Here is a 56,273-nt window from a genome sequence, read left to right on the forward strand (position 1 = left end):
CCCCTGACCTCATGGCTGCCAGCCATGCGCTCTCCCAGCTGAGCTAATTCCCCGTAAAAGGTGCATCGACTATACTAACAGAACGACGATTTCGGTCAAGCACTTTTTTGAAAAAGTTTTCAGCGAGTTTGCTGAAGCCGCACACAGCGGTCGTGACGCCGCCGGCGAGCGCAAGAAGTCGCCATGCCCCGATAAGCCGCACGCGAGAACATGCGCACGCCACCATCCCCTTCCTCCGCAAAAAACATATGGGATTTCAGCGCAATCTCCTCGAGCAATTAAGCGATAAGACCCACAGCCGGACGCCAACTCGACATGATGCCGCCTGCTGCAAGATTGCGCCAGCGCGAGGCGCGAGCCCGAAAAATATTCCCCCAGCGCCCCAACCGACTCCATCGATCACTCGTGTACAAAAATGACGATAAGTTGTGAAGGAATAGTGATGCTGCCTGATTATCCCTCTTAGCTGTACCGAAAATGTCGCATCAAAAGCGATATCACGTCGCGTTATTCCTCAAATTCGCTCATTTTGAGGAGTTCTACATAGTTTCTGCACAACATATCGTCGTTTTTGTACAGGGACACCGTGCCCTACTCCAAAACAAAAGCGCCGCCTCATTCCGCGAGGCGGCGCTTGGCTAGTCGCACGCTTGAGAAGCCTGCCCCTGGGGTCAAGTCTTCTCGCGAGCGCTATTCGGCCTTCTCCTCGGCCTCTTCGCGCTTTGCAGCCTCCACATGGGCGATGATGTCGTCGAGCGCACCGGCAACATCGTATTCCTCGACCTTGCCCTCGTCGCACAGGGCTGCGAACTTCGGGTCGATCGGCAGCGTAGCCACTGCGGGGATGCCGTATTTCTCGGCAACGGCAGCACCCTGAGGCTCGCCGAAGATATGATGCTCCTTGCCGCACTCGTCACACTTGAAGTACGCCATGTTCTCGACCAGGCCCACAACGGGGACATCCAGGTCGTGCGCCAAATTGACCGCCTTGCCGACGATCATGGCAACAAGCTCCTGAGGTGCGGAAACGGTGACGATGCCATCAACGGGCAGCATCTGGAACACCGTGAGGAACACATCGGAGGTTCCCGGAGGCATGTCGATCAGCATGTAGTCGACGTCGCCCCAGTTGGTCTCGTCCCAGAACTGCTTGATGATACCGGAGACGACCGGGCCGCGCCATGCGACGGGCATGTCGCCCTTCGGGAGCATGAGGTTCACGGACATGACCTTGATGCCGCTGTCGGTAAGCGCCGGGTAGATGCCCGTCTCATCGGCATGCAGCTTGTCGGTCACGCCGAACGTCTTCGGGATGGAGGGGCCGGTGACGTCGGCGTCCAGGATGCCGACGTTGAAACCCTTCTTGCGCAGCTCGCTTGCGAGCAGGCTCGTCACGAGGGACTTGCCAACGCCGCCCTTGCCGGACACAACGCCGATCACGTGCTTCACGTTGCTCGCCGCGTTGGTCGCGTACTTGGAAGGTGCCGTGCGCTCGCCGCAGCCCTCAACGCCGCAGCTGCCGCACGAATGCGAGCACTCTTGTTCTTCTGCCATAAGGCTTCTCTCTTTCTCGTCGTCTAAGCCAAAGGCCGCTCCCCCTGGCGCGACCACCGTTACGAGTCACATGGTATCACAACAGTAGCAATTAAAGAGGCGGCCGAAGCCGCCTTAAGGTTTTGCTATTTGATTGTTGAAATGGCCTTCGCCTTTTACTCGTCTTCGGGCCTTTCCGATGCGTAGAATGTCGCGTCGTCGAACACTTCCTTCAGGCTCTTGCCATCGACGAAGGGAATGTCGAGGAACTCGCCGACCGTCGGCACAAGCTCGCTACAATCGACGTAGTGGCCCTTCTCGTTTTTCCGGGAGGTGTCCTGCGCGCGCCAGTACCGATCGTTCACATCGGTGAGGTAATAGCTCGCTCCATTGACGTCCATGTACACCGAATGCTTGGCGCGCAGGTACATGGGCATATCCTCAAAGGATATTTCGAGAGCATCGACCGCCTTGGTTCCCATAAGCGACCCCTTTCTTCGGGTTTACCTTGGGAACATGATATCAAGAAGCGCGCGGACTTTTAAGGGTTGGGCGAAGAAATAGCGAGCGCCAGGCGCTTTTTCGAAATCCCACGTGAAAGTGACTATATCACGCCCCCGGGCGTAGCTATTCAGCAGGGGAAAACGAGCCGGGAGTTGGCGAAGCGGCGCGACGGGAATCGCCTCGGGGGCGCGGCTCGTGTGTCCCGAAATGGGAACGTGACGCCCGCGAAGGTTGCGCCGATCGCGGGCGTCACGCTGTCCTATGCGCCCGAGCGCGCCGAGCGGCGGAAACGGCGCACACGCAGGAAGTCCCCCGCAGCGGGAAGGGAGAGGCCGGTGATGCCTGCACCCGCGCGAGCCGCGGGAACAGCATCGGCACCAGCTGCGGCGGCATCGCTCGCCCCGGCGTCTGCTCCGGCAGCAGCGGCCCCATCATCGGCGAGAATCGCGGCAGCGTCGACTGCAGCGCTGGTGCCCGCCTCGAGAGCAGCGCCGACACCGGCGTCGGTCTCAGCCCCAGTCGCGGCAGCGGCAACTGCGCCTTCTCCGGCCGCTGCCCCAACCGAGAAGCGATAGATGCCACACGAGCGGTTCGCCACGGGCACGGGCACCGGCGCAGGGTCGGGATCGCTTTCCATGGGATCGGGCAGCCATGTGAGATTGCGCACGACAACACGGGTAATCGGCACCCGCGGGCTGAGAACCTCGAGTTCCTCCCCTTCCGCGAAGCGATTGCGGCAGCGCGCAACGATGGTGCGAGTCCCCGCATCTGACGAGACGACGTCGGCTACGTGCATCGCCTGCTGCTCATAGCCATCGTAGTTAGAAGCCTGCTCAGCCTCGTCAAAGAAGAACCCCGTCCCGTACGGGCGATGCGACACCGCCTCAAGCTCGGGTGCGAAATCGGCGACCGGCGCACCGTCGAGCACCTGACGATATGCGTTCACCACGCTGGCCACGTAAAACGCCTTCTTGTTGCGCCCTTCGATCTTGATGGAGTCCACGCCCGCCGCCCGCAGCGCGTCAAGGTGCGCGAGCATGTTCATGTCCTTCGCGTTCATGATGAACGTGCCGCGGTCGTCTTCCTCGATGGGAAAATGCTCGCCCGGACGCTTCTCCTCCTCGAGCGTGTAGCTCCAGCGGCAGGGCTGCGTGCAGTGCCCGCGGTTGCCCGAGCGGCCGGTGAGATAGGAGCTGATAAGGCAGCGCCCCGAGACCGCCATGCACATGGCACCGTGCGCGAACGCCTCGATTTCCATGTCTGCCGGCATGTCCTCGCGCATGCGGGCGATATCGTCAAGCGACATCTCCCGCGCGCACACCACGCGGCTCGCTCCCAAGCTATGCCACACGCGCGCCGCTTCGGAGTTGGCGACGGATGCCTGGGTAGACACGTGGAGCGCCACGCGCGGGGCCACGCGACGGGCAATGGCGGCCGCCCCCAAATCGCCGATGATGAAGGCGTCGACCCCCGCCGCATCGAGTGCGCGGAAGTAGTCAGGCAGCGCGGCCAGGTCGCCTTGTTCCATAAGAATATTTGCGGTGACGTGCACCTTCACGCCCGCGGCGTGGGCGATTTCCACCGCAGCGGGGATGTCCTCAAGCGCGAAGTTCGCCGCGCGGGCGCGCATGCCGAAGCGATCAGAGGCCAGGTACACCGCGTCCGCGCCGAAGCGCACGGCAGCGCGCAGCTGCTCGATACCCCCTGCAGGCGCAAGGAGCTCCATGTTGCGTTGGGTATTCAGATGATCACGCTCTTCCGCTCGTCTGAGGCGCGCCTGCGCTACGCCATTTCCACCTGAGGGCCTTGCGGCGTGTCCTTGATCGTGAGGCCGAGCGCTGCCATGCCATCGCGCACCGCATCGGCGCGGGCCCAATCCTTCGAAGCGCGCGCCTCGGCACGAAGGGCCACGAGCGCCTCAACGGCCTCGGTCGCGTTGCCGCCCGCGTACCCGGCGAGCTCGGCGGCAAGGTCGACGACCTCGACGGGATAGGCGTCGCCCTCGGCAGTAGCCGCCGCGACGTCGATGCCGAACACGCCCATGAGCTCGGCGATCGAGTCGCGCGCGGCGATGAGCGCGGGCACATCGGCAGCGGTGGGCTCCTTGCCCGCGATCGCGCTGTTCACGTCGCCGACCAGGGTAAACACCGCGCCCAGTGCGGCGGGGGCGTTGAAGTCGTCGTCCATCGCGTCGACGAAGGCCGCACGCGCCGTCTGCGTTGCCCCCTCGATTGCCGCAGCGTCGAGCGCGCTTGCGCCCTCGCCCGTCGCGGACGCAAGCAGCCACTCGAGGTTCTTCACCGTGTTCTCGATGCGCGTGAGCGCCGCGTCGGCCTCGGCCAAGCGGGCGTCGCCGAACACGAGCGGGCTGCGGTAGTGCGTCTGCAGCATGAGCATGCGCAGCGTCTCGGGGCGCACGATGTCGAGCGCCTCGTGCAGAAGCAGGAAGTTGTTGAGCGATTTCGACATCTTCTCAATCTCGCCGGTCTTCTCGTTGGCGATCTGCAGCATGCCGGAGTGCATCCAGTGGCGCGCGAACGTGCAGCCGCACGCGGCCTCGCTTTGCGCACGCTCGTTCTCGTGATGCGGAAACACCAGGTCAGCGCCGCCGCCGTGGATGTCGAAGGGAAGCCCCAGGTACTTGCGCGACATGGCCGAGCACTCGATGTGCCAGCCCGGGCGCCCCTTGCCCCAGGGGGAATCCCACGAAGGCTCGCCAGGCTTGGCCGCCTTCCACAGGGCGACGTCGAGCGGGTCGCGCTTGCGAGCCTCAAGACCCTGGCCATCGGCGCGAAGCTCGCGATGGCCCGATTCCATCTCGTCGATATTGCGACCGGAAAGCTCACCGTAAGAGGGGTACGAGCGCACGCTGAAGTACACGTCGCCCTCGACCTCGTAGGCATGCCCACCATCGACGAGCTCCTGCACGAGCGCGATCATGTCGGATATCTCACCTGTGGCGCGCGGGCGCACATCGGGGTCGAGCACGCCTGCCGCGTGCATGTCGCCGATGAACGCCTGGGTGTATTCGGCGGCCACCTCCGCCGCACTTCTACCCTCTTCACCTGCGCGTTTGATGATCTTGTCGTCAACGTCGGTGACATTTTGCACGAACGTCACGTCGAAGCCGCGCCAGATGAGGTAGCGGCGGATCACGTCGAAGCTGATGAACGTGCGCGCGTTGCCGATGTGGATGCGGTTGTACACGGTCGGGCCGCACACGTACATGCTGATCTTGCCGGGCTCCTTCGGCTGGAACTCGACTTTTTGGCGCAGCTTGGTGTCGTAGATCTTAATCATAAGGTTCCTGATACTTTCTTGTGATAGCTGAGAAAGCGCTCGTTTGGCGGGCGCCTAGTCCTCTTCCAAATCCTCCGGGCTTACAGGCTCAACATCGGCGAGCGCCTTCTTGAACTGCGGACAGACCTCGTCGCGCAACGCGGCGATCTGCGCCTCCAGGTAGTCGATGCGCGCGCAGTTGGAGCGATGCTGCTCTTCCACGATATCGGGGAGGCTCTCCATGCGCTTCGCGGTGGCAGACTGCTCGCTGGTGACTCGCTTGCCATCGCGCTTGACGATGCGCCCGGGGATGCCGACGACCGTGCAGTTGGGCGGCACGTCCTTCACCGCCACCGCGCCGCCGCCGATCTTGGAGTTATCGCCGACGGTGATGTTGCCAAGCACCGCCGCGCCCACGCCCACGATGACGTTGTTGCCGAGAGTCGGATGGCGCTTGCCGGTCTCGTTGCCGGTACCGCCGAGCGTGACGCCCTGGTAGAGCGTGCAATCATCGCCGATGATGGTGGTCTCGCCGATGATGACGCCCATGGCATGGTCGATGAAGAACCGGCGGCCGATCTGGGCGCCCGGGTGAATTTCCACACCCGTCATGAAGCGCGTGAACTGCGACGATATGCGTGCGAGGCTCTTTAGGCCATGATTCCACAGCCAGTGTTCCACCACATGCGACCAGCGCGCGTGGAGGCCTGGGTAGGTGAGCCAGATGACGAACGAGCTTTGCGCAGCAGGATCTCGTTCCTTAACGGCACGGACATCTTCGGCGATCGTCTTGAAAATATTCATAGCAAACCCCTCTGTTCAAGTAGGATTATAGCAAACTCAATCCGTACATCGAACGAGAAGAGCCACCGCCGTAGCCGAAATGCCCTCTTCGCGGCCTTCGAAGCCCAAATGCTCAGTCGTGGTCGCCTTCACGCCCACGTTTTCCGGCGAGATGCCCATCGCGCGCGCCAGGTTCTCGCGCATCTGATCGCGGTAGGGGGAAAGCTTTGGCGCCTGAGCCGCGATGACGCTGTCGACGTCGAGGATCTCGTAGCCGCGATCGCGCACGAAACCGGCAACGGCAGCGAGCAGTTTCATGGAGTCGGCGCCTTCGTAAGCGGGATCGGTGTCGGGGAACAGCTTGCCGATGTCCCCTCCGCGAACGCCGCCCAAAAGCGCGTCGGCCACCGCATGCGCGAGCACGTCGGCGTCGGAGTGTCCGAGAAGGCCCCGCGTATGGGGAATGTCCACGCCGCCCATGATGAGCTTGCGTCCCTCAACGAGCTGGTGAACATCGTAGCCCTGGCCGATCCGGAGGTTCCTGGGATCCATCGGCTATTCCTCCGGCTGCTTCAGATAGAGCGCGCGCACGGCAGCAGCGAGCATCATGTAGTCCTCAGGCACCGTGAGCTTGATGTTGTTGCGCTTGCCTTCCACCACGAGGACCTTGCCGCCGAGGCGCTCGATAAGCGACGAGTCGTCGGTGCCCACGAAGCCATCGGAAAGCGCGCTCGCGTGCGCACGGCGGTAAATTCCCGTGCGGAAGACCTGCGGCGTTTGCGCATCCCAGAACACGCGGCGGTCGGGCGTGCCCATGATGACGCCGTCTTCCACAATCTTGAGCGTATCAACCGCGGGGTGCCCCACGATGACGCCGTCGCAATCGATGTTGCCCTTGCAGGTGTTGATGGTGTGCAAGATGAGCTCGGGAGAAACGAGCGGACGCGCGCCGTCGTGCAAGACGACATAGTCGTACTCGTCGGTGACGTACTCGAGGCCGGAGAACGCCGACTCCTGACGCGAAGGACCCGAGGGCGCGACCACGATGGGCGTGACGAACGGGAACGGGTTGATCGCGCGGTTGAGGTATTCCTCCTGGCGGTCCTCGGGGCACACGATGACGATGAGCCCCACGTCGCCCACAGCGTCGAACGCCTCTGCCGACCAGGTGAGAATAGGCTTCCCGGCGATTTCGACGAGCTGCTTGCCGCCTTCGCGACCGAAACGCTCGCCCGAACCGCCCGCCAGGATGATGGCGGCCGTCTTCGGCTTGGGGTCGACAACGCCCTGCAAGCCGCACACGGTTTTCGTGAGCGCATCGAAGTCGAGGTCATCGAACATCGCGTCCGGCACATCGAGCACGGAGGGCGTGTATATAGGGTCGATCGTTTTCGGCATGAGAGTCCTTCCCTTGTTCGTCGGGCCGCGGGGGTGCGAGTGCGCCCGAGACCCGACGCATCGTTTGCGTGCTATTTTACGGCAAGCAGCGAGCGAGCGGAGTCATTCCGCATAACAAGTTGAAAGAGGCTGCGGGCTGCGTGCGGGGCGCGAGGCGTGAGGCTGCTGGGGGCGCGGGTGGGAAACGGGCAAGAAGCAAGTCCATCGACCGCTTCGGAACCCTCAGCGGGAGCACACAGGCCAGTTCGTGGTCACTTGAGCGAATTGTGCGACGTTTTGGCGGTCGCTGAGCACGCAGGGACACGGCCTAAGCCAGAACGCCCTGCAAAATGCCTGGTCACGAATTTCACGCTAAATCGCAGCCCGAAAAAAACGGCGCACAACTCGCCCAGTTGGCCACCAACGAGGGGGTCTGCTCCATGCGGCCCTTGAAAAGATTTGCACACCCATCTTTTCCGCCTTCTGGCACCCGTGCCACAAGCTCAAAAGCCTCTCGGAACGCAAAAAAGCGGACACCTGAGATAGGTGCCCGCCTGATAGGTTTGCCGGGTGCTCGCGACGCAGCGCTCGCTAGCTCGCACGCGCCGCGCTCGCTTGCCCGCATTCGCGCTCCGCGCCGCCCGCTTGCGCCGCGCTCGCTCGCGTTAGTCTGCGGCGCCGCCCGATGCTGTGCCGCCGCCTGAGCCCGCGCTCGGCAAGCCCGCGTGGCCCAAGTCGTAGTTCGTGAGCAGAAGCTCGGCATCGCGCGCGATGCTGTCGCGCTTGCGCGGCGCGGGAACGACGCCCGACCCTTGCTTGAATTCGAGGTTCTCACCGGACTCATCCACGTCCACATCCACGATGGAGCCGCTCTGCCACTTGCCTTCCAGAATCTGCTCGGAAAGTGGATCCTCCAAAAGACGCTGTATTGCACGACGCAGGGGACGCGCGCCGAACGTGGTGTCGGTGCCCTCCTTCGCAATGAGCTTCGTCGCCGCGAGCGTCAGGTTGATCGACATGTTCTGTGCAATCATGCGCTCGCGTAAATCGGCCACCATAAGGTCGACAATCTGGGCGATCTGCTCGTCGGTGAGCGACTTGAACACGATGATCTCGTCGATGCGATTCAAGAATTCGGGCCTGAACAGCTTCTTCATCTCAGCCATCACGCGGCTCTTGATCTCCTTATCGGAAAGCCCCGCATGGTCGCTACCAGAGAAACCAAGCGGCGTCGTCTGCGCGATCTCGCGTGCTCCGACGTTCGACGTCATGATGATGACCGTGTTGCGGAAGTCGACCGTGCGGCCCTGCGCGTCGGTCAGGCGACCTTCTTCGAGGATCTGCAGCAGGATGTTGAAAACATCGGGATGCGCCTTCTCGATCTCATCGAAGAGCACGACCGAGTACGGCTTTTGGCGCACCGCCTTCGTGAGCTGGCCGCCCTCGTCGAAGCCGACGTAGCCTGGGGGCGAGCCGACCAGACGGCTCACGCTGTGCTTCTCCATGTACTCGGACATATCGAAGCTCAACAGCGCGTCCTCGGAGTTGAACAGGAACTCGGCGAGCGCCTTGGAAAGCTCGGTCTTGCCCACGCCCGAGGGGCCCAAGAAGATGAAGCTGCCTGCCGGGCGCTTCGGGTCCTTCAAGCCCGCGCGGCTGCGGCGAATGGCCTTCGAAAGCGCCGTCACGGCCTCGTCTTGGCCGATGACGCGCTCATGCAGCACACCCTCCATGCGAAGAAGCTTCTCGGTTTCGGCCTCGGTCAAGTTGGACACCGGCACGCCCGTGGTCATGGAAACCACGTCGGCGATATCCTTCACCGTGACCTGGGAGACCTGCTTGGAAGTATCTTCCTCCCACTTCTTCTCGGCCTGCTCGCGCTCGGCTTTAAGCTTGCTCTCCTTGTCGCGCAACTCGGCTGCGGTCTCGAAATCCTGCGCACCGATGGCCTTGTCCTTCTTGGAGCGAACCTCGCGCAGCTGGTCGTCCAAATCGCGCAGCTCCTTGGGCAGCGTCATGTTGCGGATGCGCATACGCGCGCCCGCCTCGTCGATGACGTCGATCGCCTTGTCGGGCAGGAAGCGATCCTGGATGTAGCGGTCGGACATCTCCACGGCCGCCTGGAGCGCCTCGTCGGTGAAATGCACCTGATGGTGCGCCTCGTAACGATCGCGCAAGCCGCCCAGGATGCGGATGGCCTGCTCCTCGTTGGGCTCGCCGACGGTGATGGGCTGGAAGCGGCGCTCAAGCGCGGAGTCTTTCTCCAGATGCTTGCGGTACTCGTCGATGGTCGTGGCGCCGATGACCTGGATCTCGCCGCGCGACAGCGGCGGCTTCAGGATGGCCGCAGCGTCGATGGAGCCCTCGGCCGAGCCCGCGCCGATGAGCGTGTGCATCTCGTCGATGAACAGGATGATGTCGCCCGCGTCCTGCACCTCTTTGATGCACTTCTTCAGGCGATCCTCGAACTCGCCGCGATACTTGCTGCCCGCCACGAGCGCGGACACGTCAAGCGTGAACAAGCGCTTGTTGCGCAGCAGGTCGGGCACCTGGTTCGCAACGATGAGCTGCGCGAGCCCTTCCACGACGGCGGTCTTGCCCACACCCGGCTCGCCGATGAGCAGCGGGTTGTTCTTCTGGCGGCGCGAGAGCACCTGCATGACGCGCTCAATCTCGCCCGCACGGCCGATGACCGGGTCGAGCTTGCCGTCGGATGCCTTTTTGGTGAGGTCGGTGCCGAACTCCTTGAGCATGCTGTCGGGAGACGCCCCCATCGCGTCGAATGCGCTGCGGCCGGCATAAACAGGGCTCTGCCCCACCAGGTCGTTCAAGGCGCCGCGGATGTCGTCGCCCTTCACGCCCAAGCGGCCGAGCACGTCGAGCGCCGTACCCTCGCCCTCGCGCACGATGCCCAAAAGCAGATGCTCGGTCGAGATGTAGGACTGCCCCATCTGCATGGCCTCGCGCAGGGAGTTCTCGAGCACGCGCTTCACGCGCGAGGTGAAAGAGAGGTGGCCGGACACGTCGGCGCTCTCATCGATCGTGACGACTTGACGGATGGCCTGCACCACCGCGTCGTACTTGATATCCAAACGCTCGAGCGCCTGGGCGGCGAGGCCCTCCTTTTCCTGAATCAGTCCGAGCAGGATGTGCTCGGTGCCCACATAGGGCTGGTGAAGGCTGCGGGCCTCGTCCTGCGCCAGCACGAGCACCTTGCGTGCCTTGTCGGTGAACTTGTCGAATGACATGTATCCTCGTTTCTCACAAGGTCGTTTGTTTGCGATTCATACTAGCACTCTTGTCAAGTGAGTGCTAATGCAGAGAAAGTCCGTATACATAATACAGAAAGCATCGCGAAGCAAATCAACAAGACCCAAACAAATCGGAGGTGGTTCGGATTCATCAAGGACGCATGACGGGCTGCCCATGATACGAAGAAGGCCGCCCGGACATTTGCCCAGACGGCCCTTCAAGACTATGCGATTCGATAAACGCTTAGTACAGCTTCGCACCTGCGGGGATGCGGTCGTTCACCATGAGCAGGTTCAGGCGCTCCTCGGTGGCGTCGCCTTCGACCTTCTCCTCGTGCACGGCGGAAAGGAGCATGCCGCACGAGTCGATGCCCATCATCTTGCGCGGCGGCAGGTTGACGATCGCGATGAGCGTCTTGCCGACGAGCTCCTCGGGCTCGTAGTACGCGTGAATACCCGACAGGATGACGCGGTCGTTGCCCGTGCCGTCGTCGAGCGTGAACTGCAGCAGCTTCTTGGACTTGGGCACGGCCACGCATTCCTTCACCTTCACGGCACGGAAGTCAGACTTGCTGAAGGTGTCGAAATCGACCTGCTCCTCGAACAGCGGCTCGATGACCACCTTCGAGAAGTCAATCGGCTCGGGCTCGGATGCCGCCTCGGCAGGCTCCGCCTTCGCAGCGCGCGCCGCCGCGGCAGCTGCTGCCGCCTTTCCGCTCGCGGGGGCTTCGTCCTTCATATGCGGGAAAAGCAGCACGTCGCGGATGGTGGCGGAGTCGGTGAGCAGCATCGTCAAACGATCGATGCCCACGCCCACGCCACCCGCCGGCGGCATGCCGTACTCGAGCGCGCGGATGTAGTCGGCATCGTAGCCCATGGCCTCGTCGTCGCCCATATCCTTCGCCTCGACCTGCGCGCGGAAGCGCTCGGCCTGGTCGACCGGGTCGTTCAGCTCGTTGAAGGCGTTCGCGTACTCGTGTCCGCAGATGAACAGCTCAAAGCGCTCGGTGAGCTCGGGGTTGTCCGCCTTCTTCTTGGCGAGCGGGGAAATCTCGAGCGGATGATCGCACACGAAGGTGGGCTGCACGAGCTTCTCCTCGGCCACAGCCTCGAAGATCTCGCTGATGAGCTTGCCCTTGCCCCATGCGTCTTCTGCATGTCCGCCGTTTTTCTCCAGAATGGCGACGAGCTCCTCGCGCGTGCGATCGAAGGACACTTCCTCGCCCGCGTGCTCGCTTGCGAGCTCCATCATGGTCGCACGGCGCCATTCGCCCGACAGGTCGATTTCGGTGCCCTGGTAGGTAACCTGTAACGTACCGCAAGCCTCCATGGCGGCGGCTTGGATGAAGCCCTGCGTGAGCTCCATCATACCGTCGAGGTCGGAGAACGCCTGATAGGCCTCCATCGTGGTGAACTCGGGGTTGTGGTACGGGTCCATGCCCTCGTTGCGGAACTGGCGACCGATTTCGAAAACCTTCTCGAAACCGCCCACGAGCAGGCGCTTCAAGGGCAGTTCGGTCGCGATGCGCAGGAAGTAGTCACGGTCGAGCGCGTTGAAGTGCGTAACGAACGGCTTCGCGTTCGCGCCGCCCAGAATAGGATGCAGAAACGGCGTCTCCACCTCGTAGAAACCCTGCTGCTCCATATAGCGGCGAATGGCAGCCACGATTTTAAAGCGCTTTTCGAACGTGCTCTTGACCTCGGGATTCATAACAAGGTCGACATAGCGCTGGCGATAGCGCGTTTCCTTGTCTGCCAAGCCGTGGAACTTCTCCGGCAGCGGGCGCAGCGACTTGGACAGAAGCTCGTAGCCCGTGACGGCGACGGAAAGCTGACCGCGCTTCGTGCGCATCATGGTGCCGTGAACGCCGATCCAGTCGCCCACGTCGAGGTCTTTCATTGCAGCGAAGACTTCCTCGCCGAGTGCGTTGATGCGGCAGAACAGCTGGATGTCGCCCGTCGCGTCGCGCAACTCGAAGAACGCGATCTTGCCCTGGACGCGCTTGGCCATGATGCGGCCAGCCACGTCGACTTCGTCCTCGGTGGAGGCACCGTCTTCGAGCGAGGCGTACTTCTCATCGAGATCGGTCAGGTGATGCGTGTAGTGGAACGCGTGGCCGTAGGGGTTCTCCCCCGCCTCGATAAGCGCCGCGCGCTTCGCCTTGCGAACCTCGATCGGGTCGTCTTCGATTACTTGCTTGGTAGTTTCGTCAGCCATACCTATCCTAGTGCTCGATCTTCAAAATCGTCATCTTGATGACGCGGCCGGTGGGGCCGGTGGTCTCGATCTCGTCGCCCTTCTTGTTGCCGAGAAGCGCCGCGCCCACGGGGGACTCGTTGGAGATCTTGCCGGCGGCCACGTCGGCCTCGGCGCCGCCCACGATGGTGAAGACGCGCTCGCGTCCGCCCATGTCAACGGTGACGGTGGAGCCGATGGTCACCTTCGAGGAGCGCTTCGGCGCCTCGACGACGGTCGCCTCGGAGAGGATGCGGCCGATTTCAGCGATGCGGGCTTCCATCATGCCCTGCTCGTTTTTCGCGTCGTCGTACTCGGAGTTCTCGGAGATGTCGCCGAACTCGCGGGCAACCTTGATGCGCTCGCCCACTTCGGCGCGCTTCTCGGTCTCGAGGTAGTGAAGCTCCTCTTCAAGCTTCTGGCGGCCCTCCGGCGTCAGGATGTAGTTGCTGTCTGCCATGGTCAGTCCCTTCAAAAACACGAAGCGGCGCATCGTTCGATGCACCGTTTTCCCCGTTCAATCCCCATTACTTGGGAATAAACATACGAATGCGGCGCACGCTTCCACCGCCGCGCGCGCCGCAAATCCATCGATGTGGATGGGCTGTTACTCGCTCTTCTTCTTGACCGTCTTCTTCACGGTCTTCTTTGCGGGCGCCTCTTCCTCTTCGACTTCCTCGACTTCTTCTTCGTCTTCAGCCTCTTCGATTTCCTTCTTGTCCTTCTTGCCGGCGCCCATGCCGTCGCGCAGGTTCTTCACGGTCTTGCCGAGAGCGCTGCCGAGCTTCGGGAGATTCTTCGGCCCGAAGATAAGCAGGATGACCGCAAGGATGATGAGCAATTCCGGGGTGCCCATACCAAAGATCTTCATACATTCCTCCAAATACGTTCCTGTATGCGACGAAGTCGCGCATGAATGCAGTGTTCGCGCTGAGCAGAAAGGGTACCACAACTGGGGAAAATCGGCGCAGATGGACAGAATTAACATATGGGGAACGACCTGCGCAAAAGAAAAACGGCAGCCTCCGAAGAGACCACCGTTTCGAATTCGATGGTCGGGATGACAGGATTTGAACCTGCGGCCTCTGCGTCCCGAACGCAGCGCTCTACCAAGCTGAGCCACATCCCGAAGTGCTGCTTGCGACAGCAAACGGTATATTACCATAACGATTCCGCTTGGCAAGCCCTTTTTTCAAAGGAAAGGGAACACGTTGACGTCGGCGCACCCTGCGCCTGGTGGCGGACTTACCGGAAGATGTTCGGAGTGCTCGCAAGGTGCGGGTTGTCGATGGCGGCCTTCTGCGGCACGATCATGCACATGACGGTGCCCTCCGAGATGACATCGCCCGCATCGTCGCGCGCACACACGTTCCAGAACAGCTTGCGGTAGCCCTTCGAGCTTTTCTCCTCGCGGTCGAGTGCGGCCTCGCCATGCAGCGTGCCGTCGACGGCGCTCTTGCGATGCGTGACGTTCACGTTCACCCCGAAGGACAGCTCGCGCGAGACATCGGTTTGAAGCCCGGTGCCGAGACTCGCCACCGCTTCGAGCAGCGCGATCGTAGCACCCCCGTGCACAAAGCCGAACGGCTGGCGAATGGCGTCGGTAATGGGAAGCTCGCCCCGCACAAGCGTGCCGCTCGCCTCGGGAAAGGTGATTCCCAGCAGTTCGTTGAAGCTCACAGATGGCTCTCCTTGAGTTGCATGTGGGCGAGGCAGCTATCTCCCTCGCGAGGGGCGGTCGGTGCCGCTGCGGCGCTTGCGAGGCTCCTCACGCTCGGGCACAGGGGGAATGGCTCCCGTGCCCGCCTGCACCATCGCGTCGATTTCCTTCGCCATCTTGTCGGCGCCTTCCAGACGGTTCTTCTCGGTGCCTTCCATGGCCTTCTTGCCCTCGCCTTGGAAGGTCTTCGTGCGCTGGATGAGGATGGCGCCGATCAAAAACGGCATCCAGAACACGATGCCGCGATACACCAGGCCAATAGCCGTGCCTGCTGCCGCCGTTTCGCCGAACATTGTGAACGCCACGACCACCGCGGCCTCCACGACGCCGACGCCCTGCGGCGTGATCGAGATCATAGCGAACAGCGTCGCCACCACATAACCGCAGATGAGAACCTCAGGGCTCGTCACACCGAACGCCACACCCACGAGCGCGAAGCAGCTTAGCTCGCACGTCGACGCGATAAGAGAGCAGCCGTAGGCCTTGAGCGTCGGCTTCGGGCTGTGGCCGATCAGGCCCGCCGCCTCGGAAAACGTGGAGGCGATGTTCTCGACCCAGGGTTTGAGGGGCGGCTTCTTGAACAGGCCGCGAATGCGGTTCACCAGCCGCTCGATGGGGCGCAGGATCTTCAGCATGAGCGCTGGGCGCTTGCGGCCCAGGACGAGCACGCCGATCATGCAGCCCACAAGCAGCATCACCACCATGCCCAAAAGGAACCACACGGGAGAAAGGCCCACCGTGACCAGCAGGATAAGGAACGCCAAGATCATGATGGTGCAGAAGGCGCCGTCGATCGTAATCTGCATGAGCAGAGCCGCCGACGTGGCCTTGCCGGGCGATATCCCGCGGCGGCGCGCGTCATCGACCACAAGCGTGGTGCCCGCCAGATTGAGCGACGGCGCGATCGTGTTCATGAAGAAGGTGCCGAACACGAGCGGCAGCGTGGTGCGCGGGGCCATGTGCTCCCCCACCGCGCGGAAGCACGACGAGTACGCGAAGCTCTGCGAGACGTACTTGCACAGCTGGGTGAGAATAGCCGCGACGAGCGGGATCGTGGAGCCGCGCTGCATGGTCTCGGCGAGTTCGGCCAGCTGGTCGCCCCGCAAGAACACCACCGCCAAAACGATGATGAGCACGAGGCCGACCAGCAGATTTCTGATGCTGAACTTCACAGTTGAGGTTCGTCCCTGTCCCTAGTGGCGGAAGTGGCGATGCCCGGTGAAGACCATCGCGATGCCATGCTCGTTGGCGGCCTGGATGCACTCCTCGTCGCGGATGGAGCCGCCCGGCTGGATGATGGCGGTCACGCCCCACTCGGACAGCGTGTCCACATTGTCGCGGAAGGGGAAGAACGCGTCGGACGCGCACACGAGCCCCTCGGCCGGCACGCCCATGCGATCGCACGCCTCGTGGGCGCGCTTGCACGCGATGAGTGCGGAGTCGACGCGGTTCGGCTGGCCGGGGCCCATGCCGATGCCCGCATGGTCGCGCGACACGAGAATGGCGTTGCTCTTCACGCCCTTGCACACGCGCCACGCAAAGAGCAGCTCGTGCATCTCCTCGTCGGTCGGCTTGCGGTCGGTGGGCACCGTGAAAGTGGCGGGATCTTCGGCGACGCGGTCGACGTCCTGCACGAGGATGCCGCCGTCGACCGAGCGGAACTCGAGCGCGGAAGGCGCGTCGACGCCGCCGGTGGCGAGCACGCGCAGGTTCTTCTTCTGCTGCAGAAGCTCGAGCGCGTCGGGCGCGAACGAGGGCGCGATGAGCACTTCCACGAAGAGATGGTTCTCGTTGATGTGGTCGACCACATCCTTCGTGACCTCGCGGTTTGCCGCGATGATTCCACCGTAAGCGCTCTTCGGGTCGCACGCGAAGGCCTTGTCGAAGGCCTCGACCACGCTCTCAGCAGTGGCCGATCCGCACGGGTTCTGGTGCTTCAAGATGACCACGGCGGGCTCGTCGAACTCGCGCACGAGCGACCAGCAGGCGTCGGTGTCGAGGATGTTGTTGTAGGAAAGCTCCTTGCCATTGAGCTGCTCGGCGTTCACGAGGCTGTGCTCGCTCTCGAAGTCGGGCAGGCGGTAGAAGGCGGCTTCCTGATGCGGGTTCTCGCCGTAGCGCAACCCCTGCTGCTTGACCATGTACAGGTCGTAGTAGTCGGGGAACTCGCCTTCGCCCTCGGCCTCGAGGGAGTCGTCCTCCTCGGCGAGCTGCTCGAACATCCAGTCGGCGATGGCCCCATCGTAGGAGCTCGTGGTCTCGAAGACGTTCAAGGCCAGGCGGGCGCGGGTCGAGCGCTTCGTGGCGCCGTCGTTGCCGCGCATCTCGGCGAGAATGTCGTCGTAGCTTTCAGGGTCGGTGACCACGGCCACGCTCTCGAAGTTCTTCGCGGCGCTGCGCAGCATCGACGGGCCGCCGATGTCGATGTTCTCGATGCAGGTGCCGAAATCGGCGCCGGATTCCACCGTCTTCTCGAAGGCATACAGGTTCACGACGACCATGTCGATCATCTCGATGCCGTGCTCGGCAGCTTCGGCCATATGCTGGGGGTTGTCGCGCTTCGCCAAAAGCCCGCCGTGCACCATCGGGTGCAGCGTCTTCACACGGCCGTCCATCATCTCGGGGAAATTCGTCACCTCGTCGATGGGGGTCACCGGAACGCCCGCCTCGGCGATGACCTTCGCGGTACCGCCCGTCGAGATGATTTCTGCGCCGAACTCGTCGTGCAACGCACGCGCGAAGTCGACGACGCCCGTCTTGTCGGTCACCGACATGAGGACGCGTTTGATTTTGGGATCAGCCATGTATGTTCTCCTCTCAAGGGTTGGAACTTCTTCAGGGTGCGCAGCCCTACGCCCACCGCGCACCTCGCGCAAGCCAGGAAGCGGTCGCTATCGTCCGAGCGACTGATCGTGCCTTTCGCGGGCCTCATCACTGTAGCGCTCCTTGTAGCGCACGTCGATGAGCTCGGCGACGATAGCGATCGCCAATTCGGCGGGCGTCTTCGCGCCGAACTTCAAGCCGATGGGACGCTTGATGGAATTCCACTGCTCCTCGGTGACGCCGCGCGAGGTCACGAGGTCGTGCACCGTGGTGTTCTTCCCCTTGCAGCCCATCATGCCCACGTAATGCACGTTGTGGCGAACCGCCCACACGCATGACTCGGGATCGAACATGTGCCCACGCGTGAGCACGCAGACGTAATCGGCGGGCGCGGCGTGGTACTCGTCGAGGCCGTCGAAGTTGTCGCCCGGAAGCTCGATGCGCGCGGCGTCGGGGAAGCGCTCATCGGAGATGTAGGCGGGGTCGTAGTCGACAACCGTCACCTTGAAGCCGACATGGGTCGCAAGCGCGGAAAGCTCGCTCGCGGCGTCGGAGGCACCCAAAAGCCACACGTGAACCTGGTCGAACAGCGCGACGGAGCGCCAGGTCAGGCCCTCGAACTGCTCGTTGTGCATCGAGGGGCCGCGCGTGACGTCCTTCATCTGGAACATGTCGCGCGGGCTCGGCGTGCGCGAGGACACGATTTCCTTCGCGTCGTTGCAGAAGAAGACGAGCGGCTCGCCGTCGGCGGAACCCTGGTCGCCATACTTCTTGGTGACCTCGTTGTCGGTGTTCTTCTGCGCCTCGGCGGCGTCGTAGATCACCTTGAAGCCGAGCCACGCCAGATCGCCCTCGTCGACGGCGCGGATGGCGCGCTCGAACGTGGGGATGTCGGCCTCGGTCAGGCTCTTCGCGATGACGTCGAGATATTCGGGGGCAACGTGGTTGTTCCCCGCGAGCGCCTCGGCGGAAAAGCAGGGGAAATCCTCCGACGAGAGCTGCGGGGTCCGGCCCGCCTTCAAGTCGTCGATGATGGATTGCAGCACGGCCTTGTTCATGGAGCTGTCCTTTCTTCAAACCGTTTCCCGACGCCGCCGTTAAGGGACATAAGCGTCGCGCTATCGACGCCGGTGTTGGAGCCGACGTCACAGTTCCCGACGCCGCTGCGAGGTGGCGCCGCAGTTGCCATCAGTTGATGTGAACCTTGTTCGTGGAGGGGTCGACAGCGACGCGCCCTTCGGCGATCAGCCCGATGACCTCAGGATAGAGCACGTGTTCCACATCGTGGATCTTTGCCTCGAGCGTGTCGAGCGTATCGTTTTCGGCCACTGTAATCGCGCGCTGCGCAACGATAGGGCCCTTATCGTAATCGGCGTTCGCGAAATGCACCGTGACGCCCGTCACCTTCACGCCTGCGTTAAACGCGTCGGCGATGGCGTGCGCGCCCTTGAACGACGGCAGAAGCGCCGGATGCAGGTTGAGCACGCGGTTGGGGAACGCGTCGAGCATGACGGAGGTCACCTTGCGCATGTAGCCCGCCATGACCACGTATTCCGCACCCGCTTCCCGAAGCGCCTCGACGATCTGCGCGTCGGCTGCGAGCACATCGGCGTATTTCTCGCGATTCATCACGAGCGTGGGGATTCCCGCCGCACGCGCGCGCTCGATACCGTACGCGTCGGGGCGCGACGACACGACGAGCACGATGTCGGTGGGCAGGCCCTCGGCAATCGCGTCGATAATCGCCTGCAAGTTCGTTCCGCTGCCCGAAAGCAGCACGCCAATCTTAAGTCTGTCGGTCACGTAACCGCCCTTTCGACTGGGAGTCAAACCCAGCAAGCACTTCGAATCGCTATCGTCAGATAGTATACGCGTTGGCCTTGGAGTTCATTAGGCGAGAGGGAGCATCGGCTGAACTTCCTCAGAAATAGAGCCATCGCACGATCTTTCGCCGTTTGCCTCTGTCGCGCCTTAAGAGAAGATCCGCCCTTATCTCTTTGACCCGCCAGGTACGCTCCGTCCCTCTTTGGCTTTCTCATCATGAAGCGCTCTCTTTCGTTACGGAACGCCTCACTCCAAATTGATGCCCTTTTTCGCGGCATAGAGATCGCTTTGCGTTAACGCTATTTTCAGCTCTGTCTTAGACATCGCTTTAAGAGTACCGTCTTCATTCTCAAAGAAAGTTAGTTTTGGCAAATCTGCCTTGTTGCTTTCAAGGTACTCAGCGAGACTGGAGAAATCACCAATTCCTTTCGCCTTGTGTGGAGTGGTACCCACGAAAATATCCGAATACCGAATACTGCCAATCAACTGCCGAGGATCGAACTTTCCACTATGAACCTCGTCGTATGTTAACGCCGCAAAAGCATCACGGGGCAATCCTACCGAATTGAAAATTCCCGGCAAGTCCTTTCGCTTTACACCCGACGAAAGACCAAGGATGAGAATCTTTGCGTCATTAACAAAAGAAGGACGACTCCCTCCATCGGCAGCACTTCGCTCCCTCGCAACTTTATCGCTTTTCTCTCGCGCACGATATACACGAAGCTCGTCTTCCTGCCTTCGGAACCTTTCGTCCGCCTTCGCCGCCCGCCGTTTAGCCTCCTCCAACATCCGCTCAAGCTCGACGATATATTCATCTTTGTGTCGACTGGAAGAGGGAGAATCTGCAACTTCTTCCAAATCTCGCGTAGCCTGCTCAAGAGATTCGTCGCTCTCGACCTTTTCTTTCGCAAGCTGCTCAAAATTACAACGAGCTTTAACAGCCTCCTCCGAGCGTCTTTTCGCCAAAGCCTGACGCGCCTTGGGATTATCGCTGTCGTCCACCTCAATCAAATCCGACGAAAGCTCGTAAAGCGTACGCGAAGGGTTATCAGTAGCGGACATCATTGTCAAAGACGTTGTCGCACGAGTCATGCCGACATAGAGCAAATGGCGATTCGTATCTTCTTGAGTAAACTCATTCGAAAAGTTGAACTTCCCCTCATCGAGATCGACCAGAATCACGTGATCGGCCTCTAGGCCTTTTAGGGAATGGAGGGTCGTCACCGTCACACCCCGAGACTTAAGCCGGCCTAAAGCATCAGACTTCCAAGGGGAGCCTATAGCAATTGTGCATTTGCTATCGCCAGCGCGAAGTGCGCCGATGGTTTCTTGAATCCGATTGAGCTGAGACTGCTGTCCATTGCAGAAAATCAACCGTGGCTTTTGCCCATTACGGCGTTTCTGGGCAGGTTGTCCCATTTCCGTATCCGATCTTATGCCAAAGTCCATAAGCAATCGGGCGGCTAGATAAATTTGCTGCGTACTCCGAAAATCCTCAGTCAGACGAATTGGCCTAACGCGTTTCCCCGTAACCTCTTGCCAAGTAAACCCACGTCCGTAAATCGACTGGTTCGTATCGCCTGTAAAAACAACTTTTCCCGAAACTGTCCCGCACAAAGCCTTAATCCACGTGATGGGAAGATCTTGAACCTCATCGATCACGAGATGCGCCGCTATCGGCTTACATTCACGGTGCTCACAATAGTTCAGAACCTGATTGCCAATATCGTCGAAGTCGAAGACCTTTTGCTTTTAGTCGGAAAGATCGGCAAGACTTGCCATATAAGCTTTATAAAGAGTGAAAACTTGTTTTCGCTGATCACTCGAGAGGCGAGTACGCCTACCGACACGCTTGACCTCAAGATATCTATTGAGGCTTCGAATGCCTCGCCCCAGAAGCCAACCAATTTCTTCGTCAAGAAAAGCCGCGTCTGCAAGACAGCCGGATAAGGATAGTTCAACCTTGTGTTTGTCGATATATCGCTTTATGAAACGAGAGCGCCGCTCCTCCCCATCAACGTAACGATATTTTTCAAACTTATTTTTCTCAAGAAACGCTTTCAAGTATGCATGAACCGTTCTTACGGCGACGTGAGCCGTCTCGCTACCGATAATATCAGGCAGCTGCCTTGAAACGTAATTAACGAGCTCTTTTGTATACGTGACAAGATAAACACGCTCATCGGCCGTATCTTCGAATAGCGTTCCTTGGGAGGCCAACTGCTCGGCAGCTACAGCCGCCACAAGGGTCTTTCCACTACCAGCAGGTCCAGAGATTGCCGTAGGGTTCTTGATATTCCCCAAGTCCGATGCTACGTCAACCGCATGCCGTTGTTCACGCGTGAGATTCAGAGTGCCCATCGGAAATCACCTTCTTGTCTTCTACCGCAATGCTCGTTGGAAAAGGGCGCATCCCATCCAGGAAGCACGGCACCTTGCATCGTTGCGACAGAAGGCGAAATCCGCCAACTCTTGCAACTGACCCAAAAGTTAAGCGTATGATATTACATGCAGACAGAATATCACCTTTCCAGAAGGTAACGTCGAACGGGACGCTCTGCGTAAGCCAATCCGCTTTCGTGACGGGGACTTCGCCTAGCCCAAGCGCTTCACGCGCATCTCGGGCCCGGCTGCAACAACGACGATCGCGGCGACTACCACGATGCCGACGATCGCGAAGTAGATGGCGCTCGGCTACAAGTTCGCGAGAAGCTACGCCACCGAGAGCGGCATGGCCACGTTCGCGAGCTTGCCGTCGCCTTGGGAGATTCCCGCGCCGCGGAAGCGGTACTTCGTCGAGAACGGATGGTGAGTTCAAGCTGGCGACGGACGCGTTCAGCACGTTGAAGCCGATCGTCGTGAGGAAGTCGGTCGCCATGAGGAAGCTGAGCGCCGTGATCGTCATTGCGCTGCCAGGATCGAACGCCATGACCACCTTCGCGCTACCGACGCCAAACGCCATCGCGAGGGCCTTCTTCACGAAAATTGGGTCGCCGTGGACAAAATCGGTCGATATGCGAGCGACGTCGGGCGGCACGATGTCGGACTCGCATTCCCGCCGATTTGCGACCTGGGCTTTCTCTTTCGAGCCACTCGGGGGAAACCCGCAGATAGCCGCGGCGACTCACATATCGGCGTTTTTTGTCCACGACGACCCGAAATCGAGAAAGAACGCGCATTCGGAGACCGCGCCCGACAGGCGAGCCGATATCGGGACGCCACACATTCGACAGGCCTCATCCAGCAGATAAGCTGAAATCGAGAAAAAGCGCCACTTCCTTCGAGAGCTTGTACCTCGGCAAAGTGTTCTACCTCGGAAATCACGGGAAGCGAAGCTTGCGACCAGACGAGGTGTTCGTCACAGGAGCCATAAGAAGCAAAGCCTCATCTCGACGAAGGCATCTGCTGCAGGAGCCACGGGAAGCGAAGCCCTCAGCTCGGGGGCCCGCAACTCGGGAGAGCCCGCAGCCGGGGAGACCCACAGATCGGGAAACCCGCAGCCCGGAAGCCCTCTTCCCGCGAAAGTCGCGCAGCCCCGAATATTACCCTGCGAGCCCCAGCCACGCCGCGATCTTCGGGGCGTACCCCAGCACGAAGATGACGAGGATCAGCACGGGAATCCCGAACTTCAGCCACAGGCGAGCACACGACGGGAAGCGCACGCCCCGGCCCGCGTTGGTCTCGGCGAGGAAGTTCTCCCAGCCCCAGCCCCAGCGCGTCGTGCAGAACAGCACGAAGAACAGCGCACCTAAGGGGAGCAGGTTGTTCGACACGATGAAGTCCTCAATCGACTGGATGTCCCCGACGGCCGGAAGGGTCACGCCCGAAAGGACGTTGAACCCGAGCGCGCACGGCAGCGACAGCGCAAGCACGAGAACGCCCGTGATCGCGGCGGCACGGCGACGGGTGATGCCCCACTTGTCGATCGACCAGCTGATGAGGTTCTCGAACACGGCAATCACCGTCGAGAGTGCGGCGAAGCTCATGAACACGAAGAACAGCGCGCCCCACACGTTGCCCAAAGGCATCTGCCCGAACACCATAGGCAGCGTCACGAATACAAGAGACGGCCCCTGATCAGGACTTACACCGTAGGCAAAGCATGCGGGGAAGATGATGAGGCCCGCCAGAACGGCGACGACGGTGTTGAGCGCGGTCACCGAAATCGCCTCACCGGCAAGGCTGCGCTCGCGCCCAATGTAGGACCCGAAGATTTCCATCGAAGCCATGCCGAGCGAAAGAGAGAAAAGCGCCTGCCCCATAGCAGCGAACACCGCGTCGCTGAACGTCGCCAACTGCTCCGCCGCCGTTGCACCCGCGAACAAGCGAGAGAAATCAGGCACGAGGTAAAACGCAATCCCTTCCCCCGCGCCGGGCAGCGTCACCGCGCGCACGCACAGCACAATCATGACGACGAACAGCGTCGCCATCATCCACTTGGTGATGCGCTCGACGCCCTTCTGCAGGCCCATGCCGCACACAACCGCGCCGACCACGACCGCCACCACCATCCACGCGATAAGCCCCACAGGGTCGGCGAGCATATCAGAGAACACGGCCGCTGTCGTCTGGACATCCGCCCCGCCAAAAACGCCCGACGCCATCTTCGGCACATAGGAGAGCATCCAGCCGCACACGGTGGTGTAGAACATCATGAGCACCGTGCAGCCGATGTAGCCCCACCAGGAGAACCAGTGCCACGTGCCCGAAGGCTGCAGCCTATCGAACGCCTGAGCCGCCGACTTCTGCGACGCGCGCCCGACCGCAAACTCCATCACCATGACGGGCAGCCCCAAAATCACGAGGAACACCAGGTAGATAAGGAAAAATGCCGCGCCACCGTACTGCCCCGTGATGTAGGGGAAGCGCCATACGTTCCCCAGCCCGATTGCGCACCCGGCGCTGATGAGGATGAACCCCAAACGCGATGCGAAATGCTCGCGCGAGGGCGTTGCCGCGGATGCGGCGGGTGTGTTCTGCTCTGGCATACTACTTTGTTCCCTATCTTTCCCGACGCGCCTCATGCGCGCCAGCCGCCTATTGTAGCGCAGGGACGGCGCCTAGCCCAAGCGCTTCGCGCGCGTCTCGGGCCCGACCGCGATAACGACGATCGCAGCGACAAGCGCAATGCCGACGATCGCGAAGCAGATGACGCTCGGCTGCAAGTTCGCGAGCAGCCACGTTACCGCGAACGGCATGGCCACGTTCACGAGCTTGCCAGCGCCCTGGGAGATTCCCGCGCCGAGGAGCGCACCGAGCGGCGCGGCGAGCATCGTGATCGTGGTGGAGAGCAGCGACGTCTGCGTGGCAAGGCCCACCCACACACTAGGCTTGGCGAAAAGCATCGCGGGTGAGATCTGGATAGCTGGGAGCACGTGCCGCGAGCGCCGCTGCACGTGCCGAGCATGGACACGTGCAGCGCTTCAGTTCGCCCCGCAGCGGGCCTGCCTCCCATCAGCAGGCAAGCAAGAGAGTTACCCTTCGTAGCCGTACAGGTTTCCCTCGCCCTTGTACTCCACTTCGCCCGCGCCGGAGACGATGCGGCCCACGCGATAGGTGGTCTCGCCCGCCTTCGCGAGCGCGGCCTCCACCTCGTCCGCACGGTCAGGGTCGACGATCAGAACCATGCCAACACCCATGTTGAAGGTCTTGAGTGCCTGACCCTCGGAGAGGTCGGCCGCCTCGCACACGTACTTCACAATTGTGGGAACGGGCCATGTGCCCAAGTCAACCTGGGCATTCACCTGCGAATTCAGCGCGCGGTTGAGGTTCTCGGTGATGCCACCGCCCGTGATGTGAGCAAGCGCGCGCACGGCCTTGGGGCACTCGGCGAGCACGGAGAGCACCTGCTTCACGTAGATGCGCGTCGGGGTGAGCAGCGCCTCGCCAACCGACTGGCCGCCGAGCGCGTCAACGGGCGCCAAAAGCTCCTCGGCACTCTTCCCTTCCACGCACACCTTGCGCGCGAGCGAGTAACCGTTGGAGTGCAAGCCCGACGACGCAAGTCCAATGAGCACATCACCCTCGCGCACGCTTTCGGGGTCGAGCATCTTCGGGCGGTCGACCACGCCCACCGTGAAGCCGGACAGGTCGTAATCGTCAGGGTCCATAACACCGGGGTGCTCAGCCATCTCGCCGCCGATGAGTGCACAGCCCGCCTGACGGCAGCCCTCTCCGATGCCCGCGACAACTTCCGCCACATGCTCGCGGCGCAGCTTGCCGATCGCGATGTAGTCCAGGAAGAACAGCGGCTCGGCGCCGCAAGCAAGGATGTCGTTCACGCACATGGCGACAAGGTCGATGCCCACCGTGCCATGCTTGCCGACAAGCTGGGCTACCTTGAGCTTGGTGCCCACGCCATCAGTGCCCGACACGAGCAGCGGGTCTTCCATTCCCTTCGCCGCCGCGATGGAGAACAGGCCGCCGAAGCCGCCGATGTCGCCCACGACCTCGGGGCGGTAGGTTGAATGCACGGTTTCCTTGATCGCATCGACCGCTCGCGCGCCCTCGGCCGTATCAACGCCCGCCGCCGCGTAGGTGATTTCCTCGCTCACTTTTCGCTCCTTCTCGTAACGTTCCCATCCTGCAAGTAATTACAGGGTGACCTGGGTTTTCTCAGCTTTCTCACTCTCGCGCGCGTATTCTGCGGCGAAATCCGCCTTGGTCATGAAGCTCTTCTTGGCCGTGGAGGGCGGAATCTCCACGGGGTAGTCGCCCGAGAAACACGCCTCGCAAAAGCCGGGGTCGCGCACGTCGGGAAGCGACTCGCGCAGACCGGGCAGGCTGATGAACGCGAGCGAGTCGGCGCCCATCCACTCGCACATCTCCTCGTTGGTCATGTTCGCGGCGATGAGCTGGTCGCGCGTGTCGGTGTCGATTCCGTAGAAGCACGGCCAGAGCACTTCAGGGCTCACGATGCGCATGTGGACCTCGGTGGCGCCCGCCTGGCGCAGCATCTCGATGAGTTTTTTGGAGGTGTTGCCGCGCACGATGGAGTCGTCGATCACAATGAGGCGCTTGCCCGAGATGACGCTCGGCAGCGGGTTCAGCTTCAGGCGAATGCCCAGCTGGCGCATGGCCTGCGTCGGCTGGATGAACGTGCGGCCCACGTAGCGGTTCTTCACGATGCCGTCGGCGTAGGGGATGCCGCTCTCGAAGGCGAAGCCCATGGCCGAGGGGATTCCCGAGTCGGGCACGCCGAGCACCAGATCCGCGTCGGCCGGAGCCTCGCGCGCCAAGATGCGGCCCATGTTGCGCCTGGCCTGGTAGACCGACTGGCCGTCCATCACCGAGTCGGGGCGGGCGAAGTACACGTACTCGAAGATGCAGCTCGCGCGGCGGCCGGCGGGCACGCCCTGCTCGGAAGTGACGCCGTCTTTGCTGAAGCGCACGATCTCGCCCGGGTTCACGTCGCGCACGTATTCCGCGCCCACGATATCAAGGCCGCAGGTCTCAGACGAAACGACCCAACCGCGATCGTCGGGAAGCTTGCCCATGCACAGCGGGCGGATGCCGTTCGGGTCGCGGAAGGCGTAGAGGCAGTCGGGGCTCGCGAGCACCATGGCGTAGGCGCCCTTCAGGTGCTCCATGGCAAAGCGGATGCCCTCGCGCAGGTGGTGCGTCTTTTTGGTGATGTCGCCGATCGCCTTCGCGGCCACCTCGGAGTCGGTGCCGGCACGAAGCTGGACGCCCTCGTCGATCAGACGGGCGCGCAGGCTGTTCGTGTTCACGAGCGTGCCGTTGTGGGCAAGGGCGATGAGCGTCTCATCGATCGCCGAGATGTGGGGCTGGGCGGCTTCCCACGACGCCGCGGCGCCGGAAGTGGAATAGCGCGCGTGGCCGACCGCCACAAAGCCGGTGAGCGCAGCGAGGCTCGCCTCGTCGAACACCTGCGTGACCAGGCCCAAGTCCTTGGAAACCATAATGGTCTCGCCATCCCCCACAGCGATTCCCGCGCTTTCCTGCCCGCGGTGCTGAAGCGCCTGCAGGCCGAAGCACGTCATACGCGCGACGTCCTCGCCAGGGGCGAAGACGCCGAACACGGCACATTCCTCTTCGAGGCGGTCGGGTCGTTCGCCCGGCAGTATCGAAGTGCTCATGAAACGATCTCCTTTGCTGCATCGTCTATTGTCGCGGCCGCGCTGGGATCGACCATGCCGGCCCCGCCGCTGCCGCCATTTGCATTGTTTGTATTGTTCGTATTGTTCGCGGCCGAACCTTCAGGCACCGTACCAGAAGAATTGACGGCGGCGTATTCAACCGGCACGCAGCACAGGACATAACGCGCGTCTGTGTTGCTATCGCAGGTAGAGAACATGAAGAAGCGGGAAATAGCCGACGCGTCGGGCGCCGCCGGGTCGCACTCGACGATGCTGCGGCTGATCTTGTCGGCAACGTAGGAGGTGAAGGCGGCGTCGCTTTCGAACTTCGTCTGCACGATCGATTCCGACCCGCTGCAGTGGACAAGCGACACCGACTGCAGGCGCCACGAGCCCTTCGGGGTGAGCAGGTACACCGTGCGATGCTCGTTGAACTGCTCGGCGTCGGCGAAATCGGCGATCGCGGCGAACATTTCCCCATTCTGCAGGTGATGGCCCTGCACGATATTGTTCTTGTCCGAGAAATCGGCGGCATTCGACGCGAGCAGGTACGGCGTGCCGTAGGTAGGCAGCCACCATCCGCCCGAATTGCCCTGGAAATCGATGGTGAGGTACTTGTCGGGGTTCGACTCGGGCGCGTGGACGATGGGGTAATTCACGTTCGTGCCCGGGATGAAGATCCACCCGACCGTGTCGGGGTTGATCGCGAGAAGGGCATCCCAATCGACAGTGAGGTCGGCAAGCGATATGCCAGACGCGTCGGAGAGCGCGGAGTCGGAGAGAAATGTCTTATCGGCCACGTCGTCATAGGATTTCTGGCCCTCGTGATAGGTGAGCAGGATGCTTCCCAAGGCGAATGCAGCCGCAAGGAACACCACGATGGCCACGATGAGGATCGCGGTCCAAAGACCGAAGCGCCGCTTCCGCGCAGGGGCAACCACGCGTGCAGGAGCGGTCGCACGCATATGCGCGCCCCCGTTGAACTGCGCTTTCCCTCGCCCTCGACGATTCGTGGACATACTCGCCTTCCTGTGGATTCCCCACTGCGGAGCCCGTGCCCCGCAATCCGTGCTTTCGCTGAAACCTCACTATAATAAGCGACGCCCCCGAGCGGGGGCGCCACAGGTGCTCGCATACGCAAATTTCATCGGCAAGCGCGCCCTGCGAAGAGGGAGCGCCCCAGTCGCCGCACGCCGAACGGGTTCGGGGCAACGCGGTGTGGCCGACGGCCAGCCCGCCTCGCAGGCGCGATGCGACCGACAATCGGCGGCCCACTCGCCCCCCCCCTGCGTGCGGGCGCGGTTGCGGCTCGAACGTCAATGCCGCCAATGCCCCGCCGGGCCGCTCGCCAACGCGATGCGGCTACTTCTTCTTGAGCTCGTCGATGAAGCCCTTCGCGATGCACGCGACGATGATGATGACGATGACGGCAACGATGCCGGCGATAATCCCCGGATTGTCGGGAATGAAGCTCAAATCCATGACGGCCCCTCTTTCAAACGCGACGCAAATGCGTCTATCGGTCAAAGTCAATCTAAACGGTGTCCATAGTAACGCCATCCCCTCCTTCACGCAAGCTCCACAATTGGCGAAACGAGTTCTGTAAACAATAATTTACGCAGGTGAAAGCGTTGTTTAACAGTTTGATGCCAATCCCCAAGATGAGAAAGTCAGTCTTTCGGCAATCGGGCGCGAACTCGCCTTTCCCGCCGCTTATCGGCGCAACCGATAAGCGGTTATCGACGTTTCAGCAGGTCAACAGAAATTATTCCGATTTTCCCCGAAAACCTATTGACCAAGTGGGCGTTGCCACGTATAACTACGACCGTTATATGAATAAGCGAATATTATCGCAATCGTTTAAGGAGATAACCACATGTCAGAAAAAGAGAACGCCTACTCGTTCGAGACCCTGCAGATTCACGCCGGCCAGGAAAACCCCGACCCCGCCACCGATGCGCGCGCCGTACCGATCTACCTGACGTCCTCCTTCGTGTTCAAGGACGCCGCAACCGCAGCCGGGCGCTTCGGACTCACCGAGCCGGGCAACATCTATTCCCGCCTGACCAACCCCACCGTTTCCATCTTTGAAGAGCGCATCGCCGCGCTTGAGGGCGGCGTCGGGGCGCTCGGCGTCGCCACCGGCTCGGCCGCCATCACTATCGCGGTGCAGAACATCGCCACGGTTGGCGATCACATCGTCTCCTCCACCAACCTTTACGGCGGCACGCTTAATTTGTTCGAGCACACCCTTTCCGAGCAGGGGCTTTCCACCACATTCGTGAACCCTGCCGACCTTGACGCCGTCGAAGCGGCCATCCAGGACAACACCAAGCTCCTCTACGCGGAGACGCTCGGCAACCCGAACTCCGACGTGCTCGACATCGAAGGCTGGGCCGCCATCGCGCACAAGCACAACCTTCCGCTCATCGTGGACGACACGTTCTCGACCCCCTACCTGCTACGCCCGATCGAGCACGGCGCCGACGTGGTGGTCGCGTCCGCCACAAAGTTCATCGGCGGACACGGCACGGCAATGGGCGGCGTGATCGTCGATGCGGGCAAGTTCGACTGGGCCGGCGACGCCGACAAGTTCCCCGGCGTCGCGAAGCCGAACCCGAGCTACCACGGCGTCGTGTTCACCGAAGCCGCAGGCGAGGCCGCCTACATCACCAAGGCGCGCGCCACGCTCCTACGCGACCAGGGCGCAACGCTGTCTCCCTTCAACGCGTTTATCCTGCTCCAGGGCTTGGAGACGCTCTCGCTGCGCGTCGAGCGCCACGTCGAGAACGCGCTCAAGGTCGTCGACTTCCTGAACAGCCACCCGCAGGTCGAACGCGTGAACCACCCGTCACTTTCGACCGGCCGCGCGAAGGAGCTCTACGACGAGTACTATCCCAACGGAGCCGCTTCCATCTTCACGTTCGAAATCAAGGGCACGGCCGAGACCGCCTGCAAGTTCACCGAGAGCCTGAAGCTGTTCAGCCTGCTCGCGAACGTGGCGGACGTGAAGAGCCTCGTCATCCACCCGGCATCGACCACCCACTCGCAGCTGACCGACAAGGAGCTTGAGGCTGCGGGCATCTCCCCCACGACGATTCGCCTGTCTATCGGCACCGAGAACATCAAGGACATCTTGGCCGACCTTGAGCAGGGCTTTGACGCGGTGAAGTAGTCGCACGTCAGTTTGGACCCTAATGAACGAGGGGCCGCCCGCGATTTTGCGAGCGGCCCCTCGTGTTCTCCGCGTGCACGCCTCGGGTCGCGCCCTCTCGCGCGCCCCCTATCCGCGCGCCCCTTTAGCGGTTGTCCACCTTCTCGGGGTAAAGGTCGTGGTGAGACAAGCGCTCCCAGGCCACGTCCTCCCAGCGCGTGCCCGGCTTCCCGTAGTTGCAATACGGGTCGATCGAGATGCCCCCGCGCGGCAAGAACTTGCCCCAGACCTCGATATACTTCGGATCCATCAGCTTGATGAGGTCCTTCATGATGATGTTCACGCAGTCCTCATGAAAGTCCCCGTGGTTGCGGAAGCTGAACAGGTACAGCTTCAGGCTCTTGCTCTCGACCATGCGCTCGCCCGGCACATAAGCGATGTAGATCGTGGCGAAGTCGGGCTGCCCGGTGATCGGGCACAGGCTGGTGAACTCGGGGCAGTTGAACTTCACAAAGTAGTCATTGCCCGGGTGCTTGTTCTCGAAGGTCTCGAGGACGCTCGGGTCGTAGGTCTGCGGGTAGCGCACTCCCTGGTTGCCCAAAAGCGACAGGTCGTCGGTCCCCTCGCGCTGCGGTTTCTCGTTCGCCGCGTTCGTCGCGTCCATCGCGCCCGTCATGTTCGCCATGCTATTCCTCCCCTTCCGCGTTTGCTGCCGCCCGCTCAGCGTCGAGCCTGTCGAGCAGCGGGTCGCGCATCCCGTTCGCCTCGAACGCGCGGTTGCGGTCGATGCACGTCCCGCACGCACCGCAAGGGTAGTCGCCACCCTCGTAGCAGCTCCAAGTGAGCTCGTAGGGAACGCCCAGCTCAATGCCGCGCGCGACGATATCAGCCTTCGACATTTCCACAAACGGCGCGCAAAGATGCAGCTCGCCGCCCGTTCCTTCCACAATCGCGCGGTTCATCGCGTCGACGAACTCACGCGAGCAATCGGGATAGGCGTTGCCCGCCCAGTCGTCGTGGTGCGCGCCGTAGTAGATCGCGCCGCACCCGAGCGAGAGCGCCATCGAAGCCGCCGCCGAGAGGAAAAGCCCGTTGCGGAAGGGAACGTAGGTGCTCACCGGCTTGCCATCGCTTTCGGCGAGCTGGTCGGCGTAGCTTTCCTCGGGGATATCTTGCGAGGAATGCGAGAGCAGGCTGCAATCGCTGTCGGCGAAGATGGCCCCCAAGTCCAAGAAGCGCTGCTCCACACCATAATGCGTGGCAACCGCCTTCGCGCTCTCGATTTCCTTGTTATGACGCTGACCATAGGAAATGGAAAGCGCGTACACATTCTTGGCGCCGTAGCGCGAAACCGCCATGGCAAGCAGCGTGGTCGAATCCACGCCGCCCGAGCACAAAACGAGCGCCTTCTCTTCGATAGTGGCCACGAGGCTACACTCCCTTCTCGACACCCGGCCAGATAATCTTGTGCAGCTGCAGCTGCGCGGTGGCCCAGGTGAGCTTGTTGCCTTGCATGAAATCTACGATGCGCGCAGGGTCGAGGCGTCCGAACACGGGGCTCAAATACACCGGCACGCGATTGGGAAGACCCAGCTCGCGCGACACTTCCAGCATGCGGGCCAGGTCGCCTTCCCCGCCGCAAACGAACTTCACGGTGTCGCGCGCGTCGAGGAGCGCGAAGTTCTCGCGCAGCATGCGGTCTTCCATACCGCTTGCGGGGAGCTTCCAATCGACCGTGAACGTGAGGCTGCCGGGAAGCGACGCGCACTCCTCGCGCAAGCTTGCGAGTTCGCACAGGTCAGCGGCACCATTCGTCTCGATTTCCACCCGAAGCCCACGCCCGAGGGGGCCGGGCTCGGCAAGCAGCGCGCGCACGAAGCGGGGAAGCTCAGGCTGCAGCGCAGGCTCGCCGCCCGTGAGGGTGATGCACTCCACTCGCGTCTCGCGCGCCCACGCGACGAGGTCCGCGACCGATACGCGCTCGGCGCGATCCGCGGCAGCGGGCGCGTTTGCCCACATGGTGTCGCAGTACGAACACGCCAGGTTGCACCCCGTGAAGCGGATGAAGGCGGCGAGTTTGCCCGCGGCGCGCCCTTCCCCATTCACGCTGACGAAGCGCTCGGCAACGGGAAGCGTGCAATCCGCGCTCGCTTCGAGGGACGCGAGCGCAGCCGATCCATGTGCTGCATCGCGCCCCGGCGCGCCTGCTGCCTGCGAGCCCGCGTTCACCTCGCCTGCTGCCTGCGTCTGCGAGCCCGCAAGGACCTCACACGCGACCTGCGTCTGCGAGCCCACAATATCCCGATCGCTAGCCACGGTAGATCGCGCAGTTGTTGGGGGTTTCGTACACGTCAACCTGCGAAACGGGGAACCCCGCATCCGCAAGCTTCCCGTAAAAATAGCGGGCAAGGTTCTCTGCCGTCGTGCGGAAGGGAACGACCGAAAGCGAGAATCCCTCGCGCTCGAGGCACGCGAGCGTGTCGGGGGCAAGCGACCCCTCTTCCACCACGAACGAGTGGTCGAAGGCTTCGGTCAAGTCGCGCAGAGCGCCCTTGAAGTCGGCAAAGTCAATCACCATGTCTTTGTGAGTTCCCTGCGTCTGGAGCTCCTCCTGCTCCAAATAGGCAACTACGCGCCAACGGTGGCCGTGGAGATTCTCGCATTTGCCGTGATAATCGGTGAGAAAATGAGCGGCATCGAAGCTGCTCTCGGTTTTAAGCCCGTACATCGGCGTACCTTTCACGCAAGTGAAAACCACCGTGGGGAAACCTAGGTGCAGGAACGGCGACGGCGGGCAAGCGGAGCACCGCACGAGCAAGCCGCAAGCACGAGCCGCTTGGCCGGCGCAGATTCATGCGAATCGCAGCCGCCCACCTGGGACAACCGCAGCCCGCAAGGCACCGCACGAGCAAGATACACATCTCGCGCGATACGACATGGGCTGCGCGAGGATAAGTATCGCACCGCGCGAGCGGTACACGTCACAAGCGCGATCGACGCGACTCGCGCCCAACACCTGACACGCACGGGCGACACGCCATTGCGCGACTTGCACCTGACACCCCGAGCGCACGAGCTCCCAGCTTCAAACGCTCATTCCTGCATAACGCGCCGGACGCCCTGGCATAACTCGCCAGCGGCATTCGACGCTCCCTAGTTTTGTTCACCGACAGGAGGTTTTCGAACTGTCCATAGTGGCAAGCAGTATAGCGCATGCACACGAAGAGGCAGACCGCAGGTTGACGATTTCACACAAGCATACGACCTGGGCAAAGTCTGACGCCCGCAATGCACAACAACGCGCAATCCGGCAACCATCATCACAAGCGGGAAACGAGAAGGCAACGCGCTCCTCGCCTTGCCAATAAAAGAAAGCACTTCGCTCATCTCGCAGACTCCAAAATCACAAGCCACTCGGTCGCAACTCGAATTGCAGCACGCGCACGACGCCACCCGCAACACCCACAATCTCAAGAACGACCAGCACTGCATGGCTGCTCTTGGCAACAGATTCGTTTCAAACGGACGATTTCGCCTTCAACGCCGCTACCCTCTTAGCAAGAAGCCGAGCGAAGGAGCCGAAATGCCCGAGAGCGCAACAGCAAACGCAACAACCGCGGAAAGCCAGGTCGTGATTCCCGAAGTCCTCCCCATGGAAGGCGAGGCAACGTTCGCGAAGAAGGCGAAGGGCATTGCGCAGGTCGCGGCAGGAAGCGCGCTTACGGCGGCGGGAATTCCCATGCTCGTGCTCCCTGGGCCGGGTGTTGCGGCAATCGTCGGCGGAGCAGCACTTGTGAGCAGGGGAAATAGAAACTACACAGGCCGCACAGCAACCCCTTTGGAAGAGCGCCTCGACAAGGCAGCCTCCAAGGCGGCAGACCTCGCCGCAGACACAGCAAAGCGAACAGCGGGCAAAGCAGGCGAAAAGGCGAAGGACGCCGCCCTCAAAACGGGAGCTGTAGCGAGGGAAGCGGCCGAGATGGCAGCGACGAGCGCTCCCGAGGTCGCAAAAGGCTTCGCACGAGGAGCTACCGCAGCCGCCCATGTTGCGAGCGGTGCCGCAAAAAACGTGGCTCGCGAAGCAAAGCCCCTGTTCGCAAGCGTGAAGAGGGCTGCAGGATCGGCCATCTCATCAGCAAAGCGCGGCGAGCAAGGCGCCACAAAGAGAAGCAGGTGACCTGGGCTCCCGCGAAATCTTGCCGGCGGCAATGCCGACGCGTCGAATCCAGAGGCTAAAGTCTAGTCGGGTCGGGTCGTGCTAGACTGGGGCAGACGATTCGAAGGGACGGTCGAAATGACGCAAGAGAACCAAAGCAGCACCGAGCCGATGCCTCAGGACGCCCGCACAGCACAAGAGCTCCTCGACTTCATCGGCGAATGCCCGAGTATGTTCCACACTGCTGCAACAATCGGAAAACGCCTGACCGCAGCGGGGTTCACCTATCTTCCCGAGACCCAGCCGTGGAACATCGAGCAAGGCGGCACATACTACACGACGCGCAACAGCTCGAGCGTCATCGCCTTCAAGGTGGGAACCTCGCTCGACAACTACCACTTCCAGATCACCGCATCGCATGGCGACTCGCCCACCTTCAAAGTCAAGTCGAATGCCGAGCTCGCAGGGCCGGGCGAATCGCAGCGGCTCAATGTGGAGGTGTACGGCGGCGCCGTCGACTACACGTGGTTCGATAGGCCCCTCGGAATTGCGGGCCGCGTGATGGTGAAAAGCGGCAATCGCGTGGAAAGCCGCCTGTACGAATCCACCGAGCCGCTCGCGCTCATCCCCAGCATGCCGCCGCATATCCAGCGCGACATCAACCAGCAGTTTTCGCCGAATCGCCAGATCGATCTCTGCCCGCTCTTCTCCGCAGGCGCGCTTGGCAAAACCACCTTCGACGCGATAATCGCCAATGAGCTGGGGGTCTCCGAAAGCGACATCATCGCGCGCGACCTGTTCCTCGTCAACCGCCAGCAACCGTGCATCTGGGGCGCCGCGAGCGAGTTCGCCTCCTCCCCGAAATTCGACGACCTGGCCTGCGCATACACCGCGCTCGAAGCGTTCCTCGCCGCCGAGAACGATCGCAGCATCTCGGTCTTCGCGTGCTTTGACAACGAGGAGGTCGGCTCGAACACCAAACAGGGCGCCATGTCGACGCTTCTTGCCGACACGCTTTCGCGCCTGAACGCGGCACTGTGCCGCTCCTGCGAGGACCTGCGTTGCGCCATCGCGAAATCGATGCTTGTGAGCTGCGACAACGCGCACGCCGTAAACCCCAACCACCCCGAGCGCTTCGACGAGGGCAACCGCGTGTTCCTAAACCGGGGCATCGTGGTGAAAGAAGCGGCGAACCAGAAATACTGCACCGACGCCTTCAGCCGCGCCGCCTTCTGCGCAATCTGCAACGATGCGGAGATCCCCTACCAGACCTTCGCGAACAGGAGCGACTCGCCAGGCGGCTCCACGTTGGGGAACTTGTCGAACACCCAGGTGAGCATGCACGGGGTCGATGTCGGCCTGCCGCAACTCGCCATGCATTCGAGCTTCGAGACGATCGGCGTGCGCGACGTGACGCTCGCAACCCGCGCGCTCAAGGCGTTCTACAACGCCGACCTGCGCATCGACGGCGCGGACAGCATAGAACTCGACTAGCAGGCGCCACAGTCCGATCGGGATCATGTGCTGCGAGCCCCAGCCAGTCACGACGACCCCAGAGGCCCGCAGCCCAAACGCTTACGCTATCATCTTCGACTCTTCGACCTTCTCCACAAACCAGCTCATGAAGCCTTCAAGCGGCTTGCGCAGCACAAGGCCCAGCAGAAGCGACGGCAGCACGAACAGGAGCAGCATGCCCATCGACGTGTAGTAGTCGCCGTTGTAGATGCCCATCATAGCCGCACGCATGGCGTTGATGGTGTGCGTCGCCGGCATGAACGGGCTTGCGACCTGGAAGAACTCGGGCAGCACCTGTAGCGGGTACGCACCGCCGCCCGCCGTCACCTGCAAGATGAGGAACAGGACGGCAATCGCCTTGCCCAGGTTCGCGAACGCAAGCACCAACGTGTAGATGAACAGGGAATATACCAAACCCGACACCCAGAAGCACAGCATGAACAACAGCGGATGGCTCACCTGCACGCCCAAGAACAGCATGTTGCCAAGGCCCACGCACGTGGTCTGCAGAAGCGACAACACCGCCACCACGCAGTAGCGCCCGAAGTAGAGCTCGCGCGGCTTGGGGTTGTCAAGCTCGGCGAGCCCTCGCTTCGAAACCGCCGGCTTGATCGCCACCATCATGAGCAGCGAGCCGATCCACAGCGCGAGCGTCGTGTAGAGCGGCGCCATCTGCGAGCCGAAGTTGTCGGCCGGGAACACCGCATGGCGATCGAGCGCCACCGGCGTCGTCACGGCAGAGGCAAGCACTGCGGGGTTCGAGCCGATGACCTCGCGCAGCTTCTCGACGTCGCCGCTCGCAAGAGCCGAGCGCAAGTTGCTGCTCAGCGTCGTGAGCTCGCCCGCCGTCGAGGTGAGCTCGTTTTGCGCATCGGCGAGCTTCGCCTTCGCACCGGAGAGCTTGGACGCGACGGAATCCGCATCGCCGCTTATCTCGCCGCCCGCAGCATCGAGCTTTGCGGCGCTGCCCTGAAGCGTGGAAACCATGCTCGACACCGATGCAGAAAGCTCGTCCAAACCCGGCTTGACGTTGTCGTTGAATTCCGTTTTCGCATCGTTGAGGCTGGCCGCAGCCTTGTCCGCGAGCTCCTGAATCTCAGCTCGTTGCGCGACGGCGTCATCGTAGCCCGACTCGATGTTGTCGGCCGCCTGATACAGCGACTCCGAAAGCTGCTGGAGGAGTGACACCGACTGCTTCAGCTGGGCGATCATGCTCTCGACTAAGGGGGCGTACTGCCCATCGGCGCTATCCTGAATCCCCTCGAGCGCGCTGATGATCGAATTCAAGTCCCCAATCTCGGTCTCCACAACTGCCGCCTGATTGCGTAGGTGCTGCGAAGTGTCGCCCGTCAGATCGCCCACGCTGTCGTACACGTCGCTGATCTGGGCGCTAATGCCCTTGTAGCTCTCGGCGGATGCGGAAATAGCCTGCGAAAGGGAATCTGCCGACGCCGAGAGCGCGCTCGCGATGTCGGAGACGCCCGCGCCACCGTCCTTCGCGATGTCGCCGACCTTCGCCGCCTCGTCGCGTGTCTGTCCGAGCAGCGTGCCCGACTGAGAGATAAGCGACTGCGACGAATCGATGAGCTGGGAATACATGCCCAGCACCGACGCCGCACCCGTCATCTGCCCCGCCATGCTGTCCACATGGTCGGCAAGCGTCCCCACCGCGCCGGAGAGATCGGCGTCTTGGGAGTACTTCGAAAGCGACGAGACGATGGAGAGCGCCACATCGGAAAGCGTTTCCAAGAACACCTGGTTCACCTGGTTCGACACCTGATCGGCACCTTGGTCGGTGACCTTCGGCGCGATGGCATTCTTCTTCTCGTTGGCGTAGTAGATGATGTTCGCGTGCTCGACCTCGTCGGAATAGAACGTCATCATGTCGCGGCTGAAGCTTTGGGGAATCACCACGGCAGCGTAGTAACGCCCGGACTGCGCGCCGTCGATCGCGTCCTCTTCAGTTGTGAACGTCCAGTTGAGCTGGTCGTTCGCTCGAAGTGCGCTCACCACCTTGTCGCCGACGTTGATTTCAAGCGGAACAAGGTCGCTTTCGTAGCCCTCGTCGGTGTTCGCCACGGCGACGGTAAGGTTGCCGGTGTTGCCGAACGCGTCCCAGCACGCAATGACGTTGTACCACGTGAAAATCGAGGGCAGGAACACGAGCCCAATCACGATGATCACCGTAATCGAGTTGTTGAACAGGTGCTTCATGTCGGTCTTGAAGATGCGCCAGATATTCCTCATCTATCGCACCTCCCCATTCTCATCCGACTTCGATTCAGACGCGGAAAGAGGCGTGGGGCCTCCCGCGGCAGCGTCGTCACCAGGTGCGGAATTGCTCGCAGCAACCTCGCCACCAGGCACGAAATCGCCCGCAGCGGGGGTATCCTCTGCAGCAGGCACACTGCCGAGTGCGTCGTTTGGCGCCGCATGCGCCCCCGAAGCTGCCTCCCCCTTGCGTACGGCAGCGTGCGCACCCGTGGAAGCCTTGTCGGCATCTGGGGCGGCATGCGCACCTAGAGGAGCGCCGTCCGACCCGGGAATCGCGTGCGCGCCCATAGGAGCCGTGTCGTCATTAGCAGCTTGAGAGCCCGCTACCTGCGGTTTCACGTTGCCTTCAGAAGGAGCGCCCGCAGCACCCGCGGCATCAGCAGCACCCGTGGCATCAGCAGCGCCCGCCGTCTTCCCAGTGGCCGCAGCACCCGTAGCTTCCCCATGAGCCGTCTTGCCATGAGCGTGCCGGCCGACGACCTCCTTGCTCCCACGCGAGAGCAGCTCGGCCATAAGCGCGTCGAGCGCGGCGCTGTCATTCTCATCGAGCGCGCTCGTCCGCGAAGGCACCCCCGAGGTGCTCCGCGACAACGTGCCGCCAGCAGGCGCGCCCACCATGGTAGGCTGCATGAACACCTTGCGCGCCGCGAACAGCGTGCGGACCTCGTCGTCGGTCATGGCGTTCAACGACGCCTGACGCTCGATGTTGTCGCGGATGAACTCAACCACCACCAGGAACGTGAGCACGAGCATGAGCCACACGAGCCACAGCGTCAAGACGACGACCTTCTCCATCGCCGTCACCGCAAACACGACGGCGATGACCGTCGGCACCGCGATGCCGACGATGAGCGCGCCGCGCTTCAGGCGCGGATACCAGCAGATGAACCGCGCGGCATGGTCGGCGATATGGTGGCGGAAATCCTCGCGGTCGGAAAGCACGCGCACGAGCTGGGCGACGCGGAAACGGCGCTCGGGCAGGTGCACCTCTTCGCCGTTGATGATATCGGAGCGCTCGATCTCGCGCGCGAACATACGGATAAGGTTCGAGAAGTACGGCCTCAGCGCCAGCCCGATCGCCAGGAAGATCGCGAAGAAGAGCCCCAAGTGAGCCATAAACGATCCCCATTCAAGGCCGTAGAACCCGGCAATCGTCTCACGCAGGGCGTTGATGCCGTAAGTGAACGGGAAGAACGGGTAGATGAACTGGAAGAACGGCGACGTCATCTCGATGGGGTACAAACCCGTCGCGCCCGGAATCTGCACGAATATCAAGATGACGCAGATGCCCTTGCCGATATGCTGCAAGGTGGTCGACAGGGTAAGCTGGATAGCCAGGTACGTAAGCGATGCGAGCACCGCCGTCAGGAGGAACAGCGCCACCGACTCGCATTGCACGCCGATGGCGAGGCACCCGACGCAGCACACGATTGCCTGCAGCGACACCATCCCCCCGAAGAACAGGTAGCGCGCGATGTAGCGCTGAGCGGCCGTGAGATTCTCGATGCCCTCGTCGTCCACCTCGATGCGCATGATCACCATGAGCATGAACACGCCAATCCACAGCGACATGTTGATGAACAGTGGCGCCATGCCCGAGCCGTACGCGTTCAGGGGGAAGAGGTACTCGGTCTTCACCTCAGTCGGCGACTGCATGAAGCTCGCCACCTTCTCGGCGTCGATCGTCGTGCCGTCGCCGAAGAAATCGGTGATCGCCGTCGAGGTCTTCAGCGCCACGAGGTCGGTCTTCACTGTGTCGATGCTCGTCTGCAAGTCGGCAAGCACGCCATCGGTCTGGTCAAGCGCGCTTCTCGCCGTCGTGAGCGTCTCGGAAAGCTGGCCCGTGAGCGAAATCGCCTGGTCGACGAGCACACGTTGCGCCGATGCTGCCGCAGCAAGATTCCCCACCGCGACGTTCAAGTTCCCCACGCCCGCGTTGATGGCGGGGAACGTGTCGGAAGAGAGCGTCTCACGATAGGAGTCCGCGTTCGAGATGGTAGTTTGCACGGCGGTGTTCACCGAGTCGGACGCCGAAGAGACCGACTCGGCCACGCGGCCCATGTCGGCGCTCATGTCGGAGAGCTCAGAGAGCGACTGCGAGGCGTTCGTGTTCGACTGCTTCAGCCGCTCGATCACCTTCTCGAGGCTCGCCTTGTTGGGATCGTTGTCGTCCATCTGGGCAACGAGCGCCTCCATCTGTGCCACAACCGCCTGGCTCGCCGACACCATGGCGTTGCCCTGGGCGATCGCACCATCGACGCGCCCCTGCGCCTCGGTCACGGAGGACGCAGCGCCGCCGATGGCCGTGTTCACCTTGGCGGCCGATTGGGAAAGGAAGATCGACCCCGAGTCCATCGCGCCCATAAGGCCCGACGTCAGCTTCGAGACGTCCGTTTGCGTGGTGCCCATGAGCGACTGAACGATGAGCATCTGGCCGCTCAGATCGCCGAGCACCTCGTCCGCATCGGAGAGCAGCGAGGCAGCGTCGGCCACCTTCGTCTGCGACTGGTCGGCCGCGTCGCGAAGCCCCTGGACGGAATCGCGGGCGCCGGAGATAGACTGTTGCGCCTTGTCGACCCCGGCGAGGGCGTTCGTGTGCGCATCGTCGATCTTGCCCTGCGCGAGGGCGATTTCCTCGCCAAGCGCGTCGGTGACCGTTTTCGCGACGGTAGCGACGAACGTGGAGTTGATCGTGGTGTCGAGCGTGTTCGCGCCCGTGTCGGTGATCTTCGGCGACACAGGGTTCATCTTCTCGTTCACGTAGTATTCAAGCTGAGGCTGCTGGAAGTCGCCGGAGAGCAGCGTGAGCAGGTCGGCTGAGAAGTCGCGCGGCAGCACGAATGCCGCGTAGGCATGCCCCGATTTCACGGCCTCCATGGCGGTGTCGTAATCGACGAAATCCCACCCGAGCTGGTCGTTGTCGTGCAATTGCTCGACGACCATGTCGCCAAGGTTAATCTCACCCGTAAGATCGCTCGACGACCCCTCGTCCTCGTTCACCACGCAGACGCGCAGATTGCCGGTGTTGCCGTAAGGGTCCCAAAAACCGACGACGTTGAACCACGTGTAAAGGGAAGGCAAGACGATGAGCGCGAGCACGACGACGATCGACGCCGGTGCTTTCAGAATGCGAAGGAAATCGCGTTTGAGAACGCGCAACACGTTTTTCAAGCCCGCCCCTCCTTCTATGGTTGAGATTGCGTTTGATTGGCGGCGTTATGGCGCAGCTCTCCCGAGGGAAAGCGCGTTTTCTGCATTGTATAGGGGAATCAGCCCCGCACAAGCGTACAGATAGTCAATTCCACAAGTGTGGCATAACTTTCAAAGGACAAGAACCGGCGAGCACCTTGCAAAGTTGCCCTTCCCCTCTCCCGCCATAGCCACAAGCAACCTGGAGACGTCGTTGCCTCGGGGCGCGTGCGCAATTATGCGCGAAGTGCGTACCCTTGGAAGCACCCTCTCATTAAACCAAGAGACTTCACTCTGACGAACTGGGCTATTTCACATCGCTGAAATCAACAGACTAGCTTACACGCTAGTAAGGTACGCACTTCGCGCATATTTATGCATAGGAACGCCCAGATGCAGTAAAAGCGCACAATTTAGCGCCCGAGAGTTGTCCAATCGATAAAGATGTTGCGCCTCAGGTCGATCTCGCAGCGAATCTCTTTGGGGCTTTTGCTTCGATACGCGACTCCGATTTGCCTTGCAACCATCCTGCGCACCGTATCAAAGTTTGCCTGATCGGATATCTGCCGATAAGTAAGCGGCATGACAGTAAAACCCATTTGTTGAAGCGCGGTCGTCCTGTCGGAGTCCGAAATCGCCGAATCGTAGTCGTCGTGGACCACTTTTCCCTGGCATTCGACGATAAGCGGGCTTGCGCCGTTGGGAACGTCGAACAGCAGGTCGGCATAGCACGTCGATTTCCCATAGATGCGCCTTGCGCTTGCCGAAAGCGGAATTCGCTCGTTGTTGGCGAGTCCCGAAAAGCCCTCGCCGCCCTTGCATCTTTGCGTCGAGAAGAGCATCGAAGCTTGGACCTCAAACGGCGAAGCGGTAACCCCGGTCACGCGTTTCGCGGCGCGCGCGAAGCGCCGCCCGCCGCGTTCGCTTTTCATGGCGTCGGCGAACTGTCCCAATTCGCCCAGCTCGATAAGGGGTTCGCGTCTCCAAAGGTCGGTCTTTCTCCCCGAAGAACTTTTGACTCGCCGCCACCCGAATGACCGGGGAAGCAGCTCGGAAGAGTCGATGCTTTCGAGAAGCGCTTCAACAACTGGGCTCGGCCGAAATACCGAAAACGTGCCGCAGAATTCGTACATCGCCATAACAAGATGGTTTTCGTCGACATGTGAGGCAAGATTAAATAGTGAGTAGAGAGGACTTGCCGTTGAAATACCGAGGTCTGTTTGCTGTATGCACCCAAATGGCAACTCGTTTGTAACGAGGTGCGACACCGTGCTCACGTTGTTCAGTCGGCGTTTGCGATCAGTAGCTAAAAGATGGACGGGGATACCGAGTATCTCATGGGTGAGTATATGGCTCCTGAAGCCTGCACGATTGTTATCGGTCGCCCTGTCGGGGTAAGGAGGGCACAGCATTAGAACCTGCGGAGGGGTTCGATGAAAGCGAAACGCCGATATGTCGCACAGAATGTCTTCCATGCGCGAACTTTACCAGGTTTGGGGAAAGCGCGCATCACAAGACTTGCGGCACCGGGCGACGCCATCCCCCTGCGCGGCGTCGAGAATAAGCATACCGCCACGTCATCTCTCAGCCCGCGCGGCCCGCGCGATAGACCCCGCAGGCGCGGGAAGAAAACGTTAGCAGCCCTCGATGGCCATGCCGGGCTCGGGCGCGTACTCCAGGAAGTCAGCAAGCGTGGCCGAGTCGACGTATTCCTCGATCACCTGGTCAAGCCCCGCCCAGAAACGCACCGTCGTACACTCTCCCTTGCGCGGGCAGCCGATCACGTCGTCCTCGAGCGCGTTGCACGCCACGGGCACCGTGGAGCCCTCGGCCGCGCGCAGCACGTCGCCTGCGCGGATTTCGGACGCCTCGCGGGCAAGCGCGTAGCCGCCGCCTTTGCCCCTCACGCTGCGCACAAGCCCCGCGGCCATGAGCGGACGAACCACCTGCTCGAGGTATTTCAGCGAGATGTCTTCCTCTTCGGCCACTTTGCGCAGGGGAACCTTCCCGTCGGGGCCTTGCTGGGCAATGCGGATCATGAGGCGCATCGCGTAGCGCCCCTTCGTAGTTACCAGCATCGTTTATCCTCACTTCCCCCTCGTGATACGGTTCGCCCTCGGAAAAGCCCGGGTGCGGCCGACTCGATTTCGCATACTTATTCTAGCGCGAAAGAAATCTATTACTTGACATTTTAGCGCGTCGCGGTATTTTATTCCTAGAAAATTCATAGGATTATGCACAGACGAGAGGGGCATATTTCATGGAAACCACTGCAACGAGCCCGCTGCTGAAACTGCAGGGGCTGTCGGCCTCGGTAGGCGACAAACCCATCCTCCACGACATCGACCTTGCGATCGGTGCACACGAGACTCACGTCATGATGGGCCCGAACGGCGCCGGCAAATCGACGCTCGGCCACGTAATCATGGGCGATTCTGAGTATAGCGTAACTTCGGGCACCGTGACCTTCGACGGGCAAGATATTACGGATCTTTCCCCCGATAAGCGCTCGCGCGCGGGCCTTTTCTTGAGCTTCCAGGCGCCGGTCGAGATTCCCGGCGTGCCGCTGTCGAGCTTCCTGCGCGCCACCGTCGAGGGCCGCGAGGGCTTCAAGATGAAGGGCAAGGAATTCCGCAAGCACGTGCGCGAACTGGCGAAAAGCCTCGACTTCGACACGGCGTATCTCGATCGCGAGCTGGGCGTGGGCTTTTCCGGCGGCGAGAAGAAGAAGCTCGAGATGCTGCAGCTTCTGCTTCTCAAGCCGAAGCTGGCCATCTTGGACGAGACCGACTCCGGCCTCGACGTCGACGCGCTCGGCGTCGTGTCCCGCGGCATCCAGGAATATCGCAAGACCTGCGACGGCACGCTCATCATCATCACGCACAATACCCGCATCTTGGAGCACGTCGACGTCGATCGCGTGCACGTCATGGTGAAGGGGCATCTGGTGCACGAGGACGATGCCGAGCTCATCGCCGACATCGACGCGCACGGCTTCGAGCGCTTCGAGCAGGCCGCAACCCCCGAAGCCGACGCGTAAGGGGGCCCAAACCATGGCAAAGCAACGCACCGAGGTCGCGGACATCGACCGCAGCCTCTACGACTTCTCATACGGCGAGGAGGCGGCGGAAAAACTCGACGCCGGCCTCACTCCCGAAATCGTGCGCGAGATCTCGGCGAAAAAGGACGAGCCCTCTTGGATGCTCGAGCATCGCTTGAAGTCGCTCGAGATTTACCACGAGAGCAGAACCCCTGATTGGGGCCCCTCCATCGCCGGGCTGGACATGGACCACATCGTGACCTACGTCAAGCCCAACACCGACCAGAAAAGCGATTGGGACTCCCTGCCCGACGACGTGAAGAACACCTTCAACCGCCTGGGCATCCCCGAGGCCGAGCGCAGCTACCTGGCCGGCGTCGGCGCGCAGTACGACTCCGAGCTCGTGTACCACAACATGCAGGACACCGCGTCGCGCATGGGCATCGTGTACTCGGGTATCGAGGAGGCGCTGCACGACCCGAAGTGGGAAGAGCTCATCCACGACAAGTTCATGACGCTCATCCCCCCGACCGACCATAAGTTCGCAGCGCTCCACGGCGCGGTGTGGTCGGGCGGCAGCTTCGTGTACGTCCCGAAGGACACCAAGCTCGACTTCCCGCTGCAAAGCTACTTCCGCCTGAACGCGAAGGGCGCGGGCCAGTTCGAGCACACGCTTATCATCGTGGAAGACGGCGCTGACCTGCACTTCATCGAGGGCTGTTCGGCACCTAAGTACAACGTGGCAAACCTGCACGCGGGCGCGGTCGAGCTGTTCGTGGGCAAGAACGCCAAGCTGCGCTATTCGACCATCGAGAACTGGTCGAAGAACATGTACAACCTGAACACCAAGCGCGCGGTGTGCGACGAGGGCGGCCAGATCGAGTGGGTTTCCGGCTCCTTCGGCAGCCACGTGGGCTACCTGTACCCGATGTCGATTCTGAAGGGGCGCAAGTCGCGCTGCACCTTCACCGGCATCACCTTCGCAGGCACCGGCCAAAACCTCGACACCGGCTGCAAGGTCGTCCTGGCGGCGCCTGAGACGACGGCGGCCATCGAGACGAAGTCGATCTCGAAGGGCGGCGGCGTGTCGACGTTCCGCAGCTCGGTCGTGGCGACCCCCGCCGCGGAGAACTCGGTCGCGAGCGTGTCGTGCCAGTCGCTTATGCTGGACAACCACAGCCGCTCCGACACCATCCCCGCGATGGACATCCGCTGCAAGCATGTCGACGTGGGCCACGAGGCGACCATCGGCCGCATCGGCGACGACAAGGTGTTCTACCTGATGAGCCGCGGCATTCCCGAGGAAGAGGCACGCACGATGATCGTGAACGGCTTCGCCGACCCGGTCTCGAAGGAGCTCCCCCTCGAATACGCCGTGGAAATGAACAACCTCATCAAGCTTGAAATGGAAGGGGCGATTGGATAATGAGCGCCCTCACTTTGAATCACGTGAACGCGATGCCCGCAGCGACGTGGCATCAGCTGTATATGAACGAGACGACCGTCGACGTGCCCGAAGGGCTTCTGGCCGCGCGATCTGCCGTGGTCGAGGCCGACGAGGCGCTCCTCGGCGCGCAGGACGCCTTCGATACGGCGGTGGCAGCCGCCCAGGCCGAGCTCGACGCTGCGAACGCGAAGGCCGCGCCCGATTCGCGTGCCATCCTGCAGGCGGTCCGTCCCGACGTCGACCCTCACGACCTGGACATCCCCGCGCTCTCCGTGTTCGAGAAGCGCGCCGTGGAGGAAGAGATGGCGCAGAGCATCGCCGGCACCTTCGAGTGCGCCTTGGGCGATGAGGCCACAGCCTATCTGGAGGAAGTCGGCGGAGCCCGTGAGGGCCGCATCGTGCTTGCCACCAAGGCGGGCACCACGGAGCGCGCCACCATCCGCATCAACGGCATCAACGGCAAGGCGAACGTGGCCTGCGTCGACATCGTGGCGGCGGAGAACTCCACCATCACGCTCAACGTCGCGTTCGACTCCCCCGACGCCGGCGCAGGCATCATCGGCCTGTACGCCCGCGTGTTCGCCGGCAAGAACGCACGGGTGAACGTGGCGACCATCCACACGCTCGGGCAAGGCTGGATCGCCCTCGACGGCGAGGGATACATCGCCTGCGAGGATGCGCGCATCCAGGTCGACCACCGCGTGCTCGGCGCTGGGCAGTCCTACACCGGACTCGCCTGCGACCTGCGTGGAGACCGTGCAGACGCCACCATCCGCACGCGCTACCTGGGACACGGCGACGAGCGCCGCGATTTCAACTATATCGTGCGGCATCGCGGCAAGAAGACCACCTGCAACCTCGACGCCAACGGCGTTTTGGCCGACAGGTCCCGCAAGGTGCTGCGCGGCACGATCGATTTGGTGCACGGCTGCAAGGGCGCGGAAGGCACCGAGCGCGAGACGGTGCTCCTCGCCGACGAGAAAGTGGTCAACAAGACCATCCCCACCATCCTGTGCGACGAGGACGACGTGGCGGGCAACCACGGGGCCACGATCGGCCACGTGCGTCCCGAGCAGATGAACTACCTGATGACACGCGGCATTTCCCAGGAAGCTGCCGAGCGGCTGTTCGCGAACGCAACCCTTGAGGAAGCGGCCATCAACGCGCCGGACGCCCAAGTGCGTGCCTCGGTTGCGCGCCTTGCCGCAGAACTGAACGTGCCCTTCGAGCTCGTGGGCGCAGACGAAGAGGCGATGTAACATGAGCCAGACCGATTCCCTTATCGCACGCGCCGCCGAGCAAGCAGCCAGCGACACCACCGCATGCGCGATCGCCGACGCGGCGCACGCAGCCGCAACCTCCGCCACGGCGAGCGACATCGTATGCGCCGCCAACATCGCGGAGAACCCCTACAAGCGCGACTTCCCGCTTCTGGCGAACCATCCTGACCTGGCGTTTTTGGACAGCGCCGCCACTGCGCAGCGACCCAAGACCGTGCTCGATGCGCAGCGCCGCTTCTACGAGGAGATGAACGCGAACGCGCTTCGCGGCCTGTACCGCCTATCGGTCGAGGCCACCGAGGCCATCGAGGTGGCGCGCCATCGCGTCGCCAAGTTCATCGGCGCGCCCGACTGGCACGACATCGTGCTCACGCGCAACGCGTCCGAATCGCTCAACATCGTGGCGAAGGCCTTCGCCCCCACCGTGCTCAAGCCTGGCGACGAGGTGTGCATCACCATCATGGAGCACCATTCGAACCTCATCCCCTGGCAGCAGGCGTGCCGCGACGCAGGCGCGAAGCTCGTCTACCTCTACCCCGACGAGAACGGCATCATCCAGCCGGAGGAGATGGACAAAAAGATCGGACCGAAGACGAAGATCCTCTCCGTCGTGCATGTCTCCAACGTGCTCGGCGTGGAAAACCCCGTTGCCGAGCTGGGACGTCGCGTCCATGAGCAGGGCGGCTACTTCGTCATCGACGGCGCGCAGTCCACGCCGCACATTCCCGTGAACGTGGAAGAGCTTGGCGCCGACTTCTTCGCGCTTTCCGCCCACAAGATCTTCGGCCCCTTCGGCATGGGCGTGCTGTGGGGCAAAGACGAGCTGTTGCGCGCTATGCCGCCTTTCCTGACCGGCGGCGAGATGATCGATTCCGTCACCGAGCAGGACGCCACCTGGGCACCCGTCCCCGAGAAGTTCGAGGCCGGCACGCAGGACGCGGCGGGAATCTACGCCACGGCCGCAGCGATCGCATACGTTGAGTCGGTCGGGCTCGACGTGATCGGCGCTCGCGAAAAGGCGCTCGTGAAATACTGCATGGAGGAAATGGCACAGCTGCCCTACATCGACATCATCGGCAGCCCGCGCCCCGAAGATCACCATGGGGTCATCAGCTTCAACGTGCGCGGCATTCACCCGCACGACGTGGCGAGCATCCTCGACATGGACCAGGTGGCCATCCGTGCAGGTCATCACTGCGCACAGCCCCTGCTCACCTGGCTTGGCGTGGAGAATCTGGCATGCTGCCGCGCGAGCCTCGCCTTCTACAACGACAAGGGCGACGTGGACAAGCTGATCGCCGGCCTGAAGAACGTTTGGAGTACTTTCAATGGGTAACATCTACACCGCGGCGCTCATGGAGCACAATGCGCACCCGGATTACAAATACGACCTGGAAAACGCCACCGACGAGCACGAGGGCGTGAACCCCAGCTGCGGCGATGAGCTGGTCTTGAAGCTGCGCGTGGAAAACGGCGTGATCGAGGAGGCCGCGTTCACGGGCCATGGATGCGCCGTGTCACAAGCTTCCGCCGACATGATGGCCGATCTCGTGACGGGCGAGACCGTCGAGGAGGCGCGCCGTTTGTGCGGGCTGTTCCTGAAGATGGTGAAGGGCGAAGAGCTCACCGAGGACGAGCGCGAGGACCTCGACGAGGCGGCCGAGCTCGAGAGCATCTCCCGCATGCCCGCCCGTGTGAAGTGCGCCGAACTAGGTTGGCGCACCCTTTCCGAGATGATCGGGGAGTAGCGAACGGCATCTCTGTCAAAGCCCCGTTGGAAGCTCCCAAGCTGCTAGCGGGGCTTTTCGCGAAATCCGATTGAATAAATAGGGTAGTTTTTCCAAATTCCTAGTTAACAAATAGGCAACAAACCACTACACTACCGCCTTGTCCTAGTTTCGAGCCGCATCCCAACCGGGTGCGGCTCGTTTGTTTCCGCAGGAAAGGTTTGGAAATGAAGGTACTTGAGAAAATCAGCGACTTCGCCGGCAAATGGATGGCCATCATTGCACTGCTGGTCGCCATTATCGCGATGGCTCTCCCCGAACCGGTTCATGCGATCCTACCTACAAGCTGGGTGAACCCTCTCCTCGGCATCGTTATGTTCGGCATGGGCATGACGCTCAAGCTCTCCGACTTTAAAGTGGTGTTCACCAAGCCGAAGGCTGTGATCACCGGTATCCTGTCGCAATTCATCATCATGCCGCTCATCGCGTGGGTGCTCTGCCTGGTCTTCCAGCTGCCCACCGAGCTCGCTGTGGGCGTCATGCTCGTCGGCTGCTGCCCAGGCGGTACGTCCTCCAACGTCATGACGTACCTGTCCAAGGGCGACGTCGCGCTTTCCGTCGGCATGACCGCGTGCACGACCATCATGGCGCCTGTCGTCACCCCGGCACTCGTGCTGTTGCTCGCCGGCCAGGCGGTCGATGTGTCCTACGTGAGCATGCTCATGTCCATCGTCCAGGTCGTGCTCGTGCCGATCGCCTTGGGCTTCGTTATCAACGCCGTGGCCTCCAAGGTCGCGCAAGCCTGCTCGAAGGTGCTCCCGCTCGTGTCCGTTATCGCGATTTCCCTCATCATCATGGCAGTCGTGTCCGCTAACGCCGCGAAGCTCATGACGGTCGGCTGGCTGATCATCGTGGTCGTCATGCTGCACAACGTGTGCGGTTATGCGCTCGGCTATGGGGTTGGCCGCGTCCTCGGCCTGTCAAAGGCGCAGATGCGCACCTTGTCCATCGAGGTTGGCATGCAGAATTCCGGTCTTGCAACTTCGCTCGCGACCATGCACTTCGCCACCATGCCGCTTGCCGCCGTGCCTGGCGCTGTGTTCAGCGTGTGGCATAACATCTCCGGCGCGATTTACGCGAACATTCTCGCTCGCACCGCGGGCGATGCCAAGGAAGAAGCGCCCTCCCCGAAGAAGGCCGCTTCTGGCGCAAAGGCGTAAGGGGAGCCGCCTCATATGAGGGTGATTCCAGAAAGCGTCACCCAACGACTCAGTCACAAACGCCGGCAACCGTTGGGCTGCCGGCGTTTTTTATTCATCAATCTTGTTGCCAGCCGTCCAGCTCAACTTCACAATGATTGTCGCCATTCCCCGCAACAGGGAACGCGCCTCGCGGTCGATTGCAAATTTGCGCACAGATATGGAGCTGGCCGGCGCGTCGACAATGTGCCCGCCGCCACCCCGACAAGCTTCTCGTTCCCTTTCGGACAAGACTTGATAATTTAGCTGTCGACAGCCTTCCTCACCGCGCGGAAGCAGGCCTCTCGCGACTTTCCCCTACTCCCAAAGGGTGGTTGCGCTAGAGTAGGCGGGAACAACAAGAGCGTCCGAAAGAAGCACCACCGTGAACAAGGACATGACGATTCTCTACCGCGTGCACCATGGGCTGTACGTGAACCTGACTAACCGCTGCTCATGCGCGTGCACCTTCTGCGTGCGCGGACTTTCCGACAGCGTCGGCGAGGCGGAGAGCCTCTGGCTTTCGCACGAGCCGACATACGAGGAGGCAGTCGCAGCGTTCGATGCATTCGACATGAGCCAGTTCGCCGAAGTCGTGTTCTGCGGCTTCGGCGAGCCAACCGAGGCATGGGACATGCTCATGCGCGTCGCGCACTACGTGAAGGAGACGTTCGGGCTGCCCACGCGCGTGAACACCAACGGCTTGGGGTCGCTCATCTGCGGACGAGACATCGCGCCGGAGTTTGAGGGAATCATCGATACGGTGTCTATCAGCCTGAACGCTCCCGACGCGAAAACGTACCAGGAGATCGTGCGTAGCTCGTTCGGTGAGAAGTCGTTCGACGCCGTAGTGGATTTCGCGCGTGAGGTCAAGCGCTACGTGCCCAACGTGGTCATGACCACCGTCGAGACCACCATCTCGCACGAGGACGAGGAGAAGTGCCGCGCCATCTGCGAAAAGCTCGGCGTGCGCTACCGCATCCGCGCCTGGGCGGGATAACAAGCGTCCTCACCCGTACGCCTCCACCCACCATCGCACGACGGGCGGCTTACCAAGCGTCGCGTCGAACACGTGCCGCTCGAGGAAAAGATTGGTCACATGGCTCCCGACGCGCACCCGATAACGCGCGGTCGACACGCCGCGATACGCAGGGCCGAAGCTCCCCCGGTCGAGCACTTCGGAAATTGGAAACGCTCGCCCATCAGGCCACATGACGATAAGAGGATCGAATCTCCCCTCATCGGTAAGGCGCATGAACACGTCGACATAGCGCTTATGCGCCCGCCGTCGCCGCCCTTCCCCATCTTTCACCCAATCCTCTTGCATAGTCTGTTATTATCGAACATGGGTTCGAAATTTAACAGCGAACAGACTATGGAGATTGAAGGAGGCGCCTTGGACGGCAGTTCGAAGAGCGAGGAAAGAACCTATTTGTGCATCGACTTGAAGTCATTCTACGCATCGGTCGAATGCGCCGACCGCGGGCTTGACCCCTTCACCACAAACCTCGTGGTAGCCGACCCCACCCGCAGCGCCAACACCATCTGCCTTGCCATCACGCCCGCCTTGAAGGCACGGGGTGTGAAGAACCGCTGCCGCCTCGGCGACATCCCCGATGGCATCGAGTTCACCTGCGCCATGCCGCGTATGAGCCGCTACATGGAGGTGTCCGCCAACATCGTAGGCGCCTATCAACGCTATGTCTCCCCCGATGACATGCACGTGTACTCGATCGACGAGTCGTTTATCGACGCAACACCGTACCTGAAGCTCTACGGCATGGACGCGAAATCATTCGCAAAGATGCTCATGAATGCGGCCTTCGAGTGCGCCGGCGTCACAGCCACGGCGGGCATCGGCCCGAACCTCCTCATGGCGAAGGTGGCGCTCGACGTGTGCGCCAAGCACGCCCCCGACGGCATCGGCGTGCTCGACGACGACTCGTGGAAGCGCGAGATTTGGTTCCACCGCCCCATCACCGACATCTGGGGAATCGGCCCCGGCATCGCGCGACGGCTCGAGCGGCGCGGCGTCTTCGACCTCGCGGGCATATGCGCCCTGCCGCAAAAATCGATCGTGAAGGAGTTCGGTAAGAACGGGCTGTTCCTGCTCGACCACGCATGGGGACAGGAACCTTGCACGATTTCCCAGGCCAGGAACTACAAGCGGCGCGGACATTCCATCTCGAACGGGCAGGTGCTCATGCGCGACTACGGCTTCAGCGAGGCGCGGACGCTCATCCGCGAGATGACGCTCGCGTCGTGTCTGGAGCTCACCGAGAAGGGGCTCGCCGCAACGGGCGTCGGCCTCTACGTCGGCTACTCGGCGTCGAACTTCAACCATCACGCGTGGGGCGGCGGACGGGCGCCTTTCATGGGTGCGGGCGGCAGCGCGAAGCTTCCGCAGCCGACCGACTCCGCATCGCAGGTGAGAAGCGCACTGCTCGCGCTCTATGAGGAGCACGTCAGCCCCTCGCTCGCCATAAGGCGCGTGAACATCTCGCTCGAAGATCTCGTCGAGAAGGACAGCGTGCAGCCATCTCTCTTTGGTGAACAGGGAAAAGAAGCCAGAGAGGCCGCCCTTGCCCAGACGATGGTGGCCGTACGGGAGCGGTTTGGAAAGAACGCGGTACTCGCGGGCACGAGTCTACTTCCCGAGGCCAACGCACGGGAGAGGAACCTGCAGATTGGAGGCCATCGCGCATGATGAGAGCGACTTCGAGCGACGAGCGTCGGGCAGAGAGCTGGGCGGTAAGCGGATCGACAAGTCGGGACGAGAACAGGACGTCAGGTCGGGCGACGCGCGAGTCGGCGATGCGAGCGACAAGCCAGGCGGCGGGCCAGACGGCAAGACGGGCGGCGCTCCAAGCAGCAATCCAAGCGGCGGGAATTCCCTCGCCCAATATCTGGGCCGGCATATCCGCCGATGAGCGCGCCTATCGCAAACGCGTACTCGACGACATCGCACGAAGGGTAGCCGAGGAGGGCGTCCACACTGCCGTCCCCGGCGACGATCGAGGCAGACAGTTCATGCCATTCGCCGCGCTCAAAGGCTACGACGAAATCGTAAGGGACTCCCAGGAACCCGCGAGGTAGTGTCGCGCTGCCCATACGCTCGCCGGCGCACGTCAAGCCGCGAGCGCGAGCGCGCCAGCCTGCGCCATGCAGCTCGGCGATTTCGGGACGCTGAGCTCACCACCTCGCTTGCAGCAACCTCGTAACGGCTCCCCGTCGAACTCTCGCTGGCACACACCATGCGCAAGCTGGCGTGGGGTGCAGCCTTCGCGCCAACGCCCCACGCCAGCTAATGCCAACCCACTGTTTGATTTTTCTGCAGGTGAGCTGATTTTCGCAGGAGCACAGTGGCGCGCGAGTATAATGGGGCGGTTAGAGCCAACGCGCGCGGTTCGCGCTCTGCGGCCGTGTGTGCAAAGTATAGTGGGAGGAACTGGCAAAGATGGCAATCTCTACCGCCGATTTCAAGAACGGCATGTGCATCGAGTACAACAACAAGCTTTGGACGATCGCTGAATTCCAGCACGTGAAGCCGGGCAAGGGCGGCGCATTCGTGCGCACCAAGCTTCGCGACATCAAGACCGGCCGCGTGGTCGACTACACCTTCAACTCCGGCACGAAGTTCGACTCCGTGCGCCTGGAGACCAAGAAGATGCAGTACCTCTACAACGACGGCGCCGACTTCAACTTCATGGACCCCGTCACCTTCGAGCAGATGCCCATCTCCGCGGAGACCGTGGGCGATCAGGCCAAGTGGCTCAAGGAAAACGACGAGGTCAGCCTGCTGTACGCTGGCGAGGAGCTCATCTCCATCGAGCCTCAGATGTTCGTCGAGCTCGAAGTGACCGAGACCGAGCCGGGCTTCAAGGGCGACACAGTGCAGGGTTCCACCAAGCCCGCAACGCTCGAGACCGGCGCCACCATCCAGGTCCCGATGTTCGTGAACATCGGCGACGTCCTGCAGGTGGACACCCGCGACGGCCGCTTCATCAAGCGCATGTAGCTTAAAGCAAGCGAACGTATTTTCTAGAAAGCCCGACAGCTTGAACACTGTCGGGCTTTCTTGTTATGTGGCAGCTGTGGTAACGGCGCGTGTGCCAAAGACGCGCGGCAGAATCAGCCTTACAGCACGATCATCTCGTGCGTTGATTGGGTGAACACCTCGTAGCCGTTTTCGGTGATCACGCCGAAATCTTCCAGACGCATGCCGAAGTCGCCTGCCAGATAGACACCAGGCTCCACCGTGACGACGTTGCCGAGCGCGAGCGGCGCACCGTTGCGAGGCGAAAGCAGCGGCTCCTCGTGGATGTCAATCCCGACACCATGCCCCAAGCTGTGGCCCATCTTGCCCGCGAAGCCGTGCTCGGCAAGCACGTGCTCTGCCAGCTCGTGCGCTTCCTTGCCCGTCATTCCTGGACGAAGCACAGCCTCCACCTGCTCATTTGCATCGCGGATCGCCGCATAGCCCGCGCGAAGGCGCTCCGACGGCTCGCCGAGGAACACCGTGCGCGTCATGTCGGAGCAATACCCCTGCGCCCGTGCGCCAAAGTCCATGACAACGCACTGCCCCGCTTCGAGCTTCGCAGCACCTGGGACAGAATGGGGACTTGCACCGTTCGCACCGCACGCCACGATCGAAGGGAACGCCAGGCCCTCGGCCCCATGACGAACCATGAAATCTTCCAGCTCAATCTGCACCTCGCGCTCGGTCATACCAGGCTTCATGAAAGTGATGATATGGGAAAACGCCGCGTCAGTGATGGCTTGCGCCGCCTTCATACGAGCAATCTCGTCCGCATCCTTCACACCTCGAAGACCCACGATGAAGTTCGACGTCTCGCGCAGCTGCACATCGGAATGCGATTCGGAGAAAGCGCGCTCGAGCGAGCGGAAGCCCGAAAGCGCGATCGAGTCCTCGACACCGAGCGAGCACGATTTGCTTCCCGCGGATTTGCACTCACCGCCGAGTGCGGCCGCTGCGAACTTCGCATGCGAAACACGCTCGTCGTTCACCTCCACCACACCGCCATGAATGCCTGCCGCTTTCTTGCAAGCTTCGGAATAGCGCGAGTCAGTATGCAGCGTCGCACCGTCGGGCGTGACGAGCATCGCATGCGCGCCCTCCTCGTCGAACACGCCGTCGAAAGCCGAAAGCCACTGGACGTTCGACGTCTCGCGTACGAAAAATGCGTCGATCTCCGCGTCGGCGCACGCTTCACGAAGCTTGTTTATCCTGTTCAAGCTTATGTTTCCCATAATGCAAAGCCTCCAATAAAAAGAGACGCCCGCAAAGGCGCCCTTCATCGTTTGTTCCCTATTTTAACGACGCGGCGATAACCTCACCCGTAGGATAGCGCTCTTCGAACCCTTCCCCAAGCCGCTCGCGCGGACCCTCAAGCAGGATATCGATGGCGTCGCAATAGCCTTTGAACCCACGCCCCTTCACCTGCGCCACGCACGCCGGCGCGATGACCGAGATATGGCGGAACGCCTCGCGCGCATCGACGTCGGAGATATGCACCTCAACGCAGGGCGTGTCGATGCCGCCCACCGCGTCGCGCAGCGCGTAGGAATAGTGCGTGTGGGCGCCGGGGTTGTAGACGATACCATCGTAGGCCGTATGCGCCTCGTGGATCTTATCGATGAGGCAGCCCTCATGGTTCGATTGATAGCACTCAACGGAGACGCCCTTGGAAGCACCGTAATCGACCACAAGTTTTTCGAGGTCAACAAGCGTATTGCTGCCATATACCGCAGGTTCGCGAACGCCCAGCATATCCAAGTTCGGCCCATTCACCAGAAGAATCTT

The 56,273-nt window shown here is 61.9% G+C and carries 48 protein-coding genes and 1 tRNA gene; 14 read left to right on the top strand and 35 right to left on the bottom strand.

Translation table 11 applies throughout. The features are described 5' to 3' along the window. Positions 1 to 690: 690 nt before the first annotated feature. From ACMRQN_RS09335 to ACMRQN_RS09425, 19 genes are all read right to left on the bottom strand, one after another. Positions 691 to 1,554, bottom strand: a complete 864-nt coding sequence (locus ACMRQN_RS09335) for an Mrp/NBP35 family ATP-binding protein (RefSeq protein WP_418734755.1) — start codon at positions 1,552 to 1,554, stop codon at positions 691 to 693. Positions 1,555 to 1,709: 155 nt separating this feature from the next. Continuing rightward, on the bottom strand, positions 1,710 to 2,015 hold the full coding sequence (locus ACMRQN_RS09340; RefSeq protein ID WP_418734756.1) for a CDP-alcohol phosphatidyltransferase: 306 nt from the start codon (positions 2,013 to 2,015) through the stop codon (positions 1,710 to 1,712). Between the two features lie 281 nt (positions 2,016 to 2,296). After that, complete coding sequence (locus ACMRQN_RS09345; protein WP_418734757.1) at positions 2,297 to 3,763, bottom strand: U32 family peptidase; 1,467 nt, start codon at positions 3,761 to 3,763, stop codon at positions 2,297 to 2,299. A gap of 56 nt (positions 3,764 to 3,819) precedes the next feature. After that, on the bottom strand, positions 3,820 to 5,337 hold the full coding sequence (cysS, locus tag ACMRQN_RS09350; protein WP_418734758.1) for a cysteine--tRNA ligase: 1,518 nt from the start codon (positions 5,335 to 5,337) through the stop codon (positions 3,820 to 3,822). 54 nt (positions 5,338 to 5,391) lie between these two features. Beyond that, entirely contained in the window at positions 5,392 to 6,120 is a 729-nt protein-coding gene (gene cysE / locus ACMRQN_RS09355; protein WP_418734759.1) for a serine O-acetyltransferase, read from the bottom strand. A 36-nt stretch (positions 6,121 to 6,156) separates the two neighbouring features. Further along, positions 6,157 to 6,651, bottom strand: a complete 495-nt coding sequence (gene ispF / locus ACMRQN_RS09360; protein WP_417294665.1) for a 2-C-methyl-D-erythritol 2,4-cyclodiphosphate synthase — start codon at positions 6,649 to 6,651, stop codon at positions 6,157 to 6,159. A 3-nt stretch (positions 6,652 to 6,654) separates the two neighbouring features. Continuing rightward, positions 6,655 to 7,497, bottom strand: coding sequence for a 2-C-methyl-D-erythritol 4-phosphate cytidylyltransferase (gene ispD / locus ACMRQN_RS09365; RefSeq protein ID WP_158050347.1), 843 nt, complete (start codon positions 7,495 to 7,497; stop codon positions 6,655 to 6,657). Positions 7,498 to 8,141: 644 nt separating this feature from the next. Beyond that, on the bottom strand, positions 8,142 to 10,724 hold the full coding sequence (locus ACMRQN_RS09370) for an ATP-dependent Clp protease ATP-binding subunit (protein ID WP_418734760.1): 2,583 nt from the start codon (positions 10,722 to 10,724) through the stop codon (positions 8,142 to 8,144). Between the two features lie 247 nt (positions 10,725 to 10,971). Further along, on the bottom strand, positions 10,972 to 12,945 hold the full coding sequence (gene lysS, locus ACMRQN_RS09375; protein WP_418734761.1) for a lysine--tRNA ligase: 1,974 nt from the start codon (positions 12,943 to 12,945) through the stop codon (positions 10,972 to 10,974). 7 nt (positions 12,946 to 12,952) lie between these two features. Then, on the bottom strand, positions 12,953 to 13,423 hold the full coding sequence (gene greA / locus ACMRQN_RS09380; RefSeq protein WP_276997304.1) for a transcription elongation factor GreA: 471 nt from the start codon (positions 13,421 to 13,423) through the stop codon (positions 12,953 to 12,955). A 147-nt stretch (positions 13,424 to 13,570) separates the two neighbouring features. Beyond that, a complete protein-coding gene (tatA, locus tag ACMRQN_RS09385; RefSeq protein ID WP_158050355.1) occupies positions 13,571 to 13,834 on the bottom strand; it encodes a twin-arginine translocase TatA/TatE family subunit in 264 nt (87 codons plus the stop codon). A 181-nt stretch (positions 13,835 to 14,015) separates the two neighbouring features. After that, positions 14,016 to 14,092: transfer RNA gene (locus ACMRQN_RS09390), tRNA-Pro, on the bottom strand. A 116-nt stretch (positions 14,093 to 14,208) separates the two neighbouring features. Beyond that, positions 14,209 to 14,643 (bottom strand): PaaI family thioesterase, encoded by a 435-nt coding sequence (locus ACMRQN_RS09395; RefSeq protein WP_418734762.1) that lies wholly within the window; start codon positions 14,641 to 14,643, stop codon positions 14,209 to 14,211. A gap of 36 nt (positions 14,644 to 14,679) precedes the next feature. Continuing rightward, positions 14,680 to 15,855 (bottom strand): lysylphosphatidylglycerol synthase transmembrane domain-containing protein, encoded by a 1,176-nt coding sequence (locus tag ACMRQN_RS09400; RefSeq protein WP_418734763.1) that lies wholly within the window; start codon positions 15,853 to 15,855, stop codon positions 14,680 to 14,682. 21 nt (positions 15,856 to 15,876) lie between these two features. Then, positions 15,877 to 17,487 (bottom strand): bifunctional phosphoribosylaminoimidazolecarboxamide formyltransferase/IMP cyclohydrolase, encoded by a 1,611-nt coding sequence (gene purH / locus ACMRQN_RS09405; RefSeq protein ID WP_418734764.1) that lies wholly within the window; start codon positions 17,485 to 17,487, stop codon positions 15,877 to 15,879. A gap of 87 nt (positions 17,488 to 17,574) precedes the next feature. Then, entirely contained in the window at positions 17,575 to 18,564 is a 990-nt protein-coding gene (locus ACMRQN_RS09410) for an XdhC family protein (protein WP_418734765.1), read from the bottom strand. A gap of 130 nt (positions 18,565 to 18,694) precedes the next feature. Continuing rightward, on the bottom strand, positions 18,695 to 19,309 hold the full coding sequence (gene purN, locus ACMRQN_RS09415; protein WP_418734766.1) for a phosphoribosylglycinamide formyltransferase: 615 nt from the start codon (positions 19,307 to 19,309) through the stop codon (positions 18,695 to 18,697). Positions 19,310 to 19,576: 267 nt separating this feature from the next. Continuing rightward, on the bottom strand, positions 19,577 to 20,992 hold the full coding sequence (locus tag ACMRQN_RS09420) for a 3'-5' exonuclease (protein WP_418734767.1): 1,416 nt from the start codon (positions 20,990 to 20,992) through the stop codon (positions 19,577 to 19,579). Positions 20,993 to 21,082: 90 nt separating this feature from the next. Further along, complete coding sequence (locus tag ACMRQN_RS09425) at positions 21,083 to 21,691, bottom strand: UvrD-helicase domain-containing protein (RefSeq protein ID WP_418734768.1); 609 nt, start codon at positions 21,689 to 21,691, stop codon at positions 21,083 to 21,085. 515 nt (positions 21,692 to 22,206) lie between these two features. On the opposite strand from ACMRQN_RS09425, the gene ACMRQN_RS09430 reads away from it, so the two are divergent. Next, complete coding sequence (locus ACMRQN_RS09430) at positions 22,207 to 22,581, top strand: hypothetical protein (protein ID WP_418734769.1); 375 nt, start codon at positions 22,207 to 22,209, stop codon at positions 22,579 to 22,581. 291 nt (positions 22,582 to 22,872) lie between these two features. Here ACMRQN_RS09430 and ACMRQN_RS09435 read toward each other — a convergent pair whose 3' ends face one another. The 5 genes from ACMRQN_RS09435 to ACMRQN_RS09455 all read right to left on the bottom strand — a co-directional run bounded on the left by ACMRQN_RS09435 (position 22,873) and on the right by ACMRQN_RS09455 (position 28,394). Next, complete coding sequence (locus tag ACMRQN_RS09435) at positions 22,873 to 24,318, bottom strand: sodium-dependent transporter (protein WP_418734770.1); 1,446 nt, start codon at positions 24,316 to 24,318, stop codon at positions 22,873 to 22,875. A gap of 72 nt (positions 24,319 to 24,390) precedes the next feature. Further along, a complete protein-coding gene (locus tag ACMRQN_RS09440; protein ID WP_418734771.1) occupies positions 24,391 to 24,705 on the bottom strand; it encodes a hypothetical protein in 315 nt (104 codons plus the stop codon). A gap of 99 nt (positions 24,706 to 24,804) precedes the next feature. Continuing rightward, entirely contained in the window at positions 24,805 to 25,884 is a 1,080-nt protein-coding gene (gene purM, locus ACMRQN_RS09445) for a phosphoribosylformylglycinamidine cyclo-ligase (protein WP_418734772.1), read from the bottom strand. A gap of 39 nt (positions 25,885 to 25,923) precedes the next feature. Further along, positions 25,924 to 27,429: an amidophosphoribosyltransferase gene (gene purF / locus ACMRQN_RS09450; RefSeq protein ID WP_418734773.1), complete on the bottom strand. Its 1,506-nt coding sequence runs from the start codon at positions 27,427 to 27,429 to the stop codon at positions 25,924 to 25,926. Further along, a complete protein-coding gene (locus tag ACMRQN_RS09455; RefSeq protein WP_418734774.1) occupies positions 27,426 to 28,394 on the bottom strand; it encodes a class B sortase in 969 nt (322 codons plus the stop codon). Before ACMRQN_RS09455 ends, purF begins: the two co-directional genes overlap by 4 nt. 911 nt (positions 28,395 to 29,305) lie before the next feature. Between ACMRQN_RS09455 and ACMRQN_RS09460 the strand changes: the two genes are divergently transcribed. Continuing rightward, positions 29,306 to 30,604, top strand: coding sequence for an O-acetylhomoserine aminocarboxypropyltransferase/cysteine synthase family protein (locus tag ACMRQN_RS09460; RefSeq protein WP_418734775.1), 1,299 nt, complete (start codon positions 29,306 to 29,308; stop codon positions 30,602 to 30,604). A gap of 124 nt (positions 30,605 to 30,728) precedes the next feature. On the opposite strand, the gene queF is transcribed toward ACMRQN_RS09460, so the two are convergent. From queF to ACMRQN_RS09480, 4 genes are read right to left on the bottom strand one after another with little or no spacing between them, the layout of a single operon-like run. Continuing rightward, positions 30,729 to 31,247 (bottom strand): preQ(1) synthase, encoded by a 519-nt coding sequence (gene queF, locus ACMRQN_RS09465; RefSeq protein WP_413587807.1) that lies wholly within the window; start codon positions 31,245 to 31,247, stop codon positions 30,729 to 30,731. 22 nt (positions 31,248 to 31,269) lie between these two features. Next, a complete protein-coding gene (queC, locus tag ACMRQN_RS09470) occupies positions 31,270 to 32,010 on the bottom strand; it encodes a 7-cyano-7-deazaguanine synthase QueC (protein WP_418734776.1) in 741 nt (246 codons plus the stop codon). Positions 32,011 to 32,014: 4 nt separating this feature from the next. Beyond that, a complete protein-coding gene (locus tag ACMRQN_RS09475) occupies positions 32,015 to 32,899 on the bottom strand; it encodes a radical SAM protein (RefSeq protein ID WP_418734777.1) in 885 nt (294 codons plus the stop codon). Next, entirely contained in the window at positions 32,892 to 33,311 is a 420-nt protein-coding gene (locus ACMRQN_RS09480; protein WP_296062193.1) for a 6-pyruvoyl trahydropterin synthase family protein, read from the bottom strand. Before ACMRQN_RS09480 ends, ACMRQN_RS09475 begins: the two co-directional genes overlap by 8 nt. Positions 33,312 to 34,166: 855 nt before the next feature. On the opposite strand from ACMRQN_RS09480, the gene ACMRQN_RS09485 reads away from it, so the two are divergent. Together ACMRQN_RS09485 and ACMRQN_RS09490 are read left to right on the top strand one after the other, a co-directional pair. Further along, complete coding sequence (locus ACMRQN_RS09485) at positions 34,167 to 34,760, top strand: hypothetical protein (RefSeq protein WP_418734778.1); 594 nt, start codon at positions 34,167 to 34,169, stop codon at positions 34,758 to 34,760. 117 nt (positions 34,761 to 34,877) lie between these two features. Next, complete coding sequence (locus tag ACMRQN_RS09490; protein WP_418734779.1) at positions 34,878 to 36,233, top strand: M18 family aminopeptidase; 1,356 nt, start codon at positions 34,878 to 34,880, stop codon at positions 36,231 to 36,233. 81 nt (positions 36,234 to 36,314) lie between these two features. On the opposite strand, the gene ACMRQN_RS09495 is transcribed toward ACMRQN_RS09490, so the two are convergent. From ACMRQN_RS09495 to ACMRQN_RS09510, 4 genes are all read right to left on the bottom strand, one after another. Further along, on the bottom strand, positions 36,315 to 38,501 hold the full coding sequence (locus ACMRQN_RS09495; protein WP_418734780.1) for a YhgE/Pip family protein: 2,187 nt from the start codon (positions 38,499 to 38,501) through the stop codon (positions 36,315 to 36,317). Next, positions 38,502 to 41,690, bottom strand: coding sequence for a YhgE/Pip family protein (locus tag ACMRQN_RS09500; protein ID WP_418734793.1), 3,189 nt, complete (start codon positions 41,688 to 41,690; stop codon positions 38,502 to 38,504). Positions 41,691 to 42,130: 440 nt separating this feature from the next. Next, positions 42,131 to 43,192, bottom strand: coding sequence for a hypothetical protein (locus tag ACMRQN_RS09505; protein WP_418734781.1), 1,062 nt, complete (start codon positions 43,190 to 43,192; stop codon positions 42,131 to 42,133). Between the two features lie 159 nt (positions 43,193 to 43,351). Next, positions 43,352 to 43,795, bottom strand: coding sequence for an RrF2 family transcriptional regulator (locus tag ACMRQN_RS09510; protein ID WP_276996473.1), 444 nt, complete (start codon positions 43,793 to 43,795; stop codon positions 43,352 to 43,354). A 182-nt stretch (positions 43,796 to 43,977) separates the two neighbouring features. Here ACMRQN_RS09510 and sufC point away from each other — a divergent pair, with 182 nt between their 5' ends. From sufC to ACMRQN_RS09545, 7 genes are all read left to right on the top strand, one after another. Next, the gene (gene sufC, locus ACMRQN_RS09515; RefSeq protein ID WP_418734782.1) at positions 43,978 to 44,757 is read left to right on the top strand and encodes a Fe-S cluster assembly ATPase SufC; all 780 of its coding nucleotides are present in this window, start codon (positions 43,978 to 43,980) and stop codon (positions 44,755 to 44,757) included. A 13-nt stretch (positions 44,758 to 44,770) separates the two neighbouring features. After that, positions 44,771 to 46,183 carry a Fe-S cluster assembly protein SufB gene (gene sufB / locus ACMRQN_RS09520; RefSeq protein ID WP_418734783.1) on the top strand — a complete coding sequence of 471 codons (1,413 nt, stop codon included), beginning with the start codon at positions 44,771 to 44,773 and terminating at the stop codon, positions 46,181 to 46,183. Continuing rightward, on the top strand, positions 46,183 to 47,463 hold the full coding sequence (locus tag ACMRQN_RS09525; protein ID WP_418734784.1) for a SufB/SufD family protein: 1,281 nt from the start codon (positions 46,183 to 46,185) through the stop codon (positions 47,461 to 47,463). Before sufB ends, ACMRQN_RS09525 begins: the two co-directional genes overlap by 1 nt. Before the next feature lies 1 nt (position 47,464). After that, positions 47,465 to 48,820 (top strand): aminotransferase class V-fold PLP-dependent enzyme, encoded by a 1,356-nt coding sequence (locus tag ACMRQN_RS09530; RefSeq protein ID WP_418734785.1) that lies wholly within the window; start codon positions 47,465 to 47,467, stop codon positions 48,818 to 48,820. Continuing rightward, a complete protein-coding gene (sufU, locus tag ACMRQN_RS09535; RefSeq protein WP_297149010.1) occupies positions 48,813 to 49,232 on the top strand; it encodes a Fe-S cluster assembly sulfur transfer protein SufU in 420 nt (139 codons plus the stop codon). The genes ACMRQN_RS09530 and sufU overlap by 8 nt, the downstream gene beginning before the upstream one ends. A 206-nt stretch (positions 49,233 to 49,438) precedes the next feature. Next, positions 49,439 to 50,431, top strand: a complete 993-nt coding sequence (locus tag ACMRQN_RS09540) for a bile acid:sodium symporter family protein (protein WP_418734786.1) — start codon at positions 49,439 to 49,441, stop codon at positions 50,429 to 50,431. Between the two features lie 403 nt (positions 50,432 to 50,834). Next, the gene (locus tag ACMRQN_RS09545) at positions 50,835 to 51,449 is read left to right on the top strand and encodes a TIGR04100 family radical SAM protein (protein WP_418734787.1); all 615 of its coding nucleotides are present in this window, start codon (positions 50,835 to 50,837) and stop codon (positions 51,447 to 51,449) included. 9 nt (positions 51,450 to 51,458) lie between these two features. On the opposite strand, the gene ACMRQN_RS09550 is transcribed toward ACMRQN_RS09545, so the two are convergent. Beyond that, positions 51,459 to 51,761, bottom strand: coding sequence for a hypothetical protein (locus ACMRQN_RS09550; RefSeq protein WP_418734788.1), 303 nt, complete (start codon positions 51,759 to 51,761; stop codon positions 51,459 to 51,461). Between the two features lie 84 nt (positions 51,762 to 51,845). On the opposite strand from ACMRQN_RS09550, the gene ACMRQN_RS09555 reads away from it, so the two are divergent. The 3 genes from ACMRQN_RS09555 to efp all read left to right on the top strand — a co-directional run bounded on the left by ACMRQN_RS09555 (position 51,846) and on the right by efp (position 54,467). Next, positions 51,846 to 53,156 carry a DNA repair protein gene (locus ACMRQN_RS09555; RefSeq protein WP_418734789.1) on the top strand — a complete coding sequence of 437 codons (1,311 nt, stop codon included), beginning with the start codon at positions 51,846 to 51,848 and terminating at the stop codon, positions 53,154 to 53,156. Beyond that, the gene (locus ACMRQN_RS09560) at positions 53,153 to 53,545 is read left to right on the top strand and encodes a hypothetical protein (protein WP_418734790.1); all 393 of its coding nucleotides are present in this window, start codon (positions 53,153 to 53,155) and stop codon (positions 53,543 to 53,545) included. The genes ACMRQN_RS09555 and ACMRQN_RS09560 overlap by 4 nt, the downstream gene beginning before the upstream one ends. Before the next feature lie 361 nt (positions 53,546 to 53,906). Continuing rightward, complete coding sequence (efp, locus tag ACMRQN_RS09565) at positions 53,907 to 54,467, top strand: elongation factor P (RefSeq protein ID WP_158050224.1); 561 nt, start codon at positions 53,907 to 53,909, stop codon at positions 54,465 to 54,467. 119 nt (positions 54,468 to 54,586) lie between these two features. Here efp and ACMRQN_RS09570 read toward each other — a convergent pair whose 3' ends face one another. Continuing rightward, positions 54,587 to 55,720, bottom strand: a complete 1,134-nt coding sequence (locus ACMRQN_RS09570) for a M24 family metallopeptidase (protein ID WP_418734791.1) — start codon at positions 55,718 to 55,720, stop codon at positions 54,587 to 54,589. Between the two features lie 58 nt (positions 55,721 to 55,778). Further along, on the bottom strand, positions 55,779 to 56,273 hold a 495-nt coding region (gene aroQ / locus ACMRQN_RS09575), incomplete at its 5' end, for a type II 3-dehydroquinate dehydratase (RefSeq protein ID WP_418734792.1).

The organism is Ellagibacter sp., assembly GCF_048412355.1.
Classification (GTDB): Bacteria; Actinomycetota; Coriobacteriia; order Coriobacteriales; family Eggerthellaceae; genus Ellagibacter.

Bases quoted from the DNA above. Each gene is read 5' to 3' on its own strand.
- queF (WP_413587807.1), bottom strand. From the start codon at position 31,247: ATGGACGCGACGAACGCGGCGAACGAGAAACCGCAGCGCGAGGGGACC.
- ACMRQN_RS09480 (WP_296062193.1), bottom strand. From the start codon at position 33,311: ATGTACGGGCTTAAAACCGAGAGCAGCTTCGATGCCGCTCATTTTCTC.
- ACMRQN_RS09340 (WP_418734756.1), bottom strand. From the start codon at position 2,015: ATGGGAACCAAGGCGGTCGATGCTCTCGAAATATCCTTTGAGGATATG.
- ACMRQN_RS09485 (WP_418734778.1), top strand. From the start codon at position 34,167: ATGCCCGAGAGCGCAACAGCAAACGCAACAACCGCGGAAAGCCAGGTC.
- ACMRQN_RS09345 (WP_418734757.1), bottom strand. From the start codon at position 3,763: ATGGAGCTCCTTGCGCCTGCAGGGGGTATCGAGCAGCTGCGCGCTGCC.
- ACMRQN_RS09425 (WP_418734768.1), bottom strand. From the start codon at position 21,691: ATGGGCACTCTGAATCTCACGCGTGAACAACGGCATGCGGTTGACGTA.
- sufB (WP_418734783.1), top strand. From the start codon at position 44,771: ATGGCAAAGCAACGCACCGAGGTCGCGGACATCGACCGCAGCCTCTAC.
- efp (WP_158050224.1), top strand. From the start codon at position 53,907: ATGGCAATCTCTACCGCCGATTTCAAGAACGGCATGTGCATCGAGTAC.
- ACMRQN_RS09410 (WP_418734765.1), bottom strand. From the start codon at position 18,564: ATGAACAAGGCCGTGCTGCAATCCATCATCGACGACTTGAAGGCGGGC.
- sufU (WP_297149010.1), top strand. From the start codon at position 48,813: ATGGGTAACATCTACACCGCGGCGCTCATGGAGCACAATGCGCACCCG.
- ACMRQN_RS09430 (WP_418734769.1), top strand. From the start codon at position 22,207: ATGAGGAAGCTGAGCGCCGTGATCGTCATTGCGCTGCCAGGATCGAAC.
- ACMRQN_RS09455 (WP_418734774.1), bottom strand. From the start codon at position 28,394: ATGCGTGCGACCGCTCCTGCACGCGTGGTTGCCCCTGCGCGGAAGCGG.
- ACMRQN_RS09335 (WP_418734755.1), bottom strand. From the start codon at position 1,554: ATGGCAGAAGAACAAGAGTGCTCGCATTCGTGCGGCAGCTGCGGCGTT.
- purH (WP_418734764.1), bottom strand. From the start codon at position 17,487: ATGGCTGATCCCAAAATCAAACGCGTCCTCATGTCGGTGACCGACAAG.
- ACMRQN_RS09510 (WP_276996473.1), bottom strand. From the start codon at position 43,795: ATGCTGGTAACTACGAAGGGGCGCTACGCGATGCGCCTCATGATCCGC.
- ACMRQN_RS09505 (WP_418734781.1), bottom strand. From the start codon at position 43,192: ATGGAAGACATTCTGTGCGACATATCGGCGTTTCGCTTTCATCGAACC.
- ACMRQN_RS09495 (WP_418734780.1), bottom strand. From the start codon at position 38,501: ATGAGGAATATCTGGCGCATCTTCAAGACCGACATGAAGCACCTGTTC.
- cysS (WP_418734758.1), bottom strand. From the start codon at position 5,337: ATGATTAAGATCTACGACACCAAGCTGCGCCAAAAAGTCGAGTTCCAG.
- greA (WP_276997304.1), bottom strand. From the start codon at position 13,423: ATGGCAGACAGCAACTACATCCTGACGCCGGAGGGCCGCCAGAAGCTT.
- ACMRQN_RS09560 (WP_418734790.1), top strand. From the start codon at position 53,153: ATGATGAGAGCGACTTCGAGCGACGAGCGTCGGGCAGAGAGCTGGGCG.
- ACMRQN_RS09540 (WP_418734786.1), top strand. From the start codon at position 49,439: ATGAAGGTACTTGAGAAAATCAGCGACTTCGCCGGCAAATGGATGGCC.
- ispF (WP_417294665.1), bottom strand. From the start codon at position 6,651: ATGGATCCCAGGAACCTCCGGATCGGCCAGGGCTACGATGTTCACCAG.
- purF (WP_418734773.1), bottom strand. From the start codon at position 27,429: ATGAGCACTTCGATACTGCCGGGCGAACGACCCGACCGCCTCGAAGAG.
- ACMRQN_RS09570 (WP_418734791.1), bottom strand. From the start codon at position 55,720: ATGGGAAACATAAGCTTGAACAGGATAAACAAGCTTCGTGAAGCGTGC.
- ACMRQN_RS09435 (WP_418734770.1), bottom strand. From the start codon at position 24,318: ATGCCAGAGCAGAACACACCCGCCGCATCCGCGGCAACGCCCTCGCGC.
- sufC (WP_418734782.1), top strand. From the start codon at position 43,978: ATGGAAACCACTGCAACGAGCCCGCTGCTGAAACTGCAGGGGCTGTCG.
- lysS (WP_418734761.1), bottom strand. From the start codon at position 12,945: ATGGCTGACGAAACTACCAAGCAAGTAATCGAAGACGACCCGATCGAG.
- ACMRQN_RS09530 (WP_418734785.1), top strand. From the start codon at position 47,465: ATGAGCCAGACCGATTCCCTTATCGCACGCGCCGCCGAGCAAGCAGCC.
- ACMRQN_RS09370 (WP_418734760.1), bottom strand. From the start codon at position 10,724: ATGTCATTCGACAAGTTCACCGACAAGGCACGCAAGGTGCTCGTGCTG.
- ispD (WP_158050347.1), bottom strand. From the start codon at position 7,497: ATGCCGAAAACGATCGACCCTATATACACGCCCTCCGTGCTCGATGTG.
- tatA (WP_158050355.1), bottom strand. From the start codon at position 13,834: ATGAAGATCTTTGGTATGGGCACCCCGGAATTGCTCATCATCCTTGCG.
- ACMRQN_RS09490 (WP_418734779.1), top strand. From the start codon at position 34,878: ATGACGCAAGAGAACCAAAGCAGCACCGAGCCGATGCCTCAGGACGCC.
- ACMRQN_RS09460 (WP_418734775.1), top strand. From the start codon at position 29,306: ATGTCAGAAAAAGAGAACGCCTACTCGTTCGAGACCCTGCAGATTCAC.
- cysE (WP_418734759.1), bottom strand. From the start codon at position 6,120: ATGAATATTTTCAAGACGATCGCCGAAGATGTCCGTGCCGTTAAGGAA.
- ACMRQN_RS09525 (WP_418734784.1), top strand. From the start codon at position 46,183: ATGAGCGCCCTCACTTTGAATCACGTGAACGCGATGCCCGCAGCGACG.